This window comes from Stenotrophomonas sp. 22LJNL06-5-1 (assembly GCF_056861455.1).
In genome coordinates this window covers 535653-578477 of sequence record NZ_JBSPUE010000002.1, presented here as the reverse complement: position 1 = coordinate 578477, position 42825 = coordinate 535653, and the positions used below count along the sequence as shown (strand labels likewise).

Here is a 42825-nt window from a genome sequence, read left to right as displayed (position 1 = left end):
TTCGCAGATAGGTGGCAGCCCGGTTGCGCAGGCGCCGGGCCCGAGTGGGCAGCCGCCGGGTAGTTACTACACGCCGGCCGCTCCGGAGAAGGGGCAGTCCGGCCAGGACAGTGGTGCGCATTATCGACATGCGACCGCACGTTCAACTCTTCCGTCGTCGGAATCCTCCAGGGGTGCCGAAACCTGTCTCAGAGCTGCACATCCCGGCAATCAATAGCCCCCCATGCGTACGGAGTAGAAGCGTGAAATACATGATTCCCCTCATTCTTGTCGGCTTGCTCCTATGTTTGTTTGTGGCGGGTGAGGCGAAAGCGGAAGGGCGTTGTCCGCCAGGGCAGTACCCCATTGGTGGTCAGGGCGTAGGTGGATGCGCACCTATTCCGGGCACCGGTACCGGTGGCGTCCAGAGCGGCCCCATTGCTACTGGGCGTTGGATCAAGACTTGGGGGGCTATTGCGGGGGCGGCAAGCACGGGCGATATGGGGGCTTCCGTTGGAAGGCGCTCCAAGCGAGAGGCTGTCTCAGAAGCGCTTGCTCGGTGCGCGACACATGGAGCGAAAGACTGCAAGATCGATGCAACGTACAAGAACCAGTGCGTCGCATATGCTGACCCTGAGCCGGGCAGTAAGGGAATAGTTTCTATTTCAGTCGCCGGCTCAAGAGAGGAGGCGACCAGTCGGGTTCTCTCCTACTGTGCGAAGAACGGCGGAGGGCAATACAAGGTGTTGTACACGGATTGTGCTGAGCCAATATTTGAATCTTTCTGAACTATGCGAGTCGAATATCATGGGGGGGCTTGAGTCGGCCTGTGCATGATGGGAATGGCCTGCTGAAAAGCAGGCCATCTCATCTGTGGGGAGCTGGAACAGCCGATCTAGGTGGTAACGTTGGGTGTCGTCACTAGTCCCCCTTAGTGCAGTTGTATTGGGTTGCCCTCGTCTGTCGCTACTCCGGGGCGCCCACCCGGCACCTATACACCAGCTGCTCCTTCGAAGCAGGATTCTGTCAATCCGGAAACCAGTAATTCAGCTGGAAATGGCAGGCTCACTGTTCCGCAAGGGGGGCTGCTGTCCCCCCAGAAAACAGGGCTCCGGGCTGCGAATAAGATCAGCGGCAACTGATGAAGAGGTAAATATGTCTTTGGCTTCGCGCGTGGTTCTTCTGATGCTTACGTTGGTAGCTGCCGGCCAGGCATTTGCAGAAGGGCGTTGCCCGCCAGGCCAGTATCCAATCGGTGGCCCGGGTGTCGGTGGGTGCGCCCCGATTCCAACCGGGGGGGAGAGTGGCACATCTGCGCCCAGGCCCGACGGCCGTTGGATCAAGACGTGGGGTGCCATCTCTCTGTCACCGGCGTCCGGTGACATGGGGGCATCCAAGGGTCATAAGGATAAGTCGGCAGCCGAGACAGAAGCCCAGGAGCGATGTGCGCAGTATGGGGCGACCGACTGCAAAATCCTGACAACTTACAAGAACCAGTGCGTTGCCTACGCGACCGCGCAGGAAGGACGGAAAGTAAGGACGAACACGGGAGCATCGCGCGAAAGTGCAATCCAGAATGTGCTGGCAGCGTGCAGTAAGGAGAGCATCGGGCAATGCAAGGTGCTCTATACCGACTGCACTGAGCCGCTCTTCAAGTCTTATTGAGCGAGGGGGTGCCGGGGCCTGCAGGCATGAGTTGCTAGAGGTGGCATTATGGGTTGTTATGGAGTGTTGACCAAACCAACATTCAGAGCGTCTGCCGTACGAGGTCGCTTTGGCCTCGTTCATCGGCTTGCGGTCCCTGTTCATTTTCTGCCTGCTGTTTGCCCAGGCCAAGCAGCTGTTCAAAGGTAGTTGTTCTACGGCACAGGCACGATGTTCCCCTTGTGGTTCTGGTGGCGACAGTATCGATTGCGTTGGGCATGCTGTGCGGATGCCTGGGTTCAGAGATTCCAGGTCAGCGTGGCGCGGCAGAACTACGTGGGCATGGTGCTTGCCGAGCATTCCGATTGGAATCGCCGAACTCTCCAATGATCAGGTGGCCCGCCAGCCTGGGCTAGGGTTTGCTCTGTGAAGCTTCCCAGTCCGGGAGCATGTCTGGGCGACGATCGTCTGCTCAGATCGTCCCGCCCTTCACAATGGGCAGCAGAGGAACGGGTGTCCTCATGAAACGAATCCACCGCAGTTTTCTCCCGTGCCTGCTGATTGCGGGCCTGCTACCGTTCACTGCCTCGGCCGAAGGCCGCTGCCCTCCGGGTCAGTATCCAATTGGTGGCCCGGGTGTCGGTGGGTGTGCCCCGATACCCGGTGCACAAGGAGGCGAATCGGGCACGCCCATGTCAACGGGCGTTTGGCAGAGGCGATGGGAAGCTACAGGCCCAGAGGGGCAGCCGTTTCCCAGAAGTCGAAGCGTGTGGCACGTTCGCTTGCGGTGGACGCGTGCAGAAGCGACGGTGGACAGAAGCGCGAGGTCTGGATCGCCTTCCGGGATCAGTGCGTCGCCATTGCAGATCCTGTTGGAACCCTTGCCCCTGACGCAATCAGTGTCGTGATGACTGCCGGTAGCGAGGTCCTTGCCCGTTCCGGTGCCACGCGGGAGTGTCGAGGGAAGCTTGGCCAAGCATGTGAGATTGCCTATTCGGGATGTAGCCTGCCCTGAGGGCACTCTCCTTGAGTGAGGTGGGGCAACGATGATGCGTTCATCGAATTCAGGTGCTGTAGTTCCAGCGGGTTGGTGACTGTTCACGATAGGCCCGTTTTTTGTGTGATCAATTGCGCTTTTCTTTTCGGGTCCCCTTCGACGAACGGTGCTTCCTCGAAGTAAGCTGCGTACGCGTCAAAAATCCGACGCATCGGTGCAATTGAGCGCAGGAGCTTTTCCGTCCATGAGGACTCTGACGACCCACCGTGCGGGCGACGCTCATGACCATCGAAGCCCTCGCAGGGTCAGGGCTATCATCCGCTTTGGCGGGCATCGGGACAGGTGGCGTATTGCGCGGTGTCCCGGCCGTTGCATGGATACTGGCAAGACGGCTTGGAAGGAGTTGCAGGGGATGGAGAAGGGGAGTGGCACGCACATGGACAATGCCCTGGCGTTCGTTCCGTCCGGCGCGAACCTGCTGGAAGCCGTACGCGGCGATCTCACTGGCAATGGCATCGACGATCAGTTGCTGGTGATCGATCAACCTGCGCCCGATGGCCTGGTGCCCGGCGAGCACGGTCCCAACCGGGTGCTGTTGCTGCTGCTGGGCGATGCGGCGGGCCGATGGCAGCTGGCCGCGCGCAACGACAAGCTGGTGCCGTGCTCCACCCGTGGCGGCATTGCAGGCGACCCCTTCGCCTACGTGACGATCGAGGATGGTGCTTTCAGCGTGATCACCAATGGCGGTAGCCGCGAGCGCTGGAGCAGCACCTACCGGTTCCGATATGCGCCTGCGGACAAGGCCTGCTGGGTGGACGGGGTGAGGCGCAGGGTCGTGGATATTGAGACCGAAGCGACCAACATCCGGGATTACTCGGTGGCGGAGTTGGGCAGAGTGCGGTTCGAGGACTTCGACCCGTCCAGTGTCGCCGAGGTGTCGCTTCCATGAGCCAAGCTCCCACCGGCGGAAGGGAATCCGCGCTGATGAAGATTCAGGAGTTGCACTGTGTCGACCGATAGAGAGTCGCAGTTGTTGCGACAGGCCACGGAGGCTGGCATCACCTCGTCCCGGGAACTGGCCAATTTCATGGCCCAGGCCGGGCACGAATCCCGTGGCTTGAGTCGGCTCAACGAGAGTTTCAACTTCACCCGGGGCATCTCGCAGATCCCGGTGGAAGCTGCGTGGCGCAATGGCAATGGTGCGCTTGAGAGCGCCCGCCAGGAGGCGCTTCGTGGGCGGCCGGAGAATCTGGCCGAACTGATGTACGGCGGGCGCATGGGCAACGACGCGCCTGGTGATGCACTGAAGTACCACGGCCGCGGCTATCTGCCGTTGGTCGGCAAGGAGAATTACGAGCGTGCCGGCAAGGCGCTGGATCTGGACCTGGTGAATCACCCGGAACTGGCCGCGCAGCCCGAGCACGCGGGGCGTATTGCCGTATGGCAGTGGCAGACACGTGTGCCGGAAGCCGCGCGCGAGGATGTGCGTGAAGCGACTCATGCGATCAATGGTGCGCTCAATGGCATCGAGGCACGCCAGCAGCGCTTCGAGGTCTGGCAGCAGAAGTTGACGCCGGACGTGATGGTGCGACTGGATCGGGGCGAAGTCGGTGCGCCAGCGCAGAGTGTTGCCCGAGACATGTCGCAGACCGGTGAGCCCGGCAACGCGTTGTTCGAGGATGCACGCCGGCACCTGCAGCAGATGGGACCACAAAGTGGACTGCGCAATGCACAGGAGCTCGCCAATACCGCTGGCGCATTGGCGCTGGGGGCGCAGAAAGCCGGCCTGTCGCGTATCGATCATCTGCTGGCGGGCAACGACGGCCGCACGCTGTTTGCGGTGCAGGGCGCGCTGGGTGATCCGGCGATGCTGCGTGCGTCCGTTGACCGGGAGCAGGCCGCCCAGCAGCCACTGGCGCAGAGCAGCCAGCAGTTGGCGGCCAGTGTTTCGCAGCAGGATCAGTCTGCTGCCGTTGCCCGCGAGCAGGAGCAGCGTTCACGTTCGATCTGACCCACGGGGGTGCTTGCGGGGTGGAGGCCCGCAGGTGCTGGACGCAAGACGCGTGGCGCCTTCTGGCGCCGACATGGAAACCCAACGTAAGGACACCACATGCGAATCGCTCTCCCGAGTTCCCGGTATGTCGTTGCCCGCGGTACCTCGTCCGCGCGCCGACTGCCGCCGCTCTGGCTGCTGTCATTGAGCCTCGTTGCTGCGGTGGCACAGGCTCAAGAGGCCGGGCCAGCCGCCACTCCCGCACCCGCAGCACCATCAGAGGCCGCCGCGGCTGCCGCGCCAGGGGCGCCGGCTTCGGTGGCGCCAGAGGTGGCAGTGGCTTCTGCCGACGTTGCGACGACGCCAGCCCCAGCTCAGGCCCCCGTACCCGCGCCGCGTGCCGAAAGCGCGCCTCCGGCACCAGTCTCCCTGGCAATCCTCCCCTTGCCGCCGGAGCAGTCCACCGAACGTGCGCTTGGTGCCCGCTGCCCGGTCGACCTGGCCGGTCGCCTGGCGACGCAGGGCGATCTATTGATCGGCGCCTGCGAGGGACCGATGCCGGCCCACCTCGCGGCCGTGCTGGTCGCGTTGCCCGAGCAGGACATCCATCTGCCACGCAGCTGGCGTGAGCGTGAAGTGCGCCAGAAGGTCTGGTACAAGGCGGTTCCCGGTTTCGGCCAACGCCCGGACTTCATCGCGCGCATCGGCGATGTATGGCTGCGTTCGTTGGAAGGGCGTGACCCCGACAGCACGTTCTATCTGGTGTCGGCGCCATTCCTCTGCAGCGACCCAGCGACCGGAAGAACTGTGGAGGCACAGGAGCCGGTACGCGTGCCGGCCGGTGACTGCCGCGAGGCCTATGTCAGCCAGCGTGTGTACCAGGTACGTGGCGATGCGGCGCCGAGGGATGTCACCGCCGAGGCGATGCCGGCCATGCCGCAGGTGACCGATGCGGATCGTGCACGCCAGCTGGCCCGTGAGGGCAGGGTCACGCTGGATCACAGCAAGCTGCAGTTCGGGCCTGCCATGCGTTGGTTCGTGCAGTATCCGGAGACCGCGCAGAAGGGTGGTCCGCGTGCGTTCAGTGACTGGAACCGCGAGCACCTGGCCTTCGTGGTCTGGACCGGCGATCGCTTCGAGTTGCGCGACAAGATTCCGCGCAGCCAGTGGCCGTGTGATCCGGTGGCGCCGGGTGATCGCGCCTGTGGCGGCTTCCCGGATTCCGGGCCGGATCTGTTCGTGACCGCCAGTGCGTCCGCGCCGGTCGCGGCCTCCAGCCCCTGATGCAGAGGGCCGAAGTGACGCGGGAGCCGGATTGACCGGCTCCCGCGCTGGCCATCAGGCCTGCATGCTACGGGTCTGGTTCTGCTGCAGTTCCAGTTGCTGATCGCGGTCCTGTGCCAGGCGCTGTCCCGCGGCTTGCTGATCAATCCGCTGGCTGCTCTGCTCCAGCGGGGTGTTCATCGCCACGGCCGTGTCCACCGATACGCGCAGATGCGCCGGGTCGCCGCCCTGGCCCTGCACCGCGAAGCTGCGCGAGGCATCGGCATTCATCACCACTTCGTCGATGCGCTTGCCACCTGCCGCGTGCATCTCTGCCGCCAGGCTGCCCGCCAACTGCGTACTCATCACATCCGGCACGCGACCGACACGCACGTCCTGTGCGTGCACGCCGCGGATCGCGTCATTGAACAGCGGGTTGCCCAGGTGGTTGGCATCGTCCATGCGCAGCATGCTGGTGTGATGGCCGTTCTTCTCCGCCTCGCGACGGGCCGGCTCACCGGGTTGCAGCGGGCCACGGATGTGGTCGTACAGATCGATGGCGCCGCCCGGGATGCCGCGTGCCGCGCGGGTGACGCCGCGACGCAGTGACTCGACGTCATCGCGGTACTCCTCGATCATCTTGGCGTTTTCTTTCGCCAGCTTCTGGGTTTCTGGATGTTTCAGCACCGAGCCTTCGTCGAGGAAGTTGCCCAGTTTGTGCGCGCCGAACGAGCTGGTCGCCGCAATGATCGGCCGGTCCGGAATCAGATCACGCAGGGCGTGATTGCTGAAGCCGTTTGCCGCGAGCGTCTTGATCTCGTCGGGCTTGGCATAGATGCGGACCTGACCGAAGTGCGGCGAGGCAGCGCTGACCGGATCGGACGCCATGACGTGGTTGATCATGGTGTTTCCGCCTTCCGGGATGCGGTAGCTGAGGCTGACCGCGCCGTAGGCATTGAAGGTCTCGCCCTTGACGTTGAAGTGGTGCGAGGTGATCTGGGCCAGGGCACCGCCGAGGGAGTGGCCGGTGACGGTGACCTGGGGTGCGCGGCCTCCAAATGCAGCTTCCTGCTTCGCGTAGTCCAGCGCGCTCTTGGTCAGAGCGATGGCATCGGGGGCCTGCACATTGGTGCGGGCAACCACCATGCCTCCGTCGGTGAGGATCGCATCACGAGCGATCTGCTCGGTGCCGCGATGAGCGACCACGATCTCGTTGGTGTCCGTGCGTTGGTAAATGGTGCCTTGGTAACCGTTGAGCCGATTGTCGACATGCTCAAGAACTTTGTACTCGTGTCCGTTGAGCGTGACTTTCTCTTCCTGGCCCGGAGCCCGTCGCCCGACTGCACGATCCTTATAAGCGTCATCGGAAAGTGCGGCGTAGTCCTGAGAGGTGATGGTCATTGGGTGACCTCACTGGCGCTGAGGCTCATGGTGAACAGCTTGCCCTGCAGTTCAGCGACGTAGTCTGCAGGATTGGACTTGCCGGTGGCCGGATAGTTGGCAGCAAGCGGTGCCCGCGGATAGGCCGCGTCTGGGTAGTAGAGCGTATGCGCGCTGCCTTCGGTCAGTGGCTTGGCCTCGATGAAGGTGAGGAAGCGCGTTTCGCCTTCGGCACCCGTTGCCTTCAGCATCGCCCCTGCGCCGCTGAACTCCCACTTGCACACGCCACGGCCGTAGTAGTCCTCATCCAGCATGCGGTCCACATACAACGTGCCACGGTACTCGCCGTCGGCGACCTTGCGCAGCTCCACCGGCTCCTGGCTGGTGATGCGTGCGGCGGTACCGGTGGCCGGTTCGACGTGCCCGCACTGGTCTTCGTTGGTCACGTCGTACTGCGCGACTCCTTCGACGACCGCGAAATCACCGGGGGCATCCTTCAGGCGCAGCACCAGTTCATAGGCCTTGCGCGGGCTGGGGTTGAGCTTGGCGAGGCCACGCCCACCCTGGGCGACATCGGCTTCAGCAGCGGCACGTTCCTGGTTCATGGCGGTCTCCGGATTGCAGGCGGTCAATAGAAGCAGAGCAAGGCACGGAATCATCTTGTGGCGCAATGTCGGCCTCCTTGGGGGGTAGAGGGATGGTTGAACTGGCAGCTCATGGCGCGAGCTTCTGCACAGTGGTGGTGGTTGAGAACAGCGCATTGCGCAGATCGGCGCGATAGCTGGAAGGATCTTCCTCGCCGCTCGCACCGTATCCGGTGATCTCTTCGATTCGGGGGTAGTCGGCGCGTGGGTAGTACCGCGTCAACGGGCTCCCGGCGTCCATGCGCTCCTTGTCGATGAACGTCAGGAATCGCGTATCCGCCTCGCCGGTCGTAGCGCGCAACATCGCACCGACACCCGTCAGCGTCCAATGGCAGACGCCACGCCCGTAGTAATCCTCGTCTTGCATGCGGTCGAGGTGGAACGTACCGCGGTATTCGTTCTCGTCGACCTTGTGTAGTTCCACCAACTCCTGGCTGGTGATACGGCTGGCGGTACCGGTCGCCCTCAGGACCCGGCCGCAGTCCCTGTGGTTGCTGACGTCGTACTGGGCAACGCCCTCGACCACCGCGAAGGGGCCGGGGGCATCTTTCAGTGTCAGTACCAGCTCGTAGCCCTGCTGCGGTGACGGGTTGAGCTTGGCCAGGCCGCGTCCACCTGCGGCAACGTCACGCTCTGCGTCCGCGTAAGGCGAGCAGGCCGTCAGCGCCAGCAAGAGGCCCATCGGTACCAGATGGCGTCCCTTGCGTGTCGGCATGGCTACATCCATGGCGGCATCCTGCATCGTGCGTCCGTGTCCATATATCCTTCCCTGGTGACAGGTTTATCGATTATGGAGTGTTCTGGAAACCTGGCGCCAGCTACGGCAAGGCGTGGGTGACGGAATTTTGACGCATTCAGCGTTCGGCGGCGTCGCCGAATCGATTGCGGCACAGGCGATTCGAGGTTCGCGGAGCGATTACGCTTCGCGTTCGACATTTCGCCGCAAATCTGTGACAACGGTCGCTAATTCACGCAACTCTCACGCAAGCGAACATTACGCCATGAACTACACCATCCGTGCCGAAGCCATTGATGATCAGGCCCCTCTCCATGCGCTCACCGAGGCCGCATTCCGGGACGCTGCGCACAGCAGCCATACCGAACAGTTCATCGTCGATGCCCTGCGCGCCCGCGGGGAGCTGAGCGTTTCGCTGGTGGCCGAGATGGACGGGAAGGTGATCGGCCATGTGGCGGTGTCGCCGGTGACGATCAGCGATGGCAGCACGGGCTGGTTTGGCCTGGGCCCCATTTCGGTATTGCCCGCGTGGCAGGGGCAGGGCATCGGTGCGGCCCTTATGCACGCTGCACTTGAAGCTCTGCGTCAGCAGGGGGCACATGGCTGTGTATTGCTGGGCGAGCCGGCCTATTACGCTCGCTTCGGCTTCCGTGCCGAGCCGGGCCTGGTGCTGCCGGGTGTGCCGCCGGAGTACTTCCAGGCACTTTGCCTGCAGCCTCCGTTGGCACAGGGCGAGGTGCAGTACTCACCGGCCTTCGAGGCGACGGCCTGATCCGGGCCTGGCACGTTTCTGCTCAGGGCGCGCGCCAGACGGTCGGTTCGGGTTGCGGCTTCGGAATGCGGTAACCGCCGATGTGTTCAAGCAGTTCATTGGTACGGCGCTGCTCGACCAGTACTTCACGCAGCAGGTTGCGCACGGCAAAGATGGCGAACGGCACCAGGATCCAGACCAGGCTGATGCCCAGCGCAAACAGGGTCAACAGGGCTTTTGCACCATCCATGCGGCATTCCTCGGTCGAAAGCAGCCACGCTAGCACGTGGCTGCTGCCGACGGATGTCAGCCGTTGTGCCGAAGGTGGATCAGCGGATACGGACGGCCTTGCGAATCGAGCGGTGAGCGGCCGCTTTCGACGAAGCCCATGCGCAGGTAGAAGCCGACGGCCTGTGCGTTCTGTTCGTTGACGTCAGTACTCAGCTGCGGATGCTGGGTCAGAGCGTGCTGCAGCAGTTGCCGGCCGATGCCGGTGCCACGTACGTCCGGATCGATGAACAGCGCTTCCATGTGCGTGCCGTCGATCAGCATGAAACCGAGGGGGCGGTCCTGAGCGTCGACGGCCACGGTCATCGGTGCCTGCGGCAGGAAACCGGCGACTTCGGCATCGATCGCCTGGCGGTCGTCGGCGCTGAGGAAGTCGTGGGTGGCGTCGACGGCGCGGCGCCAGAGGTCAACGAGGGCGGCGCCGTCGTCGGCGCGGGAGGGACGGAGGGTGGTCATATGTTCACCAAGGTGCTTGACAGGAATGCGCAGTATGAAGCTTTCCAGCCGTGCTTGCAGGTGCGGATTCATCCGGCGTTGCGATGGCGGATGAAAGGACTGTAGGCAGTCGCTTCGGCGCGTAGCGCCACGCCGTCCTCGAAGTCTCCGCTGTTGTTGAAGGGCACGGTCGGCCACTGCCGCCAGTGCGCCAGTCGCTCGCGGTAGTCGCTGGTGGCCGCCGCCAGTGCCGCGTCGTGCGCCTGCACGCGATCCGCTGGCAACCCGGAACGCACGCCATGCACCACGAACGGCTCCATCACCTCGAAGCCGACGTAGCGCAGGCTGTACATCAACGGCCACAGCAACAGCCGGGTATCACCCTCGCGACCATCGACCGCGCAGGCCCGCGCCGACGAACCGGTTGTCACGCTCAGCAACGCACGCTTGCCCCGCATCACGCCATGTTCGTGACGTTGCCGGCTGTTGTACATCGGCCCATAGACCATCACGCGGTCCAGCCAGCCCTTGAGGATGGCCGGCGCCGTGAACCACCACAGTGGGAACTGCAGGATCACCAGATCCGCGGCCTGCAGCAGTTGCAGGTGACGCTGCACATCGGCGGGAAGCTGGTCGTGTTCTGCGCTGTAGCGTTGTTCGCGCTGGGCATCGAAGCGGCCCGGCTGCAGGCGCCGTGGATGGTGCCAGGCCGCTTCCATCGGATTGAAGCCTTCCGCATACAGGTCGACCACGTCCACCTGCAGGTGGTCGTGCCGCAGCTGCTCGGCCGCCTGCACGGCCAGGTGGGCGTTGAAGGAGCGGGGTTCGGGGTGGGCAAGCAGGATCAGGGCGCGCATGGGGCGAGGTGTTCGAGGAGTGTGCGACCATCCTCGCGGTGCCGGTATGTCCCGGCAATTACGCACCTTGAGGTAACCATGGCGTTCCCCGGAAATGTCTATGCCGCCGATTGCTCGGCGCGCGATGCGCTGGCGCTGATCTCCGGCAAGTGGGTGATGCTGCTGTTGCCGGCGTTGGCGCAGGGTCCGCAACGCAACGGTGCGCTGCTGAGGAAGATCGAAGGCATCTCGCAGAAGGTGTTGACCCAGACCCTGCGGCAGCTGGAGCGCAATGGCCTGGTCGAGCGGTGCGAACGGAGCAGCAAACCATTGCATGTCGAGTACCGCCTGACCGAGGTCGCGCGCGGTCTGGTCGAGACGCTGTCCGCTCTGGACCGCTGGGCCGAGCACAATTTCCCGGCGCTGGATGCGGCCCGCGAGCGCTTCGACGCGCGCTAGCGGCGCCTGCACGGCCGCGGGCGTACAATGCGGCCCCGGCGGCCATCCTGGCCCAGCACACACGCGAGAACCGCCATGACCGACGCCCTGGGCGTGCCGGTGCACGACACCGATGAGCACTGGATGCGCCACGCGCTGGCGCTGGCCGAGCGCGCGCAGCGCGAGTTCGACGAGATCCCGGTGGGCGCCGTGCTGGTGGGTGCCGACGGCCAGCTGCTGGGCGAGGGCTGGAACCTCAACATCGCCTCGCACGACCCCAGCGCACACGCCGAGATCGTGGCCATGCGGGCGGGCGGCAAGTTGCTGGCGAACCATCGCCTGCTTGGCAGCACGCTGTATGTGACCCTGGAGCCGTGTGCGATGTGCGCGATGGCGATCGTGCACGCGCGCGTTGCACGGTTGGTCTACGGTGCCAGCGACCCCAAGACCGGCGCCTGCGGCAGCGTGTTCAACCTCATTGGTGACACCCGCCACAACCACCGCGTCGAGATTCACGGCGGGGTACTGGCCAAGGAAGCCAGTACGCGCCTGACCAATTATTTCCGCGCCAAGCGTGGAAAGCCGCCGCTGCTGCTGGAAGACCACGTCGGCGAGGGCTGAGGGGCGAAAGGGTATGATGGGCGCCTCTTTTCATTACCGGTAGGCCGCGCGCCTGCCCAGCAACGAGGCGACACAATGGCGGACACCGGCGCGGCCAACGAGCGACTGATCTGGATCGACCTGGAAATGACCGGGTTGGATACCGATAACGATTCGATCATCGAGATCGCCACGGTGGTCACCGATGCCCAGCTCAATGTGCTGGCCGAGGGCCCGGAATTCGCCATCCATCACCCGCTGGAAACGCTGGAAGCGATGGACGAGTGGAACCGCAACCAGCACCGTCGTTCGGGCCTGTGGCAGCGCGTGGTGGACAGCGCCACCACGCTGGCCCAGGCCGAGGCGCAGACCGTGAACTTCCTGGCGCAGTGGATCCCGGCCGGCCTGTCGCCGATGTGCGGCAACTCCATCTGCCAGGACCGCCGCTTCCTGCACCGCCAGATGCCGCGCCTGGAGAAGTACTTCCACTACCGCAACCTGGACGTGTCCACGGTGAAGGAGCTGGCCAAGCGCTGGGCGCCGACCGTGGCCGCTGGCGTCGGCAAGAACAGCAACCATACTGCGCTGAGCGACGTACACGACTCGATCGCCGAGTTGCGCCACTACCGCCAGTTCATGGGCGCGCTGTCGGGTCTGCCGGTTGCCTGACAACGACGCCGGGCATGGCCCGGCGCTACCGGGTGACACGCGAACTGGTAGTGCCGGCCGCTGGCCGGCAAGGCGCCGGGGGCGGTTCCCTTTCCAGCGGAAAGGGCTCTGACCCTTCCGTCGTGCCCCGCGACGAACCGTTCAACTCCCTGGCGCTAAGATCGGCGCCATGAACGAGCCCATCCTGCTTCCCCGCGACATTGCCCACGACGCCCGCGACTGGTCTGACCTGCAACGGGCGGTGGCCCTGCTGGAAGCGCCAACCCTGACCGCGCGCATGGCCAATCTGGTCGGCACGCCGCTGGAGTTCGCGGTGAAGGCGCTGCCCAGCTCGGTCTCCAACCGCATCCATGGTGCAGTGCAGGCGGCGCTGACCAAATCGGCGCAGGCCGCGCTGTGGAGCATGGACAACACCCCCGGCAAGGGGGCGTCCACCCGCTGGCACAAGCTGGCGGCAGCGACCTCCGGTGCGGTGGGCGGCGCCTTTGGCTTTGCCGCGTTGTTCATCGAACTGCCGGTGTCGACCACCATCATGATGCGCGCGGTGGCCGACGTGGCCCGCAGCGAGGGCTTCGACCTGTCCGAGTTCAGCACCCGCCAGGCCTGCCTGGAAGTGTTCGCGCTGGGCGGCAACTCGCCGCGCGATGACGCCAGCGAGACGGGCTATTACCTGGCCCGCGGCTTCACCACCGATGTGATGCGCCATCTGTCGGCCGAGCTGGCCGGGCGCGTGGTGACCGGCCGCGACCTGACCCTGGGCGTGGCACCGAAGGAGGCCGGCAAGCTGCTGGCGAAGATGGTGGAGAAGGTGGCGGCGCGCTTCGGTGTGGTGGTCACCGAGAAATTTGCCGCACAGGCGGTGCCGATCGTCGGTGCTGCCGCCGGTGCAACACTGAATACCATGTTCACCGACTACTACCAGGACATGGCGCGCGGCCACTTCATCGTGCGCCGGCTCGAGCTGAAGTACGGGGAAGATGTGGTTCGCGCCTGCTATGACCGCGTGGCGCATGGCGCGGTAAAGATCGAGCCAAGGCTGGAGTAGCGCCACGCCATGCGTGGATGAGCCCTCGTACCGGGTGATCCTTGCCTTGGGGGAACAATTGTTTTGCCAGTGCATGCCTGTTGCGCAGCGGCCGCCATCCCCATTCTTTGCGGCACTCCCCCCGCAAGAGATTGCCGCCATGATGTTCACCCCCCACCGCCTGGGCGCGCTGACGCTGCCCAATCGCATCGTGATGCCGCCGATGACCCGCTCGCGTGCCGCCGACGGTAACGTCGCCACCGCGGAAATGGCCGCCTACTACGCGCAACGCGCCAGTGCCGGCCTGATCGTCAGCGAAGGCACGCAGATCAGCCAACAGGGCCAGGGCTACGCCTGGACCCCGGGCATCCACAGTGACGAACAGGTGCAGGGCTGGCGCCAGGTGACCGATGCGGTGCACGCCGCCGGCGGTCGCATCTACGCCCAGCTGTGGCACGTGGGCCGCGTTTCACACGTGGCGCTGCAGCCGGACGGTGGCGCACCGGTATCGTCGTCGGCACTGCTGGCTGAAGGCGTCAAGGTGTTCGTCGATCCGACCGGTGCCGGTCCGGAAACCGGCATGGGCGAAATGATCCAGCATTCGATGCCGCGCGCGCTGCGCGAAGACGAGATCCCGGGCATCGTCGAGGACTATGCGCAGGCCACCCGCAATGCGCTGGCCGCCGGCTTCGATGGTGTCGAGCTGCACGCCGCCAATGGCTACCTGATCAACCAGTTCATCGATTCGCAGGCGAATCTGCGTACCGACCGCTACGGCGGCTCACTGCAGAACCGTCTGCGCTTCCTGCGCGAGGTGGTGCAGGCGATGGTGGATGTAGCCGGTGCGGATCGTGTCGGCGTGCGCCTGGCACCACTGACCGTGCAGCAGGGGGCGGTGGACGATACGCCGCAGGCAACCTATCTGGCCGCCGCGCACCTGATGGCCGAGCTGGGCGTGGGTTACCTGCACATCGTCGAAGCCGACTGGGACGAAGCGCCGCTGATGCCGGTGGCGTTCAAGCAGGCACTGCGCATGGTTTACCCGGGCACGCTGATCTACGCCGGCAAGTACACCGCTGAGCGCGCCGAGCAGGCACTGGCTGAAGGCTGGGCCGACCTGATCGGCTTCGGTCGCCCGTTCATCGCCAACCCGGATCTGCCGGAGCGCCTGCGCCTGGGTGCGGAACTGAATCCGCCGGATCGTGCGACGTTCTTTGGCGGTGGCGCGGTTGGGTTTACCGATTACCCGACGCTGGAAGAGAGCGTCGCGGCCTGATCCTGGAGGCTGCCGGCCAGCGGCCGGCACTACCGGCGTATGGAGATGGGGTGGGTGCCGGCCAGCGGCCGGCACTACCAGGGTGCGCGGGGCAGGGTAGTGCCGGCCGCTGGCCGGCATTTCTGTTTGGGATCAGGGCGTGTCGCGCACCAACGCGTCAGCCTCGACCACGCCGCCATCCTTGCCATGCAGGTACAGGTGCATGTCCTGCTGCGGGTACGGGATGTTGATGCCGGCTTTGTCATAGCCCAGCTTCAGCTGTTCCAGCAGCGTGACCTTGGTGCCGAACCAGTCGGCCGACTTCACGTAGCAGCGGACGCCCAGGTTGATTGCATGCGCACCCAGCTCATACACCACCACGTCCGGTGCTGGCGTCTGCAGCACGCGCGGGTCGGCCTTCATCAGTGCCAGCGCTGTATCGCGTGCCAGCTGGATGTTGTCCTCGTAGCCGATGCCGATCACCAGTTCGACGCGGCGCGTCGGTTCGGCAGTCAGATTGATGATCGGTGCGGCGGTGATCAGCGTGTTCGGGATGGTGGTGTGCTGGTTGTCGGCGCCGGTAAGCACGGTCTGGAAGATGCGCACTTCGCGCACGGTGCCGGTCTGCCCGGCCACGGTCACCACATCGCCCACGCGGAACGGGCGCAGCGTCACCAGCATCACGCCCGAGGCGATGTTGGACAGCGAATCCTTCAATGCCAGGCCAACGGCCAGGCCAGCGGTGCCGAGCACGGCCAGCAGCGGGGTGATCTTCACGCCCAGCGTGTCGATGGCCAATAGCGCCACGATCACCAACGAAGTGGCATAGACCACGTTGCGCAGGAAGGTACCCAGCATCGGGTCCACGCCTATGCGCGCAGTGGCGCGCGGCATCGCGTTGGACAGGCGTCGTGCCACCCACATGCCGACCAGCAGCACCACGATGGCGGCCAGCAACGGCACACCGTAGGTCTCCAGCAGGTGCTGCCAGTCGAGCGAGTGGAACCAGGGCGTTGCGGCGGGCGAGGGCGGTGCGGCGGCGATCATGCGGGAATTCCTTTGCTGCTGCGGGACAGGCGCGAGGTGCGCGTGGCGTGTACAGACGCCAGAAACAGCAAGCCCCGCAGAGGCGGGGCTTGCGTGCAGCAGCAGTATCGGCTGACGCCGATGAACACGACGTCAGCCTGCGGCCTTTACGGCATCAGCCGTTGGCCTTCAGCTTGGCCAGGCGCAGCCAGGTATCGACCACGGTGTCCGGGTTCAGCGACACCGACTCGATGCCTTCCTGCATCAGCCATTCGGCCAGATCCGGGTGATCGGACGGGCCCTGGCCGCAGATGCCGACGTACTTGCCCTTGGCGCGTGCTGCCTTGATCGCCATCGACAGCAGCTTCTTCACTGCCGGGTTACGCTCGTCGAACAGGTGCGCGACGATCGACGAATCGCGGTCCAGGCCCAGGCTCAGCTGGGTCAGGTCGTTGGAGCCGATCGAGAAGCCGTCGAAGATCTCCAGGAACTCATCGGCGAGCAGTGCGTTGGACGGCACTTCGCACATCATGATGATCTTAAGGCCGTTCTCGCCCTGCTTCAGGCCGTTCTGTTCCAGCACCTCGATGACCTTGCGGCCTTCTTCCAGGGTGCGCACGAACGGAATCATGACCCACAGGTTGTCCAGGCCCATTTCGTTGCGCACGCGCAGCACGGCCTTGCACTCAAGCGCGAAGGCAGCCGAGAAGCTCGGGTCGACGTAACGGCTGGCGCCGCGGAAGCCGATCATCGGGTTCTCTTCGTGCGGCTCGTAGTTGCTGCCGCCGATCAGGTTGGCGTACTCGTTGGACTTGAAGTCCGACAGGCGCACGATCACGGCGTTCGGTGCGACCGAGGCGGTGAGGGTGGCGATGCCTTCGGCCAGGCGATCCACGTAGAAGCCGACCGGATCGGAATAACCGGCAATCTTCTCGTCGATCTTCTTCTTGGTCGCCGCATCCTGACGGTCGTATTCCAGTAGCGCGTTCGGGTGGATGCCGATGTGGCTGGCGATGATCATTTCCAGGCGGGCCAGGCCGATGCCGGCGTTCGGCAGCTGGCCGAAGTCGAAGGCACGTTCCGGGTTGGCCACGTTCATCATGATCTTCAGCGGTGCCGGCGGCATGTTGCCCAGATCAGTGGTGGTGCGCTCGAAGCCGAGCTTGCCTTCGTAGATGAAGCCGGTATCGCCTTCAGCGCAGCTGACGGTGACCAGCTGGCCATCTTCGATGACCTTGGTGGCGTTGCCCGAACCGACCACGGCCGGCACGCCGAGCTCGCGCGCGATGATCGCGGCATGGCAGGTACGGCCACCACGGTTGGTGACGATGGCCGAGGCGCGCTTCATCACCGGCTCCCAATCGGGATCGGTCATGTCGGCGATCAGCACGTCGCCCGGCTGCACACGGTTCATGTCGTCCAGCGTCTTGACCACGCGGGCCACGCCCGAGCCGATCTTGGCACCAACAGCACGACCTTCGGCCAGCACGTTGCCGCCCTTTTCGGTCAGCGCGAAGCGCTCGATCTGGGTGGCGTGGCTGCGCGACTTCACCGTTTCCGGGCGCGCCTGCACGATGAACAGCTTGCCGCTGACACCGTCCTTGGCCCACTCGATGTCCATCGGGCGGCCGTAGTGCTTCTCGATGACCAGCGCCTGCTTGGACAGTTCCTGCACGTCCTCGTCGCTGATGGAGAAGGTGGTGCGCAGTTCGGCCGGGGTGTCCTCGATCCTGACGCGCTCACCCGGAACATCCGAATACACCATGCGGATCGCCTTGCTGCCGAGCGAGCGGCGCAGGATCGCCGGCTTGCCGGCCTGCAGGGTGGGCTTGTAGACGTAGTACTCGTCCGGGTTGACCGCACCCTGCACGACCATTTCACCCAGGCCGAAGGACGAGGTGACGAACACCACGTCGCGGAAGCCGGACTCGGTGTCCAGGGTGAACAGCACGCCGGACGAACCCACGCCCGAACGCACCATCAGCTGCACGCCGGCGGACAGGAACACGTCCTCATGCTTGAAGCCGTGGTGCACGCGGTAGGCGATGGCACGGTCGTTGTACAGCGAGGCAAACACTTCCTTGACCTTGTGCACGACATCGTCGGCACCGGTGACGTTGAGGAAGGTTTCCTGCTGGCCGGCAAAGGAGGCATCCGGCAGATCCTCGGCGGTGGCCGACGAACGCACGGCCACGGCCACGTCGCCGCCGCCGTTTTCGGCGCTCAGCTTGGCGTAGGCGGTGCGGATGTCCTGGTCCAGCTGCGGCTGCAGCGGCGCGTCGATCACCCAGCTGCGGATCTCCTTGCCGGCGGCGGTCAACGCGTTGACGTCTTCGACGTCCAGCGTGGCCAGCTTGTCGAAGATGCGCTTGGACAGGTCGTTGTGCGCGATGAAGTCCTTGAAGGCTTCAGACGTGGTCGCATAACCTCCGGGAACGGAGACGCCCAGACCGGCCAGATTGCCGATCATCTCGCCCAGCGAGGAATTCTTGCCGCCTACGCGGGCCAGGTCGGCCAGACGCAGTTCGTGCAACCACAGGATGTTCTCGTTCAAGCGCGATGCTCCGTTTGGCCATCGCCCGAGGCGGGCTGAGTGGCCGCGTCCGTAGGAAGAAGCCGATATGATGCCGGGCAGACCGCTGTCGGCACAAGCTTGTGTTGGCGGCCCTTTTAGGCTTCGTAGGGGATAAAAGCGCGCATGTCGACCATCCGTCCGGTGTTCTACGTTTCCGATGGAACCGGTATCACCGCTGAAACCATTGGGCATAGCCTGCTGACCCAGTTCTCCGGGTTCAGCTTCATTACCGACCGGATGTCGTTTGTCGACGACCCCGAAAAAGCGCGTGAAGCCTGCGCCCGGATCCAGGCGGCGGGGGAGCGGTACCAGGTCCGGCCGATCGTGGTGAACTCCTGCGTGGACCAGAGCCTGAGCCTGATCCTGGCCGACAGCGGGGCGCTGATGCTGGACGTGTTCGCACCGTTCATCGAGCCGTTGGAGCGTGAACTGGCCAGCCCGCGCCTTGCCCGGGTGGGCCAGGCCCACGGCATGGTGGACTTCGACACCTACCACCGCCGCATCAACGCGATGAACTTCGCCCTGACCCATGACGACGGCATCGCGGTGAACTACGACGATGCCGACGTGATCCTGGTGGCGGTATCGCGCGCCGGCAAGACGCCCACCTGCATCTACCTGGCCCTGCATTACGGGGTGCGCGCGGCCAACTACCCGCTGACCGACGAAGACCTGGAAAGCGACCGCCTGCCGCCGCGGCTGCGTGCTTACCGGCGCAAGCTGTTCGGCCTGACCATCGATCCCGACCGGCTGCAGCAGATCCGCCAGGAGCGCCGCCCGAACTCGCGCTACGCCAACCTGGAGACCTGCAAGCGCGAGGTGGCCGCGGCCGAGGTGATGTTCCAGATGGAGCGGATCCCGACGCTGAGCACCACCCATACCTCGATCGAGGAGATTTCCAGCAAGGTTCTGGCCACGCTGGGGCTGCAGCGCGAGCTGTATTGATCCGTGCGCCACGACCAACGGTCGTGGCCTACCTCCGGGGGCGATGACCCTCCTGCACGGTGGGTATCGACGCTCCTGCACGGTGGGTATCGACCGTTGGTCGATACCGAGCCCCTTTGGTCGGGGTGATCCCGCCCCCACGTTGAAGCACCAACGTGTAGGATCGACCCATGGCCCGAGCCTTGCCCCGTACCGAACGCATTCCCCGCCTGAGCCGGTTGAGCTGGCTCATGGGCCTGTACGCGGAAAACTACCGCCATCTGGTGCGCCTGTTCGAACCGGCCGGACTGGTGGCAGGCAGCTACATCTCCTCGATCGGCGACGGCCTGGATGTCCGCCTGGACGTGATCGAGTGCCACCGCTACACGGTGGAACTACGCCTGACCTACGACCTGGCCGACCCGGTCACCGGCGAGCCGGATCCGTCGGCCTATGTGCGCCTGTACCGTGACGCGCGCCAGGCCGAGACCACCCACTGCTACGTCGGCCGCCGCTGGCAGGACACCATGGGCCTGTACCCGCCGCCGGCGGAGCTGATCAGCCACCGCATGCGGATGAACACCTTCCTCGGCAAGTGGCTGGAATACCTGGCCGAGCGCGGCCACGGCGTGGCCACCCTGCGCCGCGATCCCGATGGTGCCGGTACGCCCGCCGAGCGCCGCCTGTCGCTGGTGCGCTGATCGGCCATAATCCACGGCTGACCTGCCGCTGGATGCTGCCCCATGCCGTACACCCCGATCGTCGCCACCCTGGGCTACGTGCTGTCGCCCGATCGTCGCCAGGTGCTGATGATCCATCGCAACACCCGGCCCGGTGACCACCACCTGGGCAAGTACAACGGTCTGGGCGGCAAGATCGAACCGACCGAAGACGTCGCGGCAGGCATGCGCCGCGAGATCGCCGAGGAAGCCGGCATCGACTGCACCGGCATGCGCCTGCGCGGCACCATCAGCTGGCCGGGTTTCGGCAAGCACGGCGAGGACTGGCTGGGCTTCGTGTTCGTCATCGATGGATTCGAGGGCACCCCGCACGGTGGCAACCACGAAGGCACGCTGGAGTGGGTGGAACTGGACAAGCTGGACACGCTGCCGATGTGGGAAGGCGACCGCAATTTCCTGCCGCTGGTGTTCGACGCCGACCCGCGCCCGTTCCACGGCGTGATGCCGTACAAGGACGGCCGCATGGTGAGCTGGTCCTACAGCCGGCTGTAACCCGGCGAATCGGGTGGGGGGGCGATCTTTCGGGTGGGGATCAACCTTTCGGGTGGGGATCAACCTTTCCGGTGGGTGCCAACCTTGGTTGGCACGCTCTTCTGGCTGATTAATACCCGGGCAATATTGACGAGTGCAAATTACCCGGGCAATATTCGCTCATCACCTCTGATGCCATTACCATGCCTGCGTCCCGACTTCCTCCCTTCAGCTGTTTCGACGGCCATCGCCTGGTCGCTTCCGGCACCCCGGAAGTGGCCGCGCTGGCGCTGAAGCAGCTGCGTACCGACAACGCTGCAGGTCCGCTGCTGGTGTTCGACAACACCAGCGGCCGCACCCGTGATTTCGACACACGCGGCAGCGACGCAGAACTGCTGGCGCGGGTGGCGGAGGCGTTTCCATCGGCCGTGGAAGCGGACGCCGGAATCGCTCCCGAAGACGCACCTGTTGCCCCGCGCGGCCGCGGCCGCCCCAAGCTGGGCGTGGTCGCCCGCGAAGTGACCCTGCTGCCGCGCCACTGGGCGTGGCTGGCCGAGCAGCCGGGTGGAGCCTCGGTGGTTCTGCGCAGGTTGGTGGAGGCGGCCAGCCGGGCCGGTGCAGACAAGGACCGGCAGCGCCGCCACAGCGAGCGTGCCTATCACTTCCTGCAGACCATCGCCGGAGACCTGCCGGGTTTCGAGGAAGCGATCCGTGTCCTGTTCGCGCACGACCGGGCGGGCCTGGAAATGGCGTTGCGCAGCTGGCCCGAGGATGTGCGCAATCACGCCCTGCGCCTGGCCTTCGATGATTCTTCGGACCACGCAGACGGCTGAGCCACCGCGCCGTTGCTGAGCGGCGGCACCACCTGATCGCGGGCCACGGCCCGCTCCCCTGTGCTTGCTTTGCTGGCGGAAACGTCGGGCAGGGCAGCGCCTTGCCCAGAGAACCCCATGGACACCCCCGCACATCCCATCCCCCCGGTCGCGCCGCCCCTCTGGCGCACCTATCTGACCCTGCTGCTGCCGATGCTGCTGACCAACGCATTGCAGCTGGCCGCCGGCACGCTGGACAACATCTACCTCGGCCATCTGCTGGGTACGCAGGCGGTGGCCGCCGCCGCAGCGTTCTTCCCTGTCTTCTTCCTGCTGCTGGCCCTGGTAATGGGCCTGGCGACCGGTGCGATGGTGCTGATCGGCCAGGCCTGGGGCGCGGGCCGGCCGCAACAGGCTCGTGCGGTGGCCGGCAGTGCGGTGGCACTGATTCTGCTGTTGTCAGTGCTGGTGATGGCGGTGGGCGGCGGTTTCGCGCCACAGCTGCTTGCGGCACTGGGCACGCCAGCGCCGATCCTCGGCGAATCCATCGTCTATGCCCGTGTTCTGCTGCTGGCTGCACCGGCGTTCTTCCTGCTGTGGCTGGCCACTGCGGTGAGCCGTGCGGTGGGCGATGCCAAAACGCCGCTGCATGCGCTGCTGCTGGCCACGGTGGTCGGCCTGCTGTGCACTCCGCTGCTGATCCTGGGCTGGGCCGGTCTGCCGCAGCTGGGCGCGGCCAGTGCGGCAGTCTCGGCGGCGCTCGCCTCGCTGCTGGCCTTGGCCTGGCTGATGTGGCGGTGGCAGCGGATGGGGCACCCGCTGGCACCGGGGCATGAGTTGCTGCAAGCCATCCGCTTCGATGGAGCGCTGATCCGTTCGATGCTGCGCATCGGGGTACCGTCCTCGCTGCAGATGCTCAGCCTGGCCGTGGCCGAGATCGTGCTGCTGGGCTGGATCAATCGCCACGGTTATACCGCCACGGCCGCTTACGGCGCGGTCAATCAGTTGATGAGCTGGGTGCAGCTGCCTGCGATGTCGCTGGGTATCACCGCCACCATCCTCGCTGCACATGCGATGGGCGCGGGGCGTGGGGCACGACTGCACGCCATCGCCCGCACCGGTGTGCTGCTTGGACTGGCGATACTGAGCGGGGTGGTGGTGCTGGTTGTGGCGCTGGCGCCCTGGCTGACCGGGCTGATCCTGGCGGCGACCGACGTGCGAGAACTGGCCACGCAGCAGTTGCGCACGGTGGTGTGGGGCGTGCTGGCGATGGGAGGCAGTGCGGTGCTGGTCGGGGTGATGCGCGGCAGCGGCACGGTATGGCTGCCAGCGTTGCTGGGCATGGTGGCGGTATTGCTGCTGGAGCTGCCGCTGGCGACGTGGCTGCAGTCCCGGCACGGTCTGGCCGGGCTGTGGTGGGCGTGGCCGCTGGGGTTGCTGGCCATGCTGGTGATGCAGGTGCTCTGTTTCGCGCATTGGCGGCGCAGGATGCAGGCTGGGTAGTGCCGGCCACTGGCCGGCAATCCGGAATTGTCGAGGCAGCCGGCCAGCGGCCGGCTCTACCACTTCAGCGCCGCTGTGCCAGCAGCAGGTGGAAGTGCTTATCGCGCGCCTGGCCATCATTGCCGGTCGCGGTTTCCCGGTGGCTGCGCCAGGCCGAGATGCGAAAGCCTGATACTCGCAGCGCCAGCTCCACCGCGTCCAGCTCATGCAGCTGGAAGTCGGCTGCGAATGGCAGGCTGCGCATGAAGCTGGCATGGCCAAAGGCCAGGCACAGGCGGCCGCCCCGGCGTAGTACCCGCGCCAGCTCGTCCAGCACCGGGGCCAGATTCGGCCAGAAGTACAGGGTGTTGACCGCCAGCGCGGCATCCATCGCGGCATCGGCGACCGGCAGTGCATGGGCGTCGCCGTGTCGCATCGCCGCACGCTCGGCCACCCCGGCGTCGGCCAGCCGCTGGTTGCCGGCCTCGACCATGGCCGTGGACAGCTCGATACCCAGATAGTGGCTGTCGGTGGCCTGCAGCATCAGTGGCGCGAAGGCCGCATTGCCCGGGCCGACCTCCAGGACCCGTTCGCCGGCACCGACGGCCAGCAGTCCGATTGCGGCCAGGTTGAGTGCGCTGTTGCTGCGGTTCATCGAGTCGGCCACCGCCAGCGCGGCGTCGCCATGGGGCTGTCGCAGCTGTGCGGCCAGGGTGGGAGCATCCAGCATCATCATCGTCCGTTGCAGAGTTTCGGACGTGGCGGCGGCGGGTCCGCCGGTGACCATAGCGCCGACCTTGTGGCTTGGGAAGTAGGGAAACCCCGCTGCAGGGTGATGAGGAAATGTCCAGCGTCGCAGTCGGTGAGATCTGGTTGTCCACAGGGGGTGTGGATTACGCGTGGGCAACTTTGTGGATAAGCCGCGACAGGCGCCACCCCCCTAGGCTGTCAAGATGGGTGGCGAAAAATTCACCGCCGGTGAGGGCAGGTGAGGGAGCGGTGAAGGCGGGGTCCTGCCAGTGCTGTCGCCAGCGGCGGCGCTCGCGGTAACCTGTGGGCCTTGATGCTCCGTGAGACCCCATGAAACGTCACTTCTCGATGCTGCGCGAATTCCAGCTGGCCGACTGGTTCACCCTGGCCAATGCTTTCTGCGGCACCGGTGCGGTCTTTGCCGCGATGCGCTTCCTGCAGGACGGCGAGCGCGGCTACCTGCTGTTCGGCATGGCGCTGATCCCGCTGGCCTTCATCTTCGACGCGCTCGACGGGCGCATCGCGCGCTGGCGCAAGTCCAGCTCCACTCTCGGCCGCGAGCTGGACTCGCTGTCCGACGTGATCTCCTTCGGCGTGGCCCCAGCGGCACTGGCTTATGCCTGCGGCATGCAGGGCGGCTGGGACTGGCTGGTGCTGAGCTACTTCGTCTGCTGCGGTGTCAGCCGCCTGGCACGCTACAACGTCACTGCCGAGGCGCTCGCTGGTGACGAGGGCAAGGTCAAGTATTTCGAGGGCACCCCGATCCCGACCAGCCTGGTGCTGGTGATCGTACTGGCGATTGCCGCCGGTACCGATGCCATCGGCCAGAACATCTGGTTCGGCCAGTGGCAGATCGGCCCGTGGCAGCTGCACCCGATGGTGCTGCTGTTCGCCTTGTCCGGGTCGCTGATGATCAGCAAGACCCTGCGTATCCCCAAGCCATGAGCCAGCCCTGCGGAGGCCTGCGATGACCAGCTCGGCCCACGACGCCGGCAGCAGCGATTTCGAGACCCTGGCCCGGCAGTACTTCGGTGCCTGGGGCGATGCCCTGCGCCATGCGAGCACGCCCGGTGCACCGGCCGGTGACGACCCCGGCAGCTGGCAGCGGTTGTTCGACTGGTGGGGCCAGCTGTTGCCTGAGCAGGCGCAGGGCGCACCGGAAGATGCCGTGCGCCGGTTCCGCGAACAGGCGGGCAGCTGGTACGGCACCATGCAGGAGGTTGCCGCGCGTTTCGCCGGCCGTGACGCCAGCAGTGCCGATGTGGCCCAGGCTTGGCGCGAGGCGGTGCAGGGGCAGGGCGACGGCATGCTGCAGTGGATGCTGCAGGGCGCCCGTGGCAGCACCCACGCCGGCGCCACCGTGCCCGAATTCGCCGCATGGCTGCAGCAGTTCCAGCTGCAGGCGGGCCCGTGGCTGCAGAGCCCGGCATTCGGTCCCGGCCGCGAGCACCAGGCGCGCTGGCAGGCCCTGCTGCGTGCGCAGGAGGAATACCAGCAGCATTCGCGCGCCTATGTCGATCAGATCAAGCAGGCATTGGACGAGGCCTTTGCGTTGTTCGAGCAGCGCCTGGCCGAGCACGAACAGCCCGGCAGCCAGTTGACCAGCGCCCGCGCGATGTTCGACCTGTGGATCGAAGTGGCCGAGGAGGCCTACGCCAAGGTCGCCATGTCCGAACCGTTCCAGCAGGTGTATGCCTCGCTGGGCAACGCGCAGATGCGTCTGCGCGCCGGCCTGCAGCGCGAGGTGGAACAGATGAGTGAACGTATCGGCCTGCCGACCCGCAGCGAGATGGATGCCGCACACCGTCGCATTGCCGAGCTGGAGCGCAGCCTGCGCCGGCTGCAGGCACAAGTGGCGGTGCTGGCTGGAACTGCCGAGGTGGACCCAGTGGCACAGCCGGCGCCGGCGAAGGTGAAGCCGGTCGCGCGCAAGGCCGCGAAGAAGGCCGTGCCGGCAAAGAAGGCGGCTGCGAAAAAGGCGCCCGCGAAGAAGGCTGCACCTCGCACTTCCACTCGGACGCGTGACCGATGAAGGGACCGCTGGGCTTCAACGCCGATGACCTGATGCAGGAAACCCTGGCCATGCAGCGCAAGCTGATGGAAGGGCTGAAGCTGCTGCCGCAGGTGGAAGACGTGGACTATGGCGTAACCGCCCGCGAGGAAGTCTGGCGCGACGGCAAGGTGGTGCTGTACCGCTTCGTCGGCGAACAGGCACCGAGCCGGCGCACGCCGCTGCTGATCGTCTACGCGCTGGTCAACCGGCCGTACATGGTCGACCTGCAGGCCGACCGTTCGCTGGTGCAGAAGCTGCTGGCACTGGGCCAGGACGTGTATGTGCTGGACTGGGGCTACCCGGATCGCTCGGAGCGCTTCCAGACCCTGGAGGACTACCTGCTGCGCTACATCGATGGCGCGGTGGATGCACTGCACGCGCGCAGTGGTGGCCCGGTGGACCTGCTGGGTATCTGCCAGGGCGGCGTGTTCGCACTCTGCTACGCCGCGTTGCGCCGGCAGAAGCTGGGCAAGCTGATCACCATGGTCACCCCGGTCGATTTCCAGACGGCCGACAACATGCTCTCGCACTGGGCGCGGCAGGTGGATGTGGACCTGCTGGTGGACACCTTGGGCAACATCCCGGCCGACCTGATGAATGCCAGCTACCTGATGCTCAAGCCGTTCCGCCTGAACGTGCAGAAGTACGTGGGCCTGCTCGACATCCTCGATGACAAGGCGGCGCTGGAGGATTTCCTGCGCATGGAAAAGTGGATCTTCGATTCGCCGGATCTGGCAGGTGAGGCGTTCCGCGACTTCATCAAGCAGTTCTACCAGGGCAACGGGTTGGTGAACGGCACGGTGCGGATCGGCGAGGAAGCGGTGGATCTGTCGCAGGTGACGCTGCCGGTGCTGAACATCTACGCCGAGCAGGACCATCTGGTGCCGCCGGATGCCTCGCGCGCGATGCGTGGGCGCTTGGGCACGGACGACTACACCGAGTCCAGTTTCCGCGGTGGCCATATTGGTATCTACGTGTCCGGCCGCGCGCAGCGCGAAGTGCCGGCCACGATTGATGGCTGGCTGAAGGCGCGCGACGCGTAAAGCCTGCTTCGTTTTTGTAGCGTCGAGCCATGCTCGACTGCATGGAGAATGATGATGTCGCAAAGGATTTCGATGCTGCTTGCCGCGCTGCTGCTGGCAGTCCCTGTGGCCCAGGCCGCACCCGGTGCGGATGCACGGCGCGAGATCGCCCAGCTGATCGCCAGCCTGGATGGCTCCCAATGCCGCTTCCAGCGCAATGGCAGCTGGCACGATGGCAGTGATGCGCGCGCGCACCTGCAGCGCAAGTACGACTACCTGCTGAAGAAGGACATGGTGGAAAGCGCCGAGCAGTTCATCGAGCGCGCGGCCAGCCAGAGCAGCATGAGTGGCAAACCCTACCGCATCCAGTGTCCGGGACAGCCTGAACAGACCGCAGCCGCCTGGTTCGGTGCGCGCCTGCAGGCGCTGCGTCACCGCACGCCGTAGACATAGAGGCGGTGTAGAGTCGAGCCATGCTCGACTGCCTTGTCCGTTTCCCGGAGCCGCCGCCATGAACACCACGCCCAAGACGCTGTCGCGTTCATTGAACGACCGCATGATTGCCGGCGTGATGGGCGGTATCGCCCACCGCTTCGGCTGGAACCCCACGCTGGTGCGGATCGTGTTCGTGCTGGTCTCGATCGGCTCGGCGGCCTTCCCCGGCATCCTGGTCTACCTGATCCTGTGGCTGCTGATGCCGAACGAGGCCGATTGAAGACTGCCCTGGCGCCCTCGCCGATCTGGCTGCGCGCGCTGCAGGTGCTGGGCGCGGTGTGGACGTCACCCAACTCCTTGCTCGGCGTGATCGGCGGCCTGGCCGGTATGCTCGGCGGGGCGACATTGCGCTGGAGCGGGCGTGACTGCGCGCTGGTGTTCGACCGCTGGCCGTGGGGGCCGGGTGGGGCGATCACATTGGGCAATGTGATCCTGCATACCGGCCACGATCTGGGCATTTCCTGCCGGACCTACGCGCATCAGGCGGGGTGGGGCGTGGAGCCGCTGATCCGGCTGGATGACCACGAGCGCGCGCACGTGTACCAGTACATGGTACTGGGGCCGCTGTACCTGCCGGTGTACCTGCTGTGCGGCGGGGTGAGTGCGCGCAATCCGTTCGAGCGGGCGGCCGATTATTTCGCCCGGTTCGGGCGTGGCTGGTGGCCGTAGTTTCCAGCCAACGGCGCAGCCCCTCGTGGCTTGGTAGCGGAATGCCTGCTTCCTGGGGGCTGGCCGGGTGGGTGGGGCTGGCGGGGACGCCGTGAACCCATCCATGGGGGCTTAGCCGCGGCATCCATGCCGCGGATACCCCGCCACCCCCACCCACCCGGCCGCTGACAGTTCCTGTGCGCGCCAAGCCACGGAAGAGAATAAAGAACAGCAAAAGCGGGTCGCGCGCTGCGCTTGCTCGTGAGCCGAGCATGGCTTGGCTCTACAGGAAGCAACAAAGCAGCCGGCCAGGCCGCTTTTGCTTTTGATCTTCTTTTTCTTTTCCGTGGCTGGACGTGCCCGAAAACTGTCGGGGGTCGGTCGGGGTGGGTTCGCGGGACCGTTGGCGCCATGGATGGCGCCATCGAGCCCCCAGGGACGGGTTTACGGCGTGTCCCGCGAACCCACCCCGACCGACCCAATCACATGAAGCGCATTTCGCGACCAAGCCACGAGGGGCTGCGCCGTTGGCGGGAATCCCCACGGATTCGTTAGCCGGAAGTTAAAGATCCGTAAGCATTCTGCTGCGATCCCGCAGTCATCTGCATGCAACCGATCGTCATTAGCCTTCGTGACGTTCCAGTCAGGTTCGACGCGGTAAGCTCTCCCTCGATGAGCTCGCAGCATCGCTCATCGAGTGCAGTACGCAGTAGCAATTTGGAGGAATACATCACATGGCAATCGTTCTTTATGTCGGTGGTAGCAAGGATGGCGAGAAGGGCGTGGTGCCCTACGGCTTCAGCAAATCCCGCGCCGACACCGCGCTGGGGCCGGAGTTCTACACGGAGCGGTTCATGGAACTGCAGGGTGTCGGCAAGGTCCGCCTGATGGCCCTGGAAGGCATGCGTGACGAGATCGTCATGCAGCGCGCCGCCCGCCACTACCGCTGACCTTCGCAACACGCGGCAGGGCGCGCCCACCATCGTGCGCCCGCGCCGGCATCCCAGCCCAGGGCCAGTCCGAGCCCTCTCTTCGCCAGGATGCCGGCGTCCAATCCGGCTTCGCCGCTGAACCTCGCCCCCTGTCAATGCCTTGTCCGGCTCCGTCGTGGGTTGCCAGAATGGGGTCTTCCCGAAACGCGGCACAGACCTGAAGCAATGCACGACGCCAAGAACGCCCAGAGCGCGCTCGCCCAGCAGATCGCCCAGACCATCGCCGACGAGATCGGTGCCCAGTCCACCCAGGTACGCGCTGCCGTCGGCCTGCTCGACGAGGGCGCCAGCGTTCCGTTCATCGCGCGCTACCGCAAGGAAGTGACCGGGGGCCTGGACGACACCCAGCTGCGCAACCTGGAAACCCGGCTGACCTACCTGCGCGAGCTGGAGGACCGCCGTGCAGCGATGCTGGCCAGCATCGGCGAGCAGGGCAAGCTCAGCGACGAGCTGCGCAATGACATCCTGGCGGCCGATACCAAGAGCCGGCTGGAAGATCTGTACCTGCCGTACAAGCCCAAGCGCCGCACCCGCGCCCAGATCGCCCGCGAGGCCGGTCTGGAGCCGCTGGCCGATGGCCTGCTGGCCGACCCGACGCAGGACCCGCAGACGTTCGCGGCCACCTTCGTCGATACCGACAAGGGCGTGGCCGACACCAAGGCAGCGCTGGAAGGCGCGCGCGCGATCCTGATGGAGCGCTGGGGCGAAGACGCCGCGCTGGTCGGCGAACTGCGTACCTGGCTGGGCGAGACCGGCGTGATCCGTGCCCGCGTGGCTGAGGGCAAGGAAACCGACGGTGCCAAGTACCGCGATTATTTCGAACATGCCGAGTCGCTGGCGAAGATTCCCTCGCACCGCTTGCTGGCGCTGTTCCGCGCGCGTCGCGAGGAGATCCTGTTCCTGGAACTGGACCCGGGCAGCGACGCCGAAGCCGGCCACCAGTACGCCGAGGGTCGGGTGGCGCGCAAGGCCGGCATCGCCGACCAGGGCCGCGCCGCTGACCGCTGGCTGCTGGATGCCTGCCGCCTGACCTGGCGCGCCAAACTGCACACGCACCTGCTGCTGGACCTGTTCAACCAGGCCCGCGAAAAGGCCGAAGCCGAAGCCATCGCGGTGTTCGGCGACAACCTGAAGGATCTGCTGCTGGCCGCACCGGCGGGCCCGAAGACCGTGCTGGGCCTGGACCCGGGCATCCGTACCGGCTGCAAGATCGCGGTGGTCGATGCCACCGGCAAGCTGGTCGCCACCGACACCATCTACCCGCACGAGCCGCGCCGCCAGTGGGACCAGTCGCTGCAGACGATCAAGCAGCTGTGCGCCAAGCACAACGTGGAACTGATCGCGATCGGCAACGGCACCGCTAGCCGCGAAACCGACAAGCTGGCCGGCGAAGCGATCAAGGCCGCCGCCAACCCGAAGCTGCAGAAAGTGGTGGTCAGCGAGGCCGGCGCGTCGGTGTACTCGGCGTCCGAGTTCGCGGCCAAGGAGTTCCCGGGCCTGGATGTGTCGCTGCGTGGCGCGGTGTCGATCGCTCGCCGCCTGCAGGATCCGCTGGCCGAACTGGTCAAGATCGAACCCAAGGCAATCGGTGTCGGCCAGTACCAGCACGATGTGGATCAGTACCGCCTGGCGCGGGCGCTGGACGCGCGCGTCGAGGACTGCGTGAACGCGGTCGGCGTATACGTGAACACCGCCTCGGCCGCGCTGCTGTCGCGGGTGTCCGGCCTGTCGGCCACGGTGGCCGAGAACATCGTGCGCCATCGTGACGACAACGGCCCGTTCAAGCGTCGCAAGGACCTGCTGAAGGTCGCGCGCCTGGGCGAGAAGACCTTCGAACAGTGCGCCGGCTTCCTGCGCATCGCCGACGGCGATCAGCCGCTGGATGCCTCGGCGGTGCACCCGGAAGCCTATCCGGTGGTCGAGCGTATCGTGGCCACCACCGCACGCCCGATCAAGGCGCTGATCGGTGACGGCAGCTTCCTGCGTGGCCTGAAGGCCGAGCAGTTCACCGATGCCACCTTCGGCGTGCCGACCGTGCGCGACATCCTCAAGGAACTGGAAAAGCCGGGCCGCGATCCGCGTCCGGAGTTCAAGGCCGCGCGCTTCGCCGAGGGCGTCGAGGACATCAAGGACCTGCGTGAGGGCATGGTGCTGGAAGGCGTGGTCAGCAACGTGGCGGCCTTTGGCGCCTTTGTCGATATCGGCGTGCACCAAGATGGCCTGATCCACATCTCGGCGCTCTCCGATACCTTCGTGAAGGACCCGCGCGACGTGGTCAAGGCTGGCGATATCGTCAAGGTGAAGGTGCTGGAGGTGGACGTGGCGCGCAAGCGCATCGCCCTGACCCGGCGCCTGGACGATACCCCCGGGCAGGCCACCAGCCGCCCGGGCCAGCGCGACGAGCGCGGCCAGGGGCAGGGTCCGCGCCGCGATGCAGGCGGCCAGAACCGTGGACCGAACCGGGGCCAGGGCAATGGCGGTCGTCCTGCCGCGTCCGTGCCCCCGGCCAACAATGCCCTGGCCGAGGCCTTCGCCCGCGCCAAGCGCAGTTGAGGACCGTGTCCCCCGTCACGCTTGATTCGTGGCGGGGGACTTGTCGATTTTCCCCGTGATTGCGCACACTTGCGCTTGAGGGGAGGCGTTCGGCCACCCCGCTGTCGCTGGGGAGGGCCATGACGCCAGCAGGACCCGTCGTCTTCGTTGAGGGCTGCAGCGTTGTGCTGCGGCCGCTGCCTGCCTGTGCGGGCCGGGGGACGGGGTGATGGCGGGCCAGGGAAGCAACGGCAACGGGCTGCTGGAACGGCGCCTGCAGGAGCTGGCCGAGGAGCGCCGGCGCCTGGCGATGATCATCGACGGCACCGCTGCCGGCACCTGGGAGTGGAACGTGCAGACCGGCGAAATGCGGGTCAATGCGCGCTGGGCGGAGATCGTCGGCTATCGCCTGGAAGAGCTGGAGCCGGTGTGCCAGAAGACGTTCCTGAAGCTGGTCCACCCCGACGACATCGTCCTGTCCGATGCGGCGCTGGAGGACCATTTCGAAGGCCGCAGCGACAACTATGTCTGCCTGCTGCGCATGCGCCACAAGAATGGCCAGTGGATCTGGATCCACGACCGTGGCCGCGTGTTCGAATGGGACGGGCAGGGACGACCGCTGTGGATGGCCGGCGCGCACGCCGACGTGACCGAGCTGCAGCAGGCGCGGCAGGACGCGGCCGAGAGCCGGCAGCGATTGCAGGCCGTGGTCGACGCGTCCGACGAGGTGGCGGTGATCGCTACCGATACCGAAGGCACCATCACCCTGTTCAATACCGGCGCGGAACGCCTGCTGGGATACAGCGCGGACGAAGTGATCGGCCAGCGGCGACTGGGTGATTTCCACGATCCGGACGAGCTGGCGGCCTGGCTGCGTCCGCTGGCGGCTGCGGACGGAAGCCTGCCGGGCGTGTTTGAAGCACTCAGCGCCCGCGCCGATGAGCAGACCTATTCACGGCAGTGGACACTGCGGCGCAAGGATGGCCAGCCGCGCCAGGTGCGCCTGTCGATCAGCCGCATGGATGGTGCCGGCGGTGCGCGGATCGGCTATGTCGGCATGTCCATCGACATCACCGAGATCCTGCAGGCGCGCGCCGAAGCACGCCTGTCGGCGGAGAAATTCGCCGGTGCGTTCACGTCGGCGGCGCTGGGCATGGCGCTGGTGTCGCTGGAAGGGCGCTGGCTGGACGTCAATGACGCGCTGTGCCGGATTCTCGGCTATGCGCGCGAGGAACTGTTGCAGGTCGATTTCCAGCGGCTGACCCACCCCGACGATCTGCAGACCGATCTGGCCCTGGTGCAGGATCTGCTGGCCGGGCGGCGCAGCCACTACCACCTGGAAAAGCGTTATCTCGATCGCGACGGCAAGGTGATCTGGGCACGGCTGTCGGTGTCGCTGGTGCGCACCGAGCACGGCGAGCCGCTGCATTTCGTGTCGCAGATCCAGGACATCAGCGCCCAGCGCAGCAGCGAGCAGCGCCTGTTCGAGAGCGAGCAGCGCAGCCGTATCACCCTCGATGCCGTGGCCGATCTGGTGCTCAGCGTCAGCCTGGACGGACGTATCGACTACGCCAACGCGGCTGCGGTGCGCACCCTCGCCGGCGATGGTGCGCTGTCGCTGGCCGGACACAAGGTGCAGGACGTGCTGGCGCTGACCACCGAATACGCGCCCGGCTCGGTATTGGATGTCTCGGTGCTGCTGGACCCGGAAAGCAATGCGGTGGACCTGCACGCCGACCTGCTGCTGCGCCTGGGTACGGCCACGATCCCTGTCGACCTGACCCGCGCCTGGCTGCGTGATGATGAAGGTCATGTACGCGGCGCAGTGTGGGTACTGCGCGATGACACCCAGCAGCGCGCGCGCCAGCGCGAGGCGCGCCATCTGGCCGAGATCGATCCGCTGACCGAGCTGAGCAACCGTCGCGGCTTCGAGGTGCATCTGCAGCAGGCGATCACCCGCGTCGAGCGTACCGGCCAGGCCGCCTCGTTGATGTACATCGACCTGGACCGCTTCAAGCCGGTCAACGACACCTGGGGCCATCTGGCTGGCGATGCCGTGCTGTGGGCGGTGGCCAGCGTGCTGCGCCACGGGGTGCGCGATTCGGACGTAGTGGCGCGGCTGGGCGGCGACGAATTCGCGGTGATCCTGTCCGGCTGTACGCCACGCCGTGCCGCGCGCATCGGCGGTGAACTGCTGCACACCCTGGCATCGCTGTCGATTCCGTGGGACCAGGACCGCCTGCATGTGGGCGCCAGCATCGGTATCGCGCCATTGGCGGGTGGAATGAGCGTGGACCAGGCCGTGGCGGCGGCTGATGCCCAGTGCTACCGGGCCAAGGCAATGGGGCGCAACAACGTACAGGTGCAGGGCGAGGCCAGTGAGCTGCCGGGTGATGATTCCGAAGCCGCCGGGGGCTGATCTCAACCTGTGAGAGGGCGTGCGCGAATACTGCGCGCACTTTCCCTCGTACAGGTGATCCCATGAATGTCTGCAACCCGGTGACGGTGCGTGCCTTCGCCCCGGCCCTGGTCGGTTGGTGCCTGGCCTTGGCGGCCTGCCTGCGTGCGGAACAGCTGCGCGGCGACCTGCACGCGCAGGCCTTGCTGCCGGTGCTGCAGGGCGGCGCGGTCGCCCTGCTGGTGTTCACGCTGTCCTGCATCGGTGCTGCCAGCATCGTGCTGTGGCGGGCCGGCAGGAACGCGGTGGAGTGATGCGGTGGATGGTCACCGCATCCCCCATGTCATGTTGCGTCAGCGCAGAACTTCATCCGAACTGACCAGTTGCACGTCGTGCATCAGGTTGAGGTACGCCTCGTAGTAGCCCTTGTGCGAGGCGCCGACGATGGTCAGCATGCGGGTGCCTGGATGCTGGCCCAGTATGTCGCGCATGTTGGCGACCATGCGCAGGTTGCGGGTTTCCCAGTAGCCCACGTAGTTGCGGCCAAAGCCTTCCGGCGAGGGTTCGACGAGGGTCGCGCCGAAATCGCTGTTGAAGGCCACCATCGCGGCCTCGGGTGCGTTGTAGGCGCGATACATCGCGAGCAACCCATCCGGTTGAGCAAGATTGGCTTCCAGTCGTTCATCGGCTGCCCTGCGCGCTTTGACGAAGGCGTTGTCCCAGGCACCGCGTATGGCGGCAGCGTAGGCCTTCTGCTGCGATTCCGGTGTAGGCGAATCCGCAGTGTGGTCGTCGACCGCCCACAGCCGCTCCAGCCCCAGGCGCGCGGCAAGGACGCCGGCCACCAGGCCGGCCTCGTTGCGGCGGGCCATGCGCGTGTCGAGGAACTGCACCAGCTCCGGTGTCAGGCTGTCCGAAGCACGTCGCTCTTCCCTGGGCAGCCGCAGCCATTGGACGACTGCCGAGTTGCTTTCGCCTGCGGCCAGGAAGACTGCGGCCAATCGGCGTCGCTGGGCAGCGGTTGGCGCCTTCGGCCAATCCGCAAGCAGGCGTTCCATCTCCACGTTGGCGCTGGGCACGTCCAGGCCGGTGGCAGCCTGCGCCGGTGCCGGATCGACGCAGTAGTCCGCTACGCTCTCCGTGTATCGGGCCGGATTGCGGCGCATGAAGTCACACTGCAGGCCGGACAGGTTCTCCACGGCGATCGCGGTGGGCCGCCAGGCTTCCAGGCGCTGCAGCAGAGGTTCCAGCATCGCCGGCGTGAAGGTCTCCGGCAGGCTGGACAGGTGCGGGCTGCCCAGCACCAGCACTTCGTTCGGGCGCCCTGCGGGCGGTCCCTTCAGCTGGTCCGGGTGGAAGGCCGGCCGATAGGCGGTGTCGTTGGCCAGCGCGCTGCTGCTGCACACGGCCAGGAAGAGAAGGCTGGCAAAGCGAGGGAACATGTGATCTCCATGTCGATAAGCATCCTGCGGGACCTTCATGCTGGTCATATTCTCCTGCTGGGGAATCCCGCATTGGTCATGTAAACCTTTTTGCCTTGAGCTGCATCCTTCTGCTGAGCGATGCTGTACGCAATGTCCAGGCGATGCAGAAGATGACATTGGACGACTGGATCATCGACAGTCCGCGGCTGCACCTCCGGCCTTTCACGCCCGGTGACGCCGACGAGGCATTTGTGGCAATCACACCCGGGCTGACCCGCTACATGGCCTTCGAGCCGCCTCCGTCGGAGGAGGCGTTTGCTGCGGTCTGGCGGGCGTGGCTGCCCACCATCGCCGACGGGACCGATATCACGTTCGTGATCCGCAGGCGCGAGGATGGTGTATTCCTTGGCCTGGCAGGCCTGCATCGAGCCTGTGAAGCAGAACCCGAGCTGGGCATCTGGATCGCAGAAGTGATGCATGGGCACGGCTATGGCCGCGAAGCCGTGGCGGCGGTGTGGTCGGCGGCCTCCGGGCGCCTGCGCTGTGCTGCGTTCCGCTACCCGGTGGCGGAGCAGAACCGGTCCAGCCGTTCACTGGCTGAGTCCCTCGGTGGGCAGGCGGTGGCACGTGAGCAGGGCGTGAAGTACACGGCAATCGTCTACCGCATTCCGGCTGCAATGCATGGAGTTGCGACGGACGTCGCGGAATCCCGCTAAAGCGGCCGACGGCATCGCCGATACTCCCTCTGGATCCCGCTCCAGTCACCCGCCGCAGGACCCCAGACTGCCCCCGATGGGCGGTCCGCGCAGTGTGTTCCGCCGCTCCCAGATGCCGATCGCACCCGCAGCAGACGTTCTTGGCAGTCGCTCGAGAGGTGCCGGTTGGCACCTGTAGTCCCTGGCAACTGATGTTGCCGCCGGGCATCCCGCCCGTCGGGTCACAACCGCTTACCGGACACCGAGGATCAGACAATGCTCATTCCAGGCTTCACGGCAGGCGCGCAGGCGCCGGCCGAGCTGCATACCCGTTGGTCGCCGTGGCGTGCGCTGCTTGGCGTACTGGCGCCACAGCAACGCACCAGCACAGAGAAGACGCTGACCGACCGCACCGAGCTGGAAGCGCAGGTGGCCGCGCTGCATCGCGTGCAGGCCGTCATCGAGTTCGCGCTCGACGGCACCATCCTGCAGGCCAATGACAATTTCCTGCAGGCGATGGGCTACCGGCTGGAGGAGATCCAGGGCAAGCATCATTCCCTGTTCGTCGACCCCGAGCAGGCGCGCAGCGCCGAATACCGCGACTTCTGGGCGCGATTGGGGCGTGGCGAATACGACGCTGGACAGTACCGCCGCTTCGGCAAGGGCCAGCGCGAGATCTGGATCCAGGCCTCGTACAACCCGGTGCTGGACCGCCAGGGGCGGCCGTACAAGGTGGTCAAGTTCGCGACCGACATCACCGCGCAGAAGCTGCAGGCGGCCGACTCGGCGGGGCAACTGGCCGCGATCGCCAAGTCGCAGGCGGTGATCGAGTTCAGCATGGATGGCCGCATCCTGTCGGCCAATGACAATTTCCTGGCCGCCACCGGCTACAGCCTGGACGAGGTGCGCGGGCAGCACCATTCGTTGTTTGTCGAGCCCGAGCATCGCAGCAGCGTCGAATATCGCCAGTTCTGGGAGAAACTGGGGCGCGGCGAGTATGACGCCGGGCAGTATCGGCGCCTGGGCAAGGGCGGGCGCGAGGTCTGGATCCAGGCATCCTACAACCCGATCCTGGACCTCAATGGCAAGCCGTTCAAGGTCGTCAAGTACGCCACCGACATCACCGCGCAGGTGCATGAGAACCAGGCCATGCAGCGCGCCGTGGCGCAGACCCGCGAGGTGGTGGCTGCCGCCAAGCAGGGCGATCTGACCCAGCGCGTGGCCACCGCCGACAAGAACGGGTCGATCGCCGAGCTGTGTGAAGGCGTGAATTCGCTGGTCGAGGCGATGGCCGCGATCATCGGCCAGATCAAGTTCGCTGCGGACACCATCGCAGTCGGCGCGACTGAAATCGCACAGGGCAACAGCGACCTCTCGCAGCGCACCGAGCAGCAGGCGGCCTCGCTGGAGGAAACCGCCGTGTCGATGAAGGGCCTGGCCGAGACCGTGCAGCGCACGGCCACCAACGCGCGCCAGGCCAGCCAGCTGGCCGGTGGAGCGGCCGACGTCGCCGCGCGAGGCGGCAATGTGGTGCATGAGGTGGTCGAGACGATGGCGGTGATCAATGCCTCGTCGCGGCGCATCGTCGACATCATCGGGGTGATCGACGGCATCGCCTTCCAGACCAACATTCTCGCGCTGAACGCAGCGGTGGAGGCGGCGCGTGCCGGTGAACATGGCCGTGGCTTCGCCGTGGTTGCCACCGAGATCCGCGAGCTGTCGCAGCGTTCGGCCAGCGCAGCCAAGGAGATCAAGCACCTGATCGATGAGTCGGTTGCCAATGTGGGCGCCGGCACGGCGCAGGTTGAGAGCGCGGGCCGCACCATGGATGAAATCGTGACCAACGTGCGCCGTGTCAGCGACCTGATGACCGAAATCAGCACTGCCTCGCAGCAGCAGAGCGATGACATCCAGCAGATGAATCATGCGGTCGACCTGATCGATCAGGGCACCCAGCAGAACGCGGCCCTGGTCGAGGAGGCGTCGGCGGCGGCGCGCAGCATGGAAGAACAGTCGGCGCAGTTGCTGCAGACCGTAGCCAGTTTCCGCGTGCAGGGCGGCGCCGGGCACCGGCATGGAGCGGCGGCGCTGCACGCGGTCTAGGCGCGGCGCTCGGACCGGTCTGCCGTGGTCTCGGTGTCGCCGCGTACGCAGTTGCGACCGGCATGCTTGGCGCGATACAGGGCCTGGTCGGCGCGTTCGACCAGGTCGCGCGGATCGCCGTCTTCGCCGGGTGCCTGCCAGGCCACGCCGATGCTGATGGTGACGGTGGCCTCGGGGGCGGGCAGGGCCGCGGCTTCGACCGAAGCGCGCAGCCGTTCGCCCAGGCCCAGGGCGTGGGTGGCATCGGGTGCGGGCAGGGCGGCGATGAACTCTTCGCCACCATAGCGGGCCAGCAGATCGTCACCCCGTTGCAGGCAGCCATCAAGAATGGCGGCCACCGACTGCAGGCGGCGATCGCCTTCCGGATGGCCGTAGGTGTCATTGAGCCGTTTGAAGTGGTCGATGTCGATCATCAGGACCGCCAGCCCGAGCCCCTGGCGGCGCGCGCGGCCGCGGGCACTGCCGAGTGATTCGTCGAAGCTGCGGCGGTTGCCCAGACCGGTCAACGGATCACGCCGCGCCAGTGTTTCCAGCTCATCGCGCTGGCGCTGGATCTCCACCTGGCTCAGCACGCTGCGCAAGGCATAGCCGAGCATGGCGCCAATGAAGCCGACCGTGGCCAGGGTGGGCTGCAGGCGCGCGACCAGCAGCGCCACCATCATCAGCAGCAAGGGCAGCATCAACGGCACGCCGGCGTCGACGATGCGGCGCAGGCTGCGTGATACCTCCACCGCCGGATAGCGGCGCTTGCTGCCGGCCATGACGGCCAGCACCACGAACAGTCCGCTGATCAGCAGGTCCCCCCAGTTGCCGTCAGGCAGCTGCGGTTGGTAGGTGTTGATGTAGTACGCCAGCAGGAAGTAGCCCAGCGTGTAGATCGCAAGTGTCCGGAAAAAATCGCGGCGGTCGGGATTGTCCTCGGCGAGGAAGCGGATCAGCGCGAAGCAGAACACCAGGCTGTTCTGTACGCTGCTCATAGCGTTCAGGCACTGCGTCCACAATGCGGCGTTGAAGTGCGCCATCGCCCGCGTGTGCCCGTAGTACAACAGCCACAGCAACGCGATGATCAGCAGGTCCACCGCGCGGATGTAGCGGTTGCCGCCGCCCGGGCTGGCGGCCACGTAGGTCAGGGGGATCCGGTAGAACACGTACAGGATCAGCGAAGACACGGTCATCTGCGCGGGATCGAAGCCGGCCACATTGCGGTACAGCAGGGCCAGCAGGGCCAGCGAGAACAGGCCCACGGCCGCGCCCAGCGTCCGCCATTTGCAGGCTGCCTGGCGGCTGTCACGTGCACGCCGCACGCAGGCCAGTGCAGCCAGCAGCGGGGCGGTGATCAGCATCAGGTAGGAGCCGACCGGGTCCTGCGGGCCGACAAAGGCAATGACGAGCGCGTGCGTGACCAGAAAAAACAGTGCCGCACGCAACGTCATGCATTCCCCCGCCCCCAGCTCCGGCTGGGATCACGATAGGCAGAAGCACGTGAGGCTTGCAAGAAAAGTGTGCACTGCGTCTATTCCAAAGCTTGCCGCCAGTCTCAGTTGTGTTTCAGCGTGGTGACGTGGAGCCTTCGACGTGGGCGTACATCCAGAAGTCACGGGGCTGTCCCCGCACCCGCCGGTAGGCGCGCAGCAGGCCTTCGCGCTGCATGCCGAGGCGTTCCAGCACAGCGATCGAGCGGGTGTTGCTGTCCAGGACGGTCGCCTGGATTCGGACCAGGGCGTGTGTGGCATGGCCCCATTCGATCACCGCGCGTGCGGCGTGCGTGGCCAGTCCCTGGCCCTGCCATCGCGGATCGAGGTCATAGGCGAGTTCGCCGCGGCCATTCGACAGGTCGATTCCGTTCAGGCCAATGGTGCCGATCAGCTGGCTGTCGGCGCCCACCAGTGCCCAGCGCTGGTCCGTTGCCGTAGGCAGGTAAGCGGAGATCTGGCGCCGCAGCGCCCTTTCGGAAACGTCGCCCCAGCTGGTGTGCCCGGTCACGCCCGGCAGCGAGAGATAGCGGGACCAGGCGGCAGCATCATCCACGTGCGGTGGGCGCAGCCGTGCGGGCAGGGTAGCGGGGAGCGTGGGCAGGGCGGGCGTTGGCATCGTCGCCAGTGTCGGCGCCCAGGCCCTGAAAATGCAAAAGGCCAAGTCGGGGACCTGGCCTTTGATGCAGTGGTGCCGGTGAAAGGACTCGAACCTTCATGGGGTCACCCCCGGCTGATTTTGAGTCAGCTGCGTATACCATTCCGCCACACCGGCAGGCAGCATGTGAGTGTAACCGAGGTTGGCACGGCTTTCATAGTGGGAAGGCCGATCAGGGCGCGTCCTGTCGGCTTCGGCCCAGTGGTGGCTATACTGCGGCGGCTTGAATGCCTCCAGGAGTGGTAGCCGATGACAGTGTTGCAGGACCTGAGGGTGCTGGTGGTCGAGAACGACGAGATGAGTGCCGCACTGCTGCAGATGCAGCTGGTGCATGCCGGTGCGACGGTGGTGGGTCTGGCCGCGAGCGTGGCTGAAGCACTGCGCCTGCTGGAGGCGTCGACCCCGGACGTGGCCCTGCTCGATTACCGCCTGGCACGCAATGAAACCAGCGAGCCGGTGGCTGCGGCGCTGTCGGCGCGTGGCGTGCCGTTCGTGCTGGCCACCGGGATGCTGGCCGAGCAACTGCCCGAGCCGATGCTGGCTGGCGTGCTGCTGGTCAAGCCGTATCTCTCGGCAGACCTGAGCCAGGCGCTGGTACGTGCAGTGGGCCGCGCCAGCGCCAGCGTCTGATTGGCACGTGCTGAAGCGGTGGGCGTATCCTGCCCGGGCCTGAATGCTCAGGCCTACAAGGAGAGTGGCATGAAGAAGTGGATCAAGCGCATGGTTGCTGCGGGTGTCCTTTCGATGGCGGTCTTCGGTGGTACGGCCTCTGCCGCGTGGTGTGGCCAGCCCTGTTTCCAGCTCTACAAGAGCTGCATCGCGCGGGGTGGTGAGGTCGAACAATGTCTGCAGGAACAGGCCTTCTGCGAAGAGGCGATGTGCGGCGGCAATCCCTGATCCATGAACCCCGCCCAGGCGGGGTTTTTCATCTGTGCGCGGTGTTCAGCCCGCTTCTTCGTACACGTAGTGGATCTCTTCGCGGTCGTCGAGGATGCGGTACTGCAGGGCGAGGTCATCCGGATCGGGATTGAGCCAGGCATCGAGGTGCTCCCTGCGGATGGGAACGACGCCGCGGTCGTGGCCCGCAGCGGCGACGTCGTGTGGAGGCGTGTCGGTGATCGTGGCAAATGACAGCAGGCGACCTTCCGGTCCTTCCCACTCCGCCCACAGGCAGGCCAGCAGCAGGTCGCGCGGCGGATCGGGCCGGAACTCCAGCACCACGTCCTGCTCCTTCTCGTCGGCACCCAGCGTACGGCCGGCGATGGCATGGCGTGGCACGTGCTCATAGAACGCCTGCACCACCACCACACCGTGGCGCAGCCCGAACGCACCGCGCCAATAGCCTTCCAGGCTGTCGCGCCTCGCGTTGTAGGTGCCGGGATAGAGGATGTCGTTGCGCGCGGGCTTGTCCGGCAGCCGGCACTGGTAGCGCATCGGCTTGATCACGCGTTTGCCGCCCTCGCTGACCATGACCGGTGCGTAGGTGCCGGGGAAAATGCGGTTGTCGCGCGGCAGCAGCTGCACCCGGTGCAGGTCTTCCAGCCGGGACTGCGCGCGCTCGATGCGGTTGCCGGCCACGCGCAGGTCGTTGCGTGCCTTCTGGGTGGGGCGGGTCGCCAGCGTGGCGTTGGCGATATCGCGTCGCTCGCACTGGCGCGACAGCTCCGCCTCGAGATCTTGGCGTTCCTGCGCATGCCACTGCTGGATTTTCGCGACGATGTCGCGGCCCTGCTCGGTGCGAGCGCCGGCGAAGCCGTCATCCATGGCCTTGGGAGTTCTGGGGCGCTTCTTGCCAGGATCGTGCGCGTACAGCTCCGCGAATTCTTCCAGCGACAGGATGGCGCCGAACTCGCGCACCAGCTTGGCGTAGTCGGCGCGGATCAGGGCGGAATAGCACATGGGAGCTCTGCGGGCGTGGGTCGCAGCAGCTGCGACACGGATGAGGCAGGATAGCCCGACCTACAGGGAGATAGCGCATGAATGATTCCGTCGCCTGCCAGTTCCGCGACGCCGTGCCCACGGTCGAAGACTATTGCCAGCTGCGTGTGCTGGCGGGCCTCAGTGCCAAGAGCCAGGAGGCGGCGGCACGCGCGCTGCCCAATACCCTGTATGGCGTGTGCGCCTACCAGGGCAACGAGCTGGTGGCGATGGGGCGCATCGTCGGCGATGGCGGCTGCCACCTGCAGGTCTGCGATATCGCCGTGTTGCCGCGCCTGCAGGGGCAGGGCCTGGGCAAGGAAGTGATGCGTCGCCTGGATGGATGGATGCAGGCGAACCTGCCGCCGTCGGCATACGTCAGCCTTCTGGCAGATGGTGAAGCGCACCGGTTGTACGCGCAGTTTGGTTTCGCACCCACTGCACCTGCATCGATCGGGATGTATCGCCGGTTCTGAGGTGTGGCCGAGTTGAAGCCATCCACGCATGGCGTGGATCTACCGGGCCAACCGGCCGCCGGATCCATCCCGGCCCTGCAGTAGATCCACGCCATGCGTGGATAGGGCCTTCCCGGGAATCACAGGCAAAGAAAAACCCCGGCCGAAGCCGGGGTTTTAAAGAATTGGCGTCCCCACGGGGATTCGAACCCCGGTCGCCACCGTGAAAGGGTGATGTCCTAGGCCTCT

General features: G+C 65.9%; 45 protein-coding genes and 1 tRNA gene. 32 read left to right on the top strand and 14 right to left on the bottom strand.

The features are described 5' to 3' along the window. Positions 1 to 128 precede the first annotated feature (128 nt). The 6 genes from AC13GF_RS08275 (at position 129) to AC13GF_RS08250 (ending at position 5897) form a co-directional block, all read left to right on the top strand. Positions 129 to 767, top strand: a complete 639-nt coding sequence (locus AC13GF_RS08275; RefSeq protein WP_483004298.1) for a DUF4189 domain-containing protein — start codon at positions 129 to 131, stop codon at positions 765 to 767. Between the two features lie 268 nt (positions 768 to 1035). Beyond that, the gene (locus AC13GF_RS08270; protein WP_483004286.1) at positions 1036 to 1644 is read left to right on the top strand and encodes a DUF4189 domain-containing protein; all 609 of its coding nucleotides are present in this window, start codon (positions 1036 to 1038) and stop codon (positions 1642 to 1644) included. 697 nt (positions 1645 to 2341) lie between these two features. Next, positions 2342 to 2638, top strand: coding sequence for a DUF4189 domain-containing protein (locus AC13GF_RS08265; protein WP_483004285.1), 297 nt, complete (start codon positions 2342 to 2344; stop codon positions 2636 to 2638). Positions 2639 to 3032: 394 nt separating this feature from the next. Beyond that, the gene (locus tag AC13GF_RS08260) at positions 3033 to 3569 is read left to right on the top strand and encodes a hypothetical protein (protein ID WP_483004297.1); all 537 of its coding nucleotides are present in this window, start codon (positions 3033 to 3035) and stop codon (positions 3567 to 3569) included. Positions 3570 to 3626: 57 nt separating this feature from the next. Next, positions 3627 to 4631, top strand: coding sequence for an XVIPCD domain-containing protein (locus AC13GF_RS08255; protein WP_483004284.1), 1005 nt, complete (start codon positions 3627 to 3629; stop codon positions 4629 to 4631). Between the two features lie 426 nt (positions 4632 to 5057). After that, positions 5058 to 5897: a hypothetical protein gene (locus tag AC13GF_RS08250; RefSeq protein WP_483004283.1), complete on the top strand. Its 840-nt coding sequence runs from the start codon at positions 5058 to 5060 to the stop codon at positions 5895 to 5897. A gap of 54 nt (positions 5898 to 5951) precedes the next feature. On the opposite strand, the gene AC13GF_RS08245 is transcribed toward AC13GF_RS08250, so the two are convergent. The 3 genes from AC13GF_RS08245 to AC13GF_RS08235 are packed head-to-tail and all read right to left on the bottom strand — an operon-like array spanning position 5952 to position 8627. Continuing rightward, entirely contained in the window at positions 5952 to 7277 is a 1326-nt protein-coding gene (locus AC13GF_RS08245; RefSeq protein WP_483004282.1) for an XVIPCD domain-containing protein, read from the bottom strand. Then, entirely contained in the window at positions 7274 to 7927 is a 654-nt protein-coding gene (locus tag AC13GF_RS08240) for a hypothetical protein (RefSeq protein ID WP_483004281.1), read from the bottom strand. Before AC13GF_RS08240 ends, AC13GF_RS08245 begins: the two co-directional genes overlap by 4 nt. Before the next feature lie 43 nt (positions 7928 to 7970). Further along, positions 7971 to 8627 (bottom strand): hypothetical protein, encoded by a 657-nt coding sequence (locus AC13GF_RS08235; protein WP_483004280.1) that lies wholly within the window; start codon positions 8625 to 8627, stop codon positions 7971 to 7973. A 274-nt stretch (positions 8628 to 8901) separates the two neighbouring features. On the opposite strand from AC13GF_RS08235, the gene AC13GF_RS08230 reads away from it, so the two are divergent. Further along, a complete protein-coding gene (locus AC13GF_RS08230; RefSeq protein ID WP_313297667.1) occupies positions 8902 to 9408 on the top strand; it encodes an N-acetyltransferase in 507 nt (168 codons plus the stop codon). Between the two features lie 22 nt (positions 9409 to 9430). Here AC13GF_RS08230 and AC13GF_RS08225 read toward each other — a convergent pair whose 3' ends face one another. From AC13GF_RS08225 to AC13GF_RS08215, 3 genes are all read right to left on the bottom strand, one after another. Next, positions 9431 to 9637, bottom strand: a complete 207-nt coding sequence (locus tag AC13GF_RS08225) for a hypothetical protein (RefSeq protein WP_005410107.1) — start codon at positions 9635 to 9637, stop codon at positions 9431 to 9433. A 56-nt stretch (positions 9638 to 9693) separates the two neighbouring features. After that, positions 9694 to 10131, bottom strand: a complete 438-nt coding sequence (locus tag AC13GF_RS08220; RefSeq protein ID WP_088026360.1) for an acetyltransferase — start codon at positions 10129 to 10131, stop codon at positions 9694 to 9696. A 68-nt stretch (positions 10132 to 10199) separates the two neighbouring features. After that, positions 10200 to 10967 (bottom strand): NAD(P)H-dependent oxidoreductase, encoded by a 768-nt coding sequence (locus AC13GF_RS08215; RefSeq protein WP_483004279.1) that lies wholly within the window; start codon positions 10965 to 10967, stop codon positions 10200 to 10202. A gap of 78 nt (positions 10968 to 11045) precedes the next feature. On the opposite strand from AC13GF_RS08215, the gene AC13GF_RS08210 reads away from it, so the two are divergent. The 5 genes from AC13GF_RS08210 to AC13GF_RS08190 all read left to right on the top strand — a co-directional run bounded on the left by AC13GF_RS08210 (position 11046) and on the right by AC13GF_RS08190 (position 14953). Beyond that, on the top strand, positions 11046 to 11405 hold the full coding sequence (locus tag AC13GF_RS08210) for a winged helix-turn-helix transcriptional regulator (RefSeq protein ID WP_483004278.1): 360 nt from the start codon (positions 11046 to 11048) through the stop codon (positions 11403 to 11405). A gap of 75 nt (positions 11406 to 11480) precedes the next feature. After that, complete coding sequence (tadA, locus tag AC13GF_RS08205; protein WP_483004277.1) at positions 11481 to 12005, top strand: tRNA adenosine(34) deaminase TadA; 525 nt, start codon at positions 11481 to 11483, stop codon at positions 12003 to 12005. 75 nt (positions 12006 to 12080) lie between these two features. Then, positions 12081 to 12653, top strand: a complete 573-nt coding sequence (orn, locus tag AC13GF_RS08200; protein WP_483004276.1) for an oligoribonuclease — start codon at positions 12081 to 12083, stop codon at positions 12651 to 12653. A gap of 169 nt (positions 12654 to 12822) precedes the next feature. Then, positions 12823 to 13698: an EcsC family protein gene (locus AC13GF_RS08195; RefSeq protein ID WP_024958433.1), complete on the top strand. Its 876-nt coding sequence runs from the start codon at positions 12823 to 12825 to the stop codon at positions 13696 to 13698. A gap of 139 nt (positions 13699 to 13837) precedes the next feature. Beyond that, positions 13838 to 14953 (top strand): alkene reductase, encoded by a 1116-nt coding sequence (locus tag AC13GF_RS08190; RefSeq protein WP_483004275.1) that lies wholly within the window; start codon positions 13838 to 13840, stop codon positions 14951 to 14953. Between the two features lie 132 nt (positions 14954 to 15085). Here AC13GF_RS08190 and AC13GF_RS08185 read toward each other — a convergent pair whose 3' ends face one another. Next, positions 15086 to 15979 carry a mechanosensitive ion channel family protein gene (locus AC13GF_RS08185; RefSeq protein WP_483004274.1) on the bottom strand — a complete coding sequence of 298 codons (894 nt, stop codon included), beginning with the start codon at positions 15977 to 15979 and terminating at the stop codon, positions 15086 to 15088. 154 nt (positions 15980 to 16133) lie between these two features. Beyond that, positions 16134 to 18512 (bottom strand): phosphoenolpyruvate synthase, encoded by a 2379-nt coding sequence (gene ppsA / locus AC13GF_RS08180; RefSeq protein WP_483004273.1) that lies wholly within the window; start codon positions 18510 to 18512, stop codon positions 16134 to 16136. 144 nt (positions 18513 to 18656) lie between these two features. Here ppsA and ppsR point away from each other — a divergent pair, with 144 nt between their 5' ends. The 5 genes from ppsR (at position 18657) to AC13GF_RS08155 (ending at position 22983) form a co-directional block, all read left to right on the top strand. Next, positions 18657 to 19478 carry a posphoenolpyruvate synthetase regulatory kinase/phosphorylase PpsR gene (ppsR, locus tag AC13GF_RS08175; RefSeq protein ID WP_483004272.1) on the top strand — a complete coding sequence of 274 codons (822 nt, stop codon included), beginning with the start codon at positions 18657 to 18659 and terminating at the stop codon, positions 19476 to 19478. Positions 19479 to 19648: 170 nt separating this feature from the next. Continuing rightward, on the top strand, positions 19649 to 20158 hold the full coding sequence (locus AC13GF_RS08170; protein WP_049398213.1) for a DUF1249 domain-containing protein: 510 nt from the start codon (positions 19649 to 19651) through the stop codon (positions 20156 to 20158). Between the two features lie 42 nt (positions 20159 to 20200). Beyond that, the gene (locus AC13GF_RS08165; RefSeq protein ID WP_483004271.1) at positions 20201 to 20689 is read left to right on the top strand and encodes an NUDIX hydrolase; all 489 of its coding nucleotides are present in this window, start codon (positions 20201 to 20203) and stop codon (positions 20687 to 20689) included. A gap of 182 nt (positions 20690 to 20871) precedes the next feature. Continuing rightward, positions 20872 to 21501, top strand: a complete 630-nt coding sequence (locus AC13GF_RS08160) for a DUF2239 family protein (RefSeq protein WP_483004270.1) — start codon at positions 20872 to 20874, stop codon at positions 21499 to 21501. A gap of 117 nt (positions 21502 to 21618) precedes the next feature. Continuing rightward, entirely contained in the window at positions 21619 to 22983 is a 1365-nt protein-coding gene (locus AC13GF_RS08155) for an MATE family efflux transporter (protein ID WP_483004269.1), read from the top strand. A 64-nt stretch (positions 22984 to 23047) separates the two neighbouring features. Here the strand turns inward: AC13GF_RS08155 and AC13GF_RS08150 are convergent, their stop codons facing one another. Beyond that, on the bottom strand, positions 23048 to 23698 hold the full coding sequence (locus AC13GF_RS08150; protein WP_483004268.1) for a class I SAM-dependent methyltransferase: 651 nt from the start codon (positions 23696 to 23698) through the stop codon (positions 23048 to 23050). A 344-nt stretch (positions 23699 to 24042) separates the two neighbouring features. Between AC13GF_RS08150 and AC13GF_RS08145 the strand changes: the two genes are divergently transcribed. From AC13GF_RS08145 to AC13GF_RS08100, 10 genes are all read left to right on the top strand, one after another. Further along, on the top strand, positions 24043 to 24657 hold the full coding sequence (locus AC13GF_RS08145) for a CDP-alcohol phosphatidyltransferase family protein (protein WP_100442258.1): 615 nt from the start codon (positions 24043 to 24045) through the stop codon (positions 24655 to 24657). Positions 24658 to 24679: 22 nt separating this feature from the next. Beyond that, positions 24680 to 25744 (top strand): class III poly(R)-hydroxyalkanoic acid synthase subunit PhaE, encoded by a 1065-nt coding sequence (phaE, locus tag AC13GF_RS08140; RefSeq protein ID WP_483004267.1) that lies wholly within the window; start codon positions 24680 to 24682, stop codon positions 25742 to 25744. Then, complete coding sequence (gene phaC / locus AC13GF_RS08135) at positions 25741 to 26808, top strand: class III poly(R)-hydroxyalkanoic acid synthase subunit PhaC (RefSeq protein ID WP_483004266.1); 1068 nt, start codon at positions 25741 to 25743, stop codon at positions 26806 to 26808. The genes phaE and phaC overlap by 4 nt, the downstream gene beginning before the upstream one ends. A 51-nt stretch (positions 26809 to 26859) precedes the next feature. Next, positions 26860 to 27234: a YfeK family protein gene (locus AC13GF_RS08130; RefSeq protein ID WP_483004265.1), complete on the top strand. Its 375-nt coding sequence runs from the start codon at positions 26860 to 26862 to the stop codon at positions 27232 to 27234. 64 nt (positions 27235 to 27298) lie between these two features. Next, a complete protein-coding gene (locus tag AC13GF_RS08125) occupies positions 27299 to 27502 on the top strand; it encodes a PspC domain-containing protein (RefSeq protein ID WP_014037612.1) in 204 nt (67 codons plus the stop codon). Beyond that, a complete protein-coding gene (locus AC13GF_RS08120) occupies positions 27499 to 27951 on the top strand; it encodes a hypothetical protein (RefSeq protein WP_483004264.1) in 453 nt (150 codons plus the stop codon). Before AC13GF_RS08125 ends, AC13GF_RS08120 begins: the two co-directional genes overlap by 4 nt. Before the next feature lie 713 nt (positions 27952 to 28664). After that, positions 28665 to 28880 (top strand): hypothetical protein, encoded by a 216-nt coding sequence (locus AC13GF_RS08115; protein ID WP_005410085.1) that lies wholly within the window; start codon positions 28665 to 28667, stop codon positions 28878 to 28880. 207 nt (positions 28881 to 29087) lie between these two features. Further along, positions 29088 to 31475 carry a Tex family protein gene (locus tag AC13GF_RS08110; protein ID WP_483004263.1) on the top strand — a complete coding sequence of 796 codons (2388 nt, stop codon included), beginning with the start codon at positions 29088 to 29090 and terminating at the stop codon, positions 31473 to 31475. Positions 31476 to 31683: 208 nt separating this feature from the next. After that, positions 31684 to 33873: a PAS domain S-box protein gene (locus AC13GF_RS08105; protein ID WP_483004262.1), complete on the top strand. Its 2190-nt coding sequence runs from the start codon at positions 31684 to 31686 to the stop codon at positions 33871 to 33873. A 62-nt stretch (positions 33874 to 33935) separates the two neighbouring features. Continuing rightward, positions 33936 to 34166, top strand: a complete 231-nt coding sequence (locus tag AC13GF_RS08100) for a hypothetical protein (protein WP_483004261.1) — start codon at positions 33936 to 33938, stop codon at positions 34164 to 34166. 39 nt (positions 34167 to 34205) lie between these two features. Here the strand turns inward: AC13GF_RS08100 and AC13GF_RS08095 are convergent, their stop codons facing one another. Beyond that, on the bottom strand, positions 34206 to 35294 hold the full coding sequence (locus AC13GF_RS08095) for a DUF5694 domain-containing protein (RefSeq protein ID WP_483004260.1): 1089 nt from the start codon (positions 35292 to 35294) through the stop codon (positions 34206 to 34208). A 95-nt stretch (positions 35295 to 35389) separates the two neighbouring features. Between AC13GF_RS08095 and AC13GF_RS08090 the strand changes: the two genes are divergently transcribed. Both AC13GF_RS08090 and AC13GF_RS08085 read left to right on the top strand, forming a co-directional pair. Continuing rightward, positions 35390 to 35992: a GNAT family N-acetyltransferase gene (locus tag AC13GF_RS08090; protein ID WP_483004259.1), complete on the top strand. Its 603-nt coding sequence runs from the start codon at positions 35390 to 35392 to the stop codon at positions 35990 to 35992. A gap of 255 nt (positions 35993 to 36247) precedes the next feature. Continuing rightward, complete coding sequence (locus AC13GF_RS08085; RefSeq protein WP_483004258.1) at positions 36248 to 38074, top strand: methyl-accepting chemotaxis protein; 1827 nt, start codon at positions 36248 to 36250, stop codon at positions 38072 to 38074. Here AC13GF_RS08085 and AC13GF_RS08080 read toward each other — a convergent pair. The 3 genes from AC13GF_RS08080 to AC13GF_RS08070 all read right to left on the bottom strand — a co-directional run bounded on the left by AC13GF_RS08080 (position 38071) and on the right by AC13GF_RS08070 (position 40321). After that, on the bottom strand, positions 38071 to 39507 hold the full coding sequence (locus AC13GF_RS08080; RefSeq protein ID WP_483004257.1) for a GGDEF domain-containing protein: 1437 nt from the start codon (positions 39505 to 39507) through the stop codon (positions 38071 to 38073). The two genes, AC13GF_RS08085 and AC13GF_RS08080, sit on opposite strands and share 4 nt — an antisense overlap. 115 nt (positions 39508 to 39622) lie before the next feature. Next, a complete protein-coding gene (locus AC13GF_RS08075; protein WP_483004256.1) occupies positions 39623 to 40165 on the bottom strand; it encodes a GNAT family N-acetyltransferase in 543 nt (180 codons plus the stop codon). Between the two features lie 70 nt (positions 40166 to 40235). After that, a tRNA-Leu gene (locus AC13GF_RS08070) sits at positions 40236 to 40321 on the bottom strand. Between the two features lie 132 nt (positions 40322 to 40453). Here AC13GF_RS08070 and AC13GF_RS08065 point away from each other — a divergent pair. Together AC13GF_RS08065 and AC13GF_RS08060 are read left to right on the top strand one after the other, a co-directional pair. Next, positions 40454 to 40834, top strand: a complete 381-nt coding sequence (locus AC13GF_RS08065; RefSeq protein WP_483004255.1) for a response regulator — start codon at positions 40454 to 40456, stop codon at positions 40832 to 40834. A gap of 69 nt (positions 40835 to 40903) precedes the next feature. Further along, the gene (locus AC13GF_RS08060; protein ID WP_010484956.1) at positions 40904 to 41101 is read left to right on the top strand and encodes a hypothetical protein; all 198 of its coding nucleotides are present in this window, start codon (positions 40904 to 40906) and stop codon (positions 41099 to 41101) included. Between the two features lie 45 nt (positions 41102 to 41146). Here the strand turns inward: AC13GF_RS08060 and AC13GF_RS08055 are convergent, their stop codons facing one another. Beyond that, positions 41147 to 42103, bottom strand: coding sequence for an SOS response-associated peptidase family protein (locus AC13GF_RS08055; RefSeq protein WP_483004254.1), 957 nt, complete (start codon positions 42101 to 42103; stop codon positions 41147 to 41149). Between the two features lie 77 nt (positions 42104 to 42180). On the opposite strand from AC13GF_RS08055, the gene AC13GF_RS08050 reads away from it, so the two are divergent. After that, positions 42181 to 42597: a GNAT family N-acetyltransferase gene (locus AC13GF_RS08050; RefSeq protein WP_043403080.1), complete on the top strand. Its 417-nt coding sequence runs from the start codon at positions 42181 to 42183 to the stop codon at positions 42595 to 42597. The last annotated feature ends 228 nt before the right edge of the window (positions 42598 to 42825 follow it).

Bases quoted from the DNA above. Each gene is read 5' to 3' on its own strand.
- AC13GF_RS08150 (WP_483004268.1), bottom strand. From the start codon at position 23,698: ATGATGATGCTGGATGCTCCCACCCTGGCCGCACAGCTGCGACAGCCC.
- tadA (WP_483004277.1), top strand. From the start codon at position 11,481: ATGACCGACGCCCTGGGCGTGCCGGTGCACGACACCGATGAGCACTGG.
- AC13GF_RS08160 (WP_483004270.1), top strand. From the start codon at position 20,872: ATGCCTGCGTCCCGACTTCCTCCCTTCAGCTGTTTCGACGGCCATCGC.
- AC13GF_RS08195 (WP_024958433.1), top strand. From the start codon at position 12,823: ATGAACGAGCCCATCCTGCTTCCCCGCGACATTGCCCACGACGCCCGC.
- AC13GF_RS08075 (WP_483004256.1), bottom strand. From the start codon at position 40,165: ATGCCAACGCCCGCCCTGCCCACGCTCCCCGCTACCCTGCCCGCACGG.
- ppsR (WP_483004272.1), top strand. From the start codon at position 18,657: ATGTCGACCATCCGTCCGGTGTTCTACGTTTCCGATGGAACCGGTATC.
- AC13GF_RS08230 (WP_313297667.1), top strand. From the start codon at position 8,902: ATGAACTACACCATCCGTGCCGAAGCCATTGATGATCAGGCCCCTCTC.
- AC13GF_RS08245 (WP_483004282.1), bottom strand. From the start codon at position 7,277: ATGACCATCACCTCTCAGGACTACGCCGCACTTTCCGATGACGCTTAT.
- AC13GF_RS08265 (WP_483004285.1), top strand. From the start codon at position 2,342: ATGGGAAGCTACAGGCCCAGAGGGGCAGCCGTTTCCCAGAAGTCGAAG.
- AC13GF_RS08055 (WP_483004254.1), bottom strand. From the start codon at position 42,103: ATGTGCTATTCCGCCCTGATCCGCGCCGACTACGCCAAGCTGGTGCGC.
- AC13GF_RS08100 (WP_483004261.1), top strand. From the start codon at position 33,936: ATGAATGTCTGCAACCCGGTGACGGTGCGTGCCTTCGCCCCGGCCCTG.
- AC13GF_RS08225 (WP_005410107.1), bottom strand. From the start codon at position 9,637: ATGGATGGTGCAAAAGCCCTGTTGACCCTGTTTGCGCTGGGCATCAGC.
- orn (WP_483004276.1), top strand. From the start codon at position 12,081: ATGGCGGACACCGGCGCGGCCAACGAGCGACTGATCTGGATCGACCTG.
- AC13GF_RS08105 (WP_483004262.1), top strand. From the start codon at position 31,684: ATGGCGGGCCAGGGAAGCAACGGCAACGGGCTGCTGGAACGGCGCCTG.
- AC13GF_RS08185 (WP_483004274.1), bottom strand. From the start codon at position 15,979: ATGATCGCCGCCGCACCGCCCTCGCCCGCCGCAACGCCCTGGTTCCAC.
- AC13GF_RS08260 (WP_483004297.1), top strand. From the start codon at position 3,033: ATGGAGAAGGGGAGTGGCACGCACATGGACAATGCCCTGGCGTTCGTT.
- AC13GF_RS08050 (WP_043403080.1), top strand. From the start codon at position 42,181: ATGAATGATTCCGTCGCCTGCCAGTTCCGCGACGCCGTGCCCACGGTC.
- AC13GF_RS08275 (WP_483004298.1), top strand. From the start codon at position 129: ATGCGACCGCACGTTCAACTCTTCCGTCGTCGGAATCCTCCAGGGGTG.
- phaE (WP_483004267.1), top strand. From the start codon at position 24,680: ATGACCAGCTCGGCCCACGACGCCGGCAGCAGCGATTTCGAGACCCTG.
- AC13GF_RS08190 (WP_483004275.1), top strand. From the start codon at position 13,838: ATGATGTTCACCCCCCACCGCCTGGGCGCGCTGACGCTGCCCAATCGC.
- AC13GF_RS08115 (WP_005410085.1), top strand. From the start codon at position 28,665: ATGGCAATCGTTCTTTATGTCGGTGGTAGCAAGGATGGCGAGAAGGGC.
- AC13GF_RS08145 (WP_100442258.1), top strand. From the start codon at position 24,043: ATGAAACGTCACTTCTCGATGCTGCGCGAATTCCAGCTGGCCGACTGG.
- AC13GF_RS08085 (WP_483004258.1), top strand. From the start codon at position 36,248: ATGCTCATTCCAGGCTTCACGGCAGGCGCGCAGGCGCCGGCCGAGCTG.
- AC13GF_RS08215 (WP_483004279.1), bottom strand. From the start codon at position 10,967: ATGCGCGCCCTGATCCTGCTTGCCCACCCCGAACCCCGCTCCTTCAAC.
- AC13GF_RS08095 (WP_483004260.1), bottom strand. From the start codon at position 35,294: ATGTTCCCTCGCTTTGCCAGCCTTCTCTTCCTGGCCGTGTGCAGCAGC.
- AC13GF_RS08080 (WP_483004257.1), bottom strand. From the start codon at position 39,507: ATGACGTTGCGTGCGGCACTGTTTTTTCTGGTCACGCACGCGCTCGTC.
- AC13GF_RS08065 (WP_483004255.1), top strand. From the start codon at position 40,454: ATGACAGTGTTGCAGGACCTGAGGGTGCTGGTGGTCGAGAACGACGAG.
- AC13GF_RS08110 (WP_483004263.1), top strand. From the start codon at position 29,088: ATGCACGACGCCAAGAACGCCCAGAGCGCGCTCGCCCAGCAGATCGCC.
- AC13GF_RS08155 (WP_483004269.1), top strand. From the start codon at position 21,619: ATGGACACCCCCGCACATCCCATCCCCCCGGTCGCGCCGCCCCTCTGG.
- AC13GF_RS08220 (WP_088026360.1), bottom strand. From the start codon at position 10,131: ATGACCACCCTCCGTCCCTCCCGCGCCGACGACGGCGCCGCCCTCGTT.
- AC13GF_RS08165 (WP_483004271.1), top strand. From the start codon at position 20,201: ATGCCGTACACCCCGATCGTCGCCACCCTGGGCTACGTGCTGTCGCCC.
- AC13GF_RS08060 (WP_010484956.1), top strand. From the start codon at position 40,904: ATGAAGAAGTGGATCAAGCGCATGGTTGCTGCGGGTGTCCTTTCGATG.
- AC13GF_RS08130 (WP_483004265.1), top strand. From the start codon at position 26,860: ATGATGTCGCAAAGGATTTCGATGCTGCTTGCCGCGCTGCTGCTGGCA.
- AC13GF_RS08235 (WP_483004280.1), bottom strand. From the start codon at position 8,627: ATGGATGTAGCCATGCCGACACGCAAGGGACGCCATCTGGTACCGATG.
- AC13GF_RS08170 (WP_049398213.1), top strand. From the start codon at position 19,649: ATGGCCCGAGCCTTGCCCCGTACCGAACGCATTCCCCGCCTGAGCCGG.
- AC13GF_RS08210 (WP_483004278.1), top strand. From the start codon at position 11,046: ATGGCGTTCCCCGGAAATGTCTATGCCGCCGATTGCTCGGCGCGCGAT.
- AC13GF_RS08125 (WP_014037612.1), top strand. From the start codon at position 27,299: ATGAACACCACGCCCAAGACGCTGTCGCGTTCATTGAACGACCGCATG.
- phaC (WP_483004266.1), top strand. From the start codon at position 25,741: ATGAAGGGACCGCTGGGCTTCAACGCCGATGACCTGATGCAGGAAACC.
- AC13GF_RS08270 (WP_483004286.1), top strand. From the start codon at position 1,036: ATGGCAGGCTCACTGTTCCGCAAGGGGGGCTGCTGTCCCCCCAGAAAA.